The organism is Rhizobium sp. TH135, from assembly GCF_002855515.1.
Classification (GTDB): domain Bacteria; phylum Pseudomonadota; class Alphaproteobacteria; order Rhizobiales; family Rhizobiaceae; genus Allorhizobium.
In genome coordinates this window covers 1-56005 of the sequence record NZ_PKRP01000004.1, presented here as the reverse complement: position 1 = coordinate 56005, position 56005 = coordinate 1, and the positions used below count along the sequence as shown (strand labels likewise).

Annotated in this window: 56 protein-coding genes and 3 pseudogenes; 27 read left to right on the top strand and 32 right to left on the bottom strand. The window is 58.3% G+C overall.

Features of this window, described 5'->3' with window-relative positions; genetic code table 11:
- Window positions 1-22 precede the first annotated feature (22 nt).
- Genes C0V73_RS13015 through C0V73_RS12990 form a run of 6 tightly spaced genes read left to right on the top strand, consistent with a single transcriptional unit; the run spans window position 23 to window position 6072 of the window.
- On the top strand, window positions 23-1543 hold the full coding sequence (locus tag C0V73_RS13015; RefSeq protein ID WP_102020436.1) for a sugar ABC transporter ATP-binding protein: 1521 nt from the start codon (window positions 23-25) through the stop codon (window positions 1541-1543).
- Window positions 1540-2508, top strand: coding sequence for an ABC transporter permease (locus C0V73_RS13010; protein ID WP_102020435.1), 969 nt, complete (start codon window positions 1540-1542; stop codon window positions 2506-2508). Before C0V73_RS13015 ends, C0V73_RS13010 begins: the two co-directional genes overlap by 4 nt.
- Complete coding sequence (locus C0V73_RS13005; protein ID WP_102020434.1) at window positions 2505-3479, top strand: ABC transporter permease; 975 nt, start codon at window positions 2505-2507, stop codon at window positions 3477-3479. Before C0V73_RS13010 ends, C0V73_RS13005 begins: the two co-directional genes overlap by 4 nt.
- The gene (gene ltnD, locus C0V73_RS13000; RefSeq protein WP_102020433.1) at window positions 3479-4393 is read left to right on the top strand and encodes an L-threonate dehydrogenase; all 915 of its coding nucleotides are present in this window, start codon (window positions 3479-3481) and stop codon (window positions 4391-4393) included. The genes C0V73_RS13005 and ltnD overlap by 1 nt, the downstream gene beginning before the upstream one ends.
- A gap of 1 nt (window position 4394) precedes the next feature.
- The gene (gene otnI / locus C0V73_RS12995) at window positions 4395-5162 is read left to right on the top strand and encodes a 2-oxo-tetronate isomerase (protein ID WP_102020432.1); all 768 of its coding nucleotides are present in this window, start codon (window positions 4395-4397) and stop codon (window positions 5160-5162) included.
- A 22-nt stretch (window positions 5163-5184) separates the two neighbouring features.
- Entirely contained in the window at window positions 5185-6072 is an 888-nt protein-coding gene (locus tag C0V73_RS12990; protein WP_102020431.1) for an SMP-30/gluconolactonase/LRE family protein, read from the top strand.
- A 683-nt stretch (window positions 6073-6755) separates the two neighbouring features.
- Here the strand turns inward: C0V73_RS12990 and C0V73_RS12985 are convergent.
- From C0V73_RS12985 to C0V73_RS12970, 4 genes are all read right to left on the bottom strand, one after another.
- Complete coding sequence (locus C0V73_RS12985; RefSeq protein ID WP_143708342.1) at window positions 6756-7133, bottom strand: hypothetical protein; 378 nt, start codon at window positions 7131-7133, stop codon at window positions 6756-6758.
- Between the two features lie 232 nt (window positions 7134-7365).
- Entirely contained in the window at window positions 7366-8067 is a 702-nt protein-coding gene (locus C0V73_RS12980; protein ID WP_102020429.1) for an SDR family oxidoreductase, read from the bottom strand.
- Window positions 8068-8359: 292 nt separating this feature from the next.
- The gene (locus C0V73_RS12975; RefSeq protein WP_102020428.1) at window positions 8360-8800 is read right to left on the bottom strand and encodes a VOC family protein; all 441 of its coding nucleotides are present in this window, start codon (window positions 8798-8800) and stop codon (window positions 8360-8362) included.
- Window positions 8797-9498: a type 1 glutamine amidotransferase domain-containing protein gene (locus C0V73_RS12970; RefSeq protein ID WP_102020427.1), complete on the bottom strand. Its 702-nt coding sequence runs from the start codon at window positions 9496-9498 to the stop codon at window positions 8797-8799. The genes C0V73_RS12975 and C0V73_RS12970 overlap by 4 nt, the downstream gene beginning before the upstream one ends.
- Window positions 9499-9611: 113 nt before the next feature.
- On the opposite strand from C0V73_RS12970, the gene C0V73_RS12965 reads away from it, so the two are divergent.
- Window positions 9612-10493: a LysR family transcriptional regulator gene (locus C0V73_RS12965; RefSeq protein WP_102020426.1), complete on the top strand. Its 882-nt coding sequence runs from the start codon at window positions 9612-9614 to the stop codon at window positions 10491-10493.
- A 591-nt stretch (window positions 10494-11084) separates the two neighbouring features.
- On the opposite strand, the gene C0V73_RS12960 is transcribed toward C0V73_RS12965, so the two are convergent.
- A complete protein-coding gene (locus C0V73_RS12960; RefSeq protein WP_102020425.1) occupies window positions 11085-11969 on the bottom strand; it encodes an SDR family NAD(P)-dependent oxidoreductase in 885 nt (294 codons plus the stop codon).
- Between the two features lie 36 nt (window positions 11970-12005).
- On the opposite strand from C0V73_RS12960, the gene C0V73_RS12955 reads away from it, so the two are divergent.
- The gene (locus C0V73_RS12955; protein ID WP_143708341.1) at window positions 12006-12977 is read left to right on the top strand and encodes a LysR family transcriptional regulator; all 972 of its coding nucleotides are present in this window, start codon (window positions 12006-12008) and stop codon (window positions 12975-12977) included.
- Between the two features lie 19 nt (window positions 12978-12996).
- Here C0V73_RS12955 and C0V73_RS12950 read toward each other — a convergent pair whose 3' ends face one another.
- A complete protein-coding gene (locus tag C0V73_RS12950) occupies window positions 12997-13752 on the bottom strand; it encodes a GntR family transcriptional regulator (protein WP_102020423.1) in 756 nt (251 codons plus the stop codon).
- A gap of 111 nt (window positions 13753-13863) precedes the next feature.
- On the opposite strand from C0V73_RS12950, the gene C0V73_RS12945 reads away from it, so the two are divergent.
- The 9 genes from C0V73_RS12945 to C0V73_RS12905 are packed head-to-tail and all read left to right on the top strand — an operon-like array spanning window position 13864 to window position 21803.
- Window positions 13864-15075, top strand: coding sequence for an L-dopachrome tautomerase-related protein (locus C0V73_RS12945; protein WP_102020422.1), 1212 nt, complete (start codon window positions 13864-13866; stop codon window positions 15073-15075).
- 53 nt (window positions 15076-15128) lie between these two features.
- Complete coding sequence (locus C0V73_RS12940) at window positions 15129-15641, top strand: TRAP transporter small permease (protein ID WP_210200163.1); 513 nt, start codon at window positions 15129-15131, stop codon at window positions 15639-15641.
- Complete coding sequence (locus C0V73_RS12935) at window positions 15638-16927, top strand: TRAP transporter large permease (protein WP_102020420.1); 1290 nt, start codon at window positions 15638-15640, stop codon at window positions 16925-16927. Before C0V73_RS12940 ends, C0V73_RS12935 begins: the two co-directional genes overlap by 4 nt.
- A gap of 32 nt (window positions 16928-16959) precedes the next feature.
- Entirely contained in the window at window positions 16960-17976 is a 1017-nt protein-coding gene (locus tag C0V73_RS12930) for a DctP family TRAP transporter solute-binding subunit (protein WP_102020419.1), read from the top strand.
- Window positions 17977-17990: 14 nt separating this feature from the next.
- Complete coding sequence (locus C0V73_RS12925; protein WP_102020418.1) at window positions 17991-18998, top strand: C-terminal binding protein; 1008 nt, start codon at window positions 17991-17993, stop codon at window positions 18996-18998.
- A gap of 14 nt (window positions 18999-19012) precedes the next feature.
- Window positions 19013-19663 (top strand): RraA family protein, encoded by a 651-nt coding sequence (locus C0V73_RS12920; RefSeq protein ID WP_102020417.1) that lies wholly within the window; start codon window positions 19013-19015, stop codon window positions 19661-19663.
- 9 nt (window positions 19664-19672) lie between these two features.
- On the top strand, window positions 19673-20599 hold the full coding sequence (locus C0V73_RS12915) for a sugar kinase (RefSeq protein WP_102020416.1): 927 nt from the start codon (window positions 19673-19675) through the stop codon (window positions 20597-20599).
- Entirely contained in the window at window positions 20596-21300 is a 705-nt protein-coding gene (locus tag C0V73_RS12910; protein ID WP_102020415.1) for an SDR family oxidoreductase, read from the top strand. Before C0V73_RS12915 ends, C0V73_RS12910 begins: the two co-directional genes overlap by 4 nt.
- 14 nt (window positions 21301-21314) lie before the next feature.
- A complete protein-coding gene (locus C0V73_RS12905; RefSeq protein WP_102020414.1) occupies window positions 21315-21803 on the top strand; it encodes a 2,4'-dihydroxyacetophenone dioxygenase family protein in 489 nt (162 codons plus the stop codon).
- 575 nt (window positions 21804-22378) lie between these two features.
- Here the strand turns inward: C0V73_RS12905 and C0V73_RS23285 are convergent.
- The 14 genes and pseudogenes from C0V73_RS23285 to C0V73_RS12845 form a co-directional block, all read right to left on the bottom strand.
- The gene (locus C0V73_RS23285; RefSeq protein ID WP_245407979.1) at window positions 22379-22516 is read right to left on the bottom strand and encodes a transposase domain-containing protein; all 138 of its coding nucleotides are present in this window, start codon (window positions 22514-22516) and stop codon (window positions 22379-22381) included.
- An 84-nt stretch (window positions 22517-22600) separates the two neighbouring features.
- A pseudogene (locus tag C0V73_RS12900) lies at window positions 22601-23933 on the bottom strand (IS66 family transposase); the annotation flags it as partial.
- A gap of 90 nt (window positions 23934-24023) precedes the next feature.
- Window positions 24024-24377: an IS66 family insertion sequence element accessory protein TnpB gene (tnpB, locus tag C0V73_RS12895; protein WP_102020413.1), complete on the bottom strand. Its 354-nt coding sequence runs from the start codon at window positions 24375-24377 to the stop codon at window positions 24024-24026.
- Window positions 24358-24816 carry a transposase gene (locus C0V73_RS12890; protein WP_102020412.1) on the bottom strand — a complete coding sequence of 153 codons (459 nt, stop codon included), beginning with the start codon at window positions 24814-24816 and terminating at the stop codon, window positions 24358-24360. Before C0V73_RS12890 ends, tnpB (C0V73_RS12895) begins: the two co-directional genes overlap by 20 nt.
- Window positions 24817-24932: 116 nt before the next feature.
- Window positions 24933-25194 (bottom strand): annotated as a pseudogene (locus C0V73_RS23280) (transposase); the annotation flags it as partial.
- Window positions 25195-25405: 211 nt separating this feature from the next.
- Entirely contained in the window at window positions 25406-25852 is a 447-nt protein-coding gene (locus C0V73_RS12885) for a hypothetical protein (RefSeq protein WP_102020411.1), read from the bottom strand.
- A gap of 133 nt (window positions 25853-25985) precedes the next feature.
- Window positions 25986-26588 carry an NAD(P)H-dependent oxidoreductase gene (locus tag C0V73_RS12880; protein ID WP_102020410.1) on the bottom strand — a complete coding sequence of 201 codons (603 nt, stop codon included), beginning with the start codon at window positions 26586-26588 and terminating at the stop codon, window positions 25986-25988.
- A 14-nt stretch (window positions 26589-26602) separates the two neighbouring features.
- A complete protein-coding gene (locus tag C0V73_RS12875; protein ID WP_102020409.1) occupies window positions 26603-26977 on the bottom strand; it encodes a nuclear transport factor 2 family protein in 375 nt (124 codons plus the stop codon).
- 87 nt (window positions 26978-27064) lie between these two features.
- Complete coding sequence (locus C0V73_RS12870) at window positions 27065-27436, bottom strand: nuclear transport factor 2 family protein (protein WP_102020408.1); 372 nt, start codon at window positions 27434-27436, stop codon at window positions 27065-27067.
- Window positions 27437-27458: 22 nt separating this feature from the next.
- Window positions 27459-27992: a nuclear transport factor 2 family protein gene (locus C0V73_RS12865; protein ID WP_102020407.1), complete on the bottom strand. Its 534-nt coding sequence runs from the start codon at window positions 27990-27992 to the stop codon at window positions 27459-27461.
- Between the two features lie 11 nt (window positions 27993-28003).
- Entirely contained in the window at window positions 28004-28465 is a 462-nt protein-coding gene (locus C0V73_RS12860) for a nuclear transport factor 2 family protein (protein WP_102020406.1), read from the bottom strand.
- Between the two features lie 54 nt (window positions 28466-28519).
- Complete coding sequence (locus C0V73_RS12855) at window positions 28520-29410, bottom strand: SDR family oxidoreductase (protein WP_102020405.1); 891 nt, start codon at window positions 29408-29410, stop codon at window positions 28520-28522.
- A 494-nt stretch (window positions 29411-29904) separates the two neighbouring features.
- Complete coding sequence (locus C0V73_RS12850; protein WP_245407968.1) at window positions 29905-30399, bottom strand: nuclear transport factor 2 family protein; 495 nt, start codon at window positions 30397-30399, stop codon at window positions 29905-29907.
- A 2-nt stretch (window positions 30400-30401) separates the two neighbouring features.
- Window positions 30402-31322 (bottom strand): alpha/beta fold hydrolase, encoded by a 921-nt coding sequence (locus tag C0V73_RS12845; RefSeq protein WP_102020404.1) that lies wholly within the window; start codon window positions 31320-31322, stop codon window positions 30402-30404.
- Window positions 31323-31455: 133 nt separating this feature from the next.
- Here C0V73_RS12845 and C0V73_RS12840 point away from each other — a divergent pair, with 133 nt between their 5' ends.
- Window positions 31456-32388: a LysR family transcriptional regulator gene (locus C0V73_RS12840; RefSeq protein WP_102020403.1), complete on the top strand. Its 933-nt coding sequence runs from the start codon at window positions 31456-31458 to the stop codon at window positions 32386-32388.
- Between the two features lie 352 nt (window positions 32389-32740).
- On the opposite strand, the gene C0V73_RS12835 is transcribed toward C0V73_RS12840, so the two are convergent.
- On the bottom strand, window positions 32741-33679 hold the full coding sequence (locus tag C0V73_RS12835; protein WP_102020817.1) for a transposase: 939 nt from the start codon (window positions 33677-33679) through the stop codon (window positions 32741-32743).
- Between the two features lie 410 nt (window positions 33680-34089).
- Here C0V73_RS12835 and C0V73_RS12830 point away from each other — a divergent pair, with 410 nt between their 5' ends.
- The 3 genes from C0V73_RS12830 (at window position 34090) to C0V73_RS12820 (ending at window position 36546) form a co-directional block, all read left to right on the top strand.
- Window positions 34090-34500 (top strand): transposase, encoded by a 411-nt coding sequence (locus tag C0V73_RS12830; protein ID WP_102020402.1) that lies wholly within the window; start codon window positions 34090-34092, stop codon window positions 34498-34500.
- A complete protein-coding gene (tnpB, locus tag C0V73_RS12825; RefSeq protein ID WP_102020401.1) occupies window positions 34497-34844 on the top strand; it encodes an IS66 family insertion sequence element accessory protein TnpB in 348 nt (115 codons plus the stop codon). Before C0V73_RS12830 ends, tnpB (C0V73_RS12825) begins: the two co-directional genes overlap by 4 nt.
- A gap of 45 nt (window positions 34845-34889) precedes the next feature.
- Window positions 34890-36546, top strand: a protein-coding gene (locus tag C0V73_RS12820; RefSeq protein WP_245407967.1) for an IS66 family transposase whose coding sequence is annotated in 2 segments (ribosomal slippage) — window positions 34890-35723 and window positions 35725-36546 — 1656 coding nt in all. Because the reading frame shifts where the segments join, the coding sequence is not laid out codon by codon here.
- 1083 nt (window positions 36547-37629) lie between these two features.
- Here C0V73_RS12820 and C0V73_RS12810 read toward each other — a convergent pair.
- From C0V73_RS12810 to C0V73_RS12790, 5 genes are all read right to left on the bottom strand, one after another.
- Window positions 37630-38388: an ATP-binding cassette domain-containing protein gene (locus C0V73_RS12810; RefSeq protein WP_172450185.1), complete on the bottom strand. Its 759-nt coding sequence runs from the start codon at window positions 38386-38388 to the stop codon at window positions 37630-37632.
- A 17-nt stretch (window positions 38389-38405) separates the two neighbouring features.
- Window positions 38406-39518, bottom strand: a complete 1113-nt coding sequence (locus C0V73_RS12805) for a succinylglutamate desuccinylase/aspartoacylase family protein (RefSeq protein ID WP_102020398.1) — start codon at window positions 39516-39518, stop codon at window positions 38406-38408.
- Window positions 39511-40242: an ABC transporter permease gene (locus C0V73_RS12800; protein WP_102020397.1), complete on the bottom strand. Its 732-nt coding sequence runs from the start codon at window positions 40240-40242 to the stop codon at window positions 39511-39513. Before C0V73_RS12800 ends, C0V73_RS12805 begins: the two co-directional genes overlap by 8 nt.
- Entirely contained in the window at window positions 40239-40928 is a 690-nt protein-coding gene (locus tag C0V73_RS12795; RefSeq protein ID WP_102020396.1) for an ABC transporter permease, read from the bottom strand. Before C0V73_RS12795 ends, C0V73_RS12800 begins: the two co-directional genes overlap by 4 nt.
- 61 nt (window positions 40929-40989) lie before the next feature.
- Window positions 40990-41742 (bottom strand): transporter substrate-binding domain-containing protein, encoded by a 753-nt coding sequence (locus C0V73_RS12790; protein ID WP_172450170.1) that lies wholly within the window; start codon window positions 41740-41742, stop codon window positions 40990-40992.
- 104 nt (window positions 41743-41846) lie between these two features.
- On the opposite strand from C0V73_RS12790, the gene C0V73_RS12785 reads away from it, so the two are divergent.
- Window positions 41847-42752 carry a MurR/RpiR family transcriptional regulator gene (locus C0V73_RS12785; RefSeq protein WP_172450169.1) on the top strand — a complete coding sequence of 302 codons (906 nt, stop codon included), beginning with the start codon at window positions 41847-41849 and terminating at the stop codon, window positions 42750-42752.
- 60 nt (window positions 42753-42812) lie between these two features.
- On the opposite strand, the gene C0V73_RS12780 is transcribed toward C0V73_RS12785, so the two are convergent.
- Window positions 42813-43847: a fatty acid desaturase gene (locus C0V73_RS12780; RefSeq protein ID WP_102020393.1), complete on the bottom strand. Its 1035-nt coding sequence runs from the start codon at window positions 43845-43847 to the stop codon at window positions 42813-42815.
- A gap of 135 nt (window positions 43848-43982) precedes the next feature.
- Between C0V73_RS12780 and C0V73_RS12775 the strand changes: the two genes are divergently transcribed.
- The 5 genes from C0V73_RS12775 (at window position 43983) to C0V73_RS12755 (ending at window position 49155) form a co-directional block, all read left to right on the top strand.
- A complete protein-coding gene (locus C0V73_RS12775) occupies window positions 43983-44819 on the top strand; it encodes a helix-turn-helix domain-containing protein (protein ID WP_102020392.1) in 837 nt (278 codons plus the stop codon).
- A gap of 310 nt (window positions 44820-45129) precedes the next feature.
- A protein-coding gene (locus C0V73_RS12770; protein WP_102020391.1) for an IS3 family transposase occupies window positions 45130-46229 on the top strand; the annotation gives its coding sequence in 2 pieces (ribosomal slippage) (window positions 45130-45382 and window positions 45382-46229; 1101 coding nt in all).
- A gap of 412 nt (window positions 46230-46641) precedes the next feature.
- Complete coding sequence (locus C0V73_RS12765; RefSeq protein WP_102020816.1) at window positions 46642-47223, top strand: DUF1349 domain-containing protein; 582 nt, start codon at window positions 46642-46644, stop codon at window positions 47221-47223.
- 335 nt (window positions 47224-47558) lie between these two features.
- Entirely contained in the window at window positions 47559-48707 is a 1149-nt protein-coding gene (locus C0V73_RS12760) for a twin-arginine translocation pathway signal protein (protein ID WP_245407965.1), read from the top strand.
- Window positions 48700-49155: a MarR family transcriptional regulator gene (locus C0V73_RS12755; protein ID WP_102020390.1), complete on the top strand. Its 456-nt coding sequence runs from the start codon at window positions 48700-48702 to the stop codon at window positions 49153-49155. The genes C0V73_RS12760 and C0V73_RS12755 overlap by 8 nt, the downstream gene beginning before the upstream one ends.
- Window positions 49156-49291: 136 nt before the next feature.
- Here C0V73_RS12755 and C0V73_RS12750 read toward each other — a convergent pair.
- From C0V73_RS12750 to C0V73_RS12730, 5 genes and pseudogenes are all read right to left on the bottom strand, one after another.
- A pseudogene (locus C0V73_RS12750) lies at window positions 49292-49825 on the bottom strand (IS3 family transposase); the annotation flags it as partial.
- 41 nt (window positions 49826-49866) lie between these two features.
- On the bottom strand, window positions 49867-51597 hold the full coding sequence (locus tag C0V73_RS12745) for an EAL domain-containing protein (RefSeq protein WP_102020389.1): 1731 nt from the start codon (window positions 51595-51597) through the stop codon (window positions 49867-49869).
- A gap of 76 nt (window positions 51598-51673) precedes the next feature.
- Complete coding sequence (locus C0V73_RS12740) at window positions 51674-53584, bottom strand: methyl-accepting chemotaxis protein (RefSeq protein WP_102020388.1); 1911 nt, start codon at window positions 53582-53584, stop codon at window positions 51674-51676.
- Between the two features lie 461 nt (window positions 53585-54045).
- Complete coding sequence (locus C0V73_RS12735; RefSeq protein WP_102020387.1) at window positions 54046-54792, bottom strand: ATP-dependent Zn protease; 747 nt, start codon at window positions 54790-54792, stop codon at window positions 54046-54048.
- On the bottom strand, window positions 54789-56005 hold a 1217-nt coding region (locus C0V73_RS12730), incomplete at its 5' end, for an ATP-binding protein (protein ID WP_143708340.1). The genes C0V73_RS12735 and C0V73_RS12730, both read right to left, overlap by 4 nt.

Sequence of the window (56005 nt, the reverse complement as noted above, 5' to 3'; positions counted from 1 at the left end):
ACCCATACCAGGACATGCCACAATGACGACAGCTCCGCTCATCGAGCTTTCGGGGATTTCGAAATCCTACGGACCGATCCAGGCCCTGAAGACTATCGACTTTTCCGCACGACCAGGCTCCGTGCACGCCATCCTCGGCGAAAACGGCGCCGGCAAGTCGACCCTGATGAAACTGCTTTCCGGGGCCATACAGCCGACGACGGGCGAGATCCGCCTTGAAGGCCGCTCCATCCGCTTTTCAGGAACGCGCCAGGCCTCGGCCGCCGGTATCGTCTGCATGTTTCAGGAACTCTCGCTCCTGCCGACCCTATCGGTCGGCGACAACATCACGCTCGCCCGCCCGCAGACACGCTTCGGCTTCATGCTCGCCAAGGCCTATGAAGAAGCCCGAGCCGCCCTCGACCTGATCGGAGCCGAGAGCATTTCTCTCGACACCCCCGTCGAAGAGCTGTCGCTGGCCGATCGGCAACGGGTGGAAATCGCCAAGGCGCTCTATCAGAAACCACGTCTTCTCATCCTCGATGAGGCCACTTCGGCACTCGGCGCCTCCGCCGTCGAGAAAGTTTTCACCGTCATCCGGAAACTGCGCGACGAAGGTTGCTGCATCCTCTTCATTTCTCATCGTTTCCACGAGGTGGAGGCGCTTGCCGACACGATCTCGGTCTTTCGCGCCGGACAGCATGTCCGCACCTTCCCGGCAGGCACGATCGACAACCAGAGCATCGTGTCGCTGATGATCGGCGAGACCATGGACCGGCTCTTCCCGCCACCGCGTTCGGCCGTGCCCGCAAATACAGCGCCGCTTCTTTCCATCAAGGACTTGTCGTTCGCCGGGGAACTCTTCGATGTCGGCTTCACAGTGCGCCCCGGCGAGATCTATGGTCTTGGCGGCCTGGAAGGCCAGGGTCAGCAGCGCGTTCTCGAAGCGATCTTCGGCACACTTTCGGGCGTTAGCGGGTCGATCGAGCTTTCAGGCAAGACCTATGAGCGCCGCTCGCCGCATCGGTCGAAGTCACCGGAGATCGGTATCGCGCTGGTTCCCGAAGACCGCAAGACCGAGGGCATGATCCAGCCGCTGTCGATATCAGACAATATGCGGCTTGCCGGTATCGGGCTTCACGGCGACAGCGAAGCGCTCGACGCCCGCTGCCTCGCCCTTCTCGAACGCCTCGAACTGACCTATGGCCAGCTCTCCGATCCCGTCATGTCGCTGTCAGGTGGCAACCAACAAAAGGTGCTGCTTGCCAAATGGCTGGCGCTTGGACCACGCTGCCTGCTGCTGCTCGATCCCACCCGCGGCATCGACGTGAAGACCAAGGCGCAGATTTACCGCCTGCTCACCGACCTTGCCGGACAGGGCATCGCGATTGTCATGCAGTCAACGGACTACGAAGAGCTGGTGCATCTCTGCGACCGGGTCGCAGTCTTCTATCGTGGCCGCATCGCGCGGGAACTGAGCGGAGACACACTGACGCCTGAAAACCTGATTTCAGCCGCCATGGGCCTCAGCACCGCCACACCAGCGCCGGAGACCGTGCAATGACCGCGCTCTACATCCGACGCAACCTGCGCGTCATCATTCCGACCATAGCCTTCGTTGCACTCTTCGTGCTCTACATCGCCACCCATCCGCGGGGGCTCTCCACCTATGTGCTGACGATCTGGTCCAACCAGTCGGCGCTCCTGGTGTTTGCTGCCTTCGCCCAGTTTTTCGTCGTCCTGGTGCGCGGCATTGACCTTTCGGTCGGTGCGGTCGTGGCACTCACCAATGTCACCGCTTCTTTCGTACTCGCCGGCGATGGCGGATCGCTTGTCTTCGGCATGGCCGCCGTGCTCCTGGTCGGCATGGCCTGCGGGCTATTCACCGGCCTGTTCGTCTGCTTCGGGAACGTGCCGCCGATCGTCGCAACTCTCGCCACCGGCGCGATCTATTCCGGCATTGCGCTTTATCTCCGGCCGACGCCGGGCGGCGGAGTAAACTCCGAGCTTTCCGATGCCTTCACCTATGCCATCGGCCCTATCCCAACCTCGCTGCTGCTAATCATTGTGACCGTGCTCGTGATCACCATCGTGCTGCGCAAGACGAGTTTCGGCGTGGCGCTGAAGGCGCTTGGAGCCAACGAGCATTCGGCACAGCTCACCGGCATTAACACAACAGCGATGCGCATCTCCGCTCACGTGCTGGGCGGGCTCATGGCCGGCATGGCCGGGCTGTATGTCTCCATGGTGACGATGACCGGCGATGCCGGCATCGGTCCGACCTACACTCTGAACTCGATTGCGGCGATCGTGCTTGGAGGCGTGTCGCTTGCCGGTGGCATCGGCACGGCAGTCGGCGTCGCCGTCGGTGCCATGCTGTTGAAGACCGTCGCCTCGCTGATGTTCTTCTCGGGCCTTCCTCCCCTCGCCCAGCCCTTCTTCGAGGGGCTGATCCTGGCGCTCGCGATTGCCTTCGGCTCCGTCGGCGTGCTGCGTGTTCGCAACAAACTGAAGTTGTTCGCCCAATGACCGACCGCGCGATATCAGGGCCATCAAGGCCAAGCCTTCCCGTCGATCCTGCCGTTCTCGTTGTTGCCATCGGCTGCGGCCTGCTGCTGGCCGCTGGCGGAACCATTTTGCCGACATTTCTGACGGCGGGTTATCTCCTCCAGCAACTGCAGATCGCCTCTTTCCTCGGGATCATTGCGGCCGGCGCCACGCTCGTCATCCTGCTCGGTCATATCGATCTTTCGGTGCCGGCCGCGATCACCGCGATTGCCATTGTCACCACGACGGTTGCGGGCTCGCAGGATCCGACACTTGCCACTCTCGCCATCCCGATCGGGCTTGCGACCGGCGCTTTGATCGGCCTGATCAACGGCATCGGCGTCGCCTTCCTGCGCCTGCCGTCCATGGTCTGGACACTGGCAATGAACTCGATGCTGATCGGCTCTGTGGTCTTCTTCACCGGCGGCTTCAAGCCGCGCGGCATGGCCCCGCCACTGTCGATCACACTGTCGCTCGAGCGCAGTTTCGGCATTCCCAACGCCTTCCTGTTCTGGCTCGTCGTCATGGCCGCAATGTTTTACCTGCTGCACCGGACCGTCTACGGCAAATATCTGATCGCCATGGGCAATTCGGAAAAGGCAGTCTATCTCTCCGGCATTCGCGTGAGGTTTGTCACCACCCTCACCTTCGTGGTCGCCGGCGTTTTTACGGCCATTGGCGCCATCCTGCTGGCCGGCTATGCCAACCAGGCCTATCAGGGCATGGGCGACCCCTATATGCTGCCTGTTATCACCGCCGTGGTTATTGGGGGCACGTCGATCATGGGAGGCCAGGGTGGATATGGCGGCACGATCGTCGGCGCGATCTTCATCACCCTCCTGTCCTCGATCCTCTCTGTGCTGCAGATGCCGGAAGCCTTCAGGCAGATTGTCTTCGGTGTCATCATTCTGGCCATGCTTTTGATCCGTGGCTACAAAAGGAGCTTTCGCTGATGTCTCACCTTCCGTCCGTCGCCGTCGTCGGCCTCGGCTCCATGGGCCTCGGCATGGCGCGCTCGCTGGTCCGGGCCGGACATGCCGTGCGTGGCTTTGACATCAGTGCCGATGCGCTGAACGCGCTCGAGGCCGCCGGCGGCACCCCGGGCGCCAATCCGGGGGATGCTGTTGCGGGCGCCGATGTTGCCGTCATCGTGGTGGTGAACGCTGCCCAGACAGAGACCGTGCTCTTTGGCGAGAATGGTGTGGTCGCTGCCATGAAGTCCGGCGGCGTCATCATTGCCTGCGCCACCATTTCGCCGGCTGAGGCCAAGCGCTTCGCAGCCCGTGTCGAAGAAGCAGGCCTTCTCTATGTCGATGGTCCGATCAGCGGCGGTTCGAAGAAGGCCGAAGCCGGCCAGTTGACCTTCATGGCCTCTGGCTCGTCCGCCGCTTTCACCGCCGCCCGATCAGCGCTCGATGCGATGGCCGGAACGGTCTACGAACTCGGCGATCAGCCCGGCATCGGCTCCTCGTTCAAGATCGTCAACCAGCTGCTGGCAGGCGTACACATCGCCGCCGCCTGCGAGGCGATCACCTTCGCCAAGAGCATGGACCTCGACATTTCCCGCGTCTTCGACGTGATCACCAAGTCGGCCGGCAACAGCTGGATGTTTGAAAACCGTATCCCGCATGTGCTGGAAGGCGATTACACGCCGCATAGTGCTGTCGCGATCTTCACCAAGGATCTCGGCATCGTTTCGGATATCGGTCGCCAGACGAAATTCCCCCTGCCGATTGCGAGCGCCGCCCTGCAGCTCTTCATCATGACCGAAGCCGCCGGCATGGGGCGCGACGACGACAGCTCGGTTGCGCGCCTGCTGGCAAAGGTTGCCGGCCTCAAGCTGCCCGGTATGGAAGACGAGGACTGATATGCCGAAGTTTGCCGCCAACCTGTCGATGATGTTCAACGAGGTTCCCTTCCTCGACCGTTTCGCGGCCGCAGCCGACTGCGGCTTCACGGCCGTCGAATATCTCTTCCCTTACGAGCACCCGGCCGAACTCGTCGCGGAACGCCTGCAGGCGGCAGGCTTGGCCCAGGCGCTGTTCAACATGCCACCCGGCGATTGGGCGGCAGGCGAGCGGGGCATGGCAGCCATCCCCGGCCGCGAGGCGGACTTCGCAGCAGCGCTCGACACGGCAATCGCCTATGCCAAGGTCATCGGCACGCCGCTCCTACATATGATGGCAGGCCTAGCGCCAGCAGCGGATCCGCAAGCCATCGCGACCTATCGCAATAACTTGAAGCGCGCCGCCGACCGCACGGGGGAGGCAGCCATCGGCCTCGTCATCGAACCGATCAACGGTCGCGACATGCCGGGCTATTTCCTCAACGACTTCGACCGCGCGGCCGACTTCATCGCCGAAATGGATGCGGCCCATGTGAAGCTGCAGTTCGACGTCTACCACCGGCAGATTCTGCATGGGGACGTGATCATGGCACTTCGACAGATGGCACCGGTCATCGGCCATATCCAGATCGCCTCGGTGCCCGAACGCCATGAACCACTCACCGGCGAACTTGATGACCTCAGGATCTTCGCTGAGATCGATGCGATCGGCTACCAGGGCTATGTCGGCTGCGAATATCGTCCGGCTGCCGGCACCCGTGAGGGGCTGGGTTGGATGAGTAGGCTTTAACCTCGCGGGGGACGTGGGTGCTATGCGTTACACGGACTGGTTCGAGATCATTGATCCGGCGTTCAGATCGCTGATCCTGCCGAATGTGCATGTTGACCTGCTCTACACAGGCGGGCGGTGGCTCGAGGGACCTGTCTACGTGCCGGCAGCACGCCATTTGTTGTTTTCGGACATCCCGAACAACAGGGTGATGCGATACGACGAGGTCAACGACACCGTCGCAACCTTCGAAGCCCCGTCGAATTTTGCCAACGGCCACACGCTTGATCGCGAAGGACGCGTGATCTCCTGCGAGCACCTCACTCGACGTGTGACCCGCCGGGAGCACGATGGCAGGCTTACAATTCTTGCTGAGAGGTTCGAAGGAAAGCGGCTGAATTCGCCGAACGACGTGATTGCCGACACCGAAGGCAATATCTGGTTCACCGATCCAAGCTATGGCATCTCCACCCCGTATGAGGGGTCGCTGGCGGAAAGCGAAATCGGCAGCCGAAACGTCTATCGGCTCACACCAAGCGGTCAGCTTGAGGCGGTGATCACCGATCTGCAGCAGCCGAATGGCCTTGCCTTGTCGGGTGATGAAGAGACCCTCTACGTGGTCGACAGCGGTGTTCAGCCAGCTAAGCTCATGGCCTATACATTGGATACGTCGGCGAAACCGTCCTCAGGCCGTGTGTTCTCCGAGTGCCCGAACGGCATGTATGATGGCCTTAGAATTGACGACGCGGGACATGTTTGGACGAGTGCCGGCGATGGCGTCCATTGCCTTGGGCCTGATGGGAAGCTCCTCGGCAAGATCCTGATCCCCGAGACCGTGAGCAATGTCTGCTTTGGAGGACCCGAGAAAAACCGCCTCTACATCACGGCAACGCGTTCGTTGTTTGCGGTCTATCTCAATGTGAGAGGTTAGCTTGGAGAGTTGAACGAGCGTCCGAAACACAAAAAGCTCCTCGTTTTTTTTGCGAGGAGCTTTGCATTTCATTGCGGATGTCAGTGGTTGCGGGGGCCTGATTACACTGAGACTTGCATAAAGATCGCGCCGACAGCCCTGACACCGAGCAGTTATGAGCCGATATGATTTTCCGCGTCATCGCGAGTTTGCCCCGAAACCTTGCGGAAAATCGGAGCGATTGATAGCGAAGACTCAAGAGGATCGTGAAAGCGTTATGACATTTCGCTGGGTGTGGCACGTGTTACGCTTGACCCATCGCCGCTGAACAAATGCTCGCAACGCTTTGACGCTCGGCTTACCTCTTCCATAGCTCGCTGACATTCTGCCACCGCTTCGAGGATACGGCGCTCGACCAATTTGTGGCATTACACATCAAGCGAGGTTGTAAGCCCGCCCATATATTCGTTACCCTCCAGCCCAGCCTTGGCTTTCGTGGCCACCCACGGACAGCCTACCAACTTCTTTCAGCAGAGATCCAGCTGCCTTCTGCCGGAGGGAGATGGACCCGACCCACGTTTGAAGATTTACTCAATGATCTTCAGCTTTTGCTCGGTTGTTTGCCGTCTACAGCGGCTATCACCCGTAAGCAATCCGACGTGTCGACACTGGTTAAACATAAGGCCGTACCTGAGCCTTTCTGCTCAGGCCGACCGTCCGGTCGAAATTGGGGGCAGATCACGTGGCAACAAGTGCTCCAGGAGTCCCAAGTAAAAGACCCCATCTAATTCCTCAAGTTCCGGGTCTCGAAAAACCGTAAGCCCGTCACAAGTGTCACCCAGATCATAAAACAGAATGTGGCTGTATCCGCGAACTGCAGCGTGGTTCATGGCTTCATACAGATCCGCGAAAGGTTCACCGGGTTCTGCACGCACCTCGTCATCGACGTGGAAAAACCAACCCTTGTCTTGGAAAGGACCTCCAACGAAAGGCCACTGGATACAGTCCGTAATACTCAGATAAAGCATCGTCTCATAATTTAGATGAGACGAACTTAAAATTAACAAGCTATCCTGCTGCAAAGTGTTTTCCCAAACGCGGTCATAAACAGGATCGGGCTAGAATCTGTCCACGTCAATGGCCGATAAGGACCCTCGTGCTTCGTCCAATTGATAAGCGAGTAACCGGCACGGTGCTATGGCGGCGACTCTTGGGCTGCCGAGGGCTGCCTCCTCTTTTTTGCGATAAGCAAAATTATGGAACATACATTTTGTGGTGAGAACGTTTTTCTCGAGCTACGACTGGTAGCCGGCGTCAGTGGTGCGGGTCGTAGTAGGGCTTCTTCGGTTTCGGATAGATGGGCAAATGCGGCAGCTGCACGTGCTCAGGTTGCTCGATGGCGAACATGAAGGCGCGGGCAACGTCCTCGGGACGCAGGGCATCGGGCTTCTCGAAGTCGAAGAATGGCGTGTCCGTCATGCCAGGGTGTAGGCAAGTGACCCGCCCACCCGCATCGCCCAACTCAGCGCCGAGGTTATCCGCATAGCCGCGGATGAACCACTTGGTGGCTGAATAAACCGACCCCCAAACGGCGCCCTGCGCGGCTAGCGAGCCGATCAGCACCAGATGTCCTTTCGTGGCCCGCAGGTGGGGTAGCGCGAACTTTGCCGTGTAGGTGACCGCGAGGCAATTTACCTCGATCATCTCGCGGAAACTCTCAACGGAGCCCGCCTCGGTGCCACGGGCCGAGGCCCCCAGACCTGCATTGGGCACCACCACGTCAAGACGGCCAAAGTGTGCAACGGCCTCTTCTATCATGCGCGCCTGCGCGGCGGGATCAGTGACGTCGGTGGGCAGAGCAATGGCGTTTTCCGCGCCGAATTCATTAACTAGCGCCTCGAGCTTATTGGCAGTACGCGCCGCCAGCGCCACCCGGTGGCCGGCCTTTACCGCGAAGCGGGCGCAGATTTCCCCGATGCCGGAGGAGGCGCCGGTGATGAGAATGACTTTGGACATGGGTTCTCCTTTGGAATTGAGATCGGAAGACGCGGTGCCACCATGGCGAGCGACTCCAGCTGGTTTGTTTCAGATCGGTCAGCACCTATCTGCGGTCCCGTCTATAGAAACCGGGTTAAGGGGTCTCCCGCGCTAAATGCATAACGATGCGGCGCATCCAAGCAGCAGGCCGTTGTCTATACGATGCGCGACAGGCTGAGGCCGTTTGACAGCGAGAGTCGTTGCAATCGGATTTCCTGCCGGCATATCTTAAGGTTGCGACCCGGGCGTGCATATCGCCCGGGTCCGGTTCTCACCAGTTGCCGTTGTTCGGCATCGACGCCCAGGGCTCGGCCGGGGCGAGGTGTTCGCCCTCCTGCAAGAGTTCCAGCGAGATGCCGTCTGGGGTGCGCACAAAGGCCATGTGGCCATCCCGAGGGGGGCGGTTGATGATCACTCCCGCAGCCATCAGGCGGGCGCAAGTCGCGTAGATGTCCTGCACGCGGAAGGCCAAGTGGCCAAAGTTCCGCCCGCCGGAATAGGGCTCAGGATCCCAGTTCCAGGTCAGCTCCACCTCGGGCGCGCGGCGCGCCAGAGCTGCCTCGCGGTCCTCATCGGCGGCAAGGAAGATCAGGGTGAAGCGCCCCTTTTCGTTCTCGATCCGTCGGGTCTCCGTGAGGCCGATCAGGTTGAAAAACCGGATCGTCGCCTCGGGTTCGGTCACCCGGATCATGGTGTGCAGATAGCGCGTCATGCGGCGTCCCGGGCTGCGAGCGCTTCCATCACCAGCTTCGCCAGCGGTTCGGCCGAAGCGGGGTTCTGCCCGGTGACGAGGTTGCCGTCGCGCAGGGCGAAGGGCTTGAAGTCGGGGCCGGACTCATGCCGCGCGCCCAATTCCTTCAGGCGGGTTTCCAGAAGGAAGGGCACGGCCTTGTCCAGCCCGGCCGCGCGCTCTTCGCTATCGGTGAAAGCAGCCACCCGACGGCCCGCGACCACCGGCGTACCGTCGGCCTTGCGAGCCCCCACAAGCCCCGCCGGACCGTGGCAGACTGCAGCAACCACCTTGCCAGCCGCGTCGAAGTCGGCCACCAGGCGAGCGAGCGCCGCGTTCTGGGGGTAGTCGAACATCGTCCCGTGGCCACCGGGCAGCAGGATCGCGTCATAGGCCGAGGCATCCAGCGTGTCGAACTTCGGGGTCTCAGCAATGAGGCGCTGGAATGTCGCGTCCTTCAGGGCACGTTCGACCGAGGCATCGTTCTCGCCGGCGGGCTTCATGCTGCGCGGATCGACCGGGATCTTCCCGCCTGCAATCGAGGCCAGCGTCAGATCGGCCCCTGCATCGACGAAGGCGTACCAAGGGGTGGTCAGCTCTTCCAGCCACAGGCCGGTGGGATCGTCGCTGGTGCCCATCGTGGCGGCCGAGGTGGTAATGATCAGGATCTTGGGGTTCATTTTGGTCTCCGTCCTTGGTGATGGACCCTAGATAGACCCCTTTTCTCATCGCGACATCTTTCGCATTTTGGTATCATCCATCAGAAATTTTATACTATCCTTTCGGAGCCCTCATGTCCCTCGTCCATCTGCGCACCTTCGTCGAGGTGCACCGGCGCGGATCGATCAGCGAGGCCGCGCGGCTGCTCGGCCTCACGCAACCCGCCGTTTCAGGCCATATCGCAGCCCTAGAGGCGCAGCTGGGCCGCCCTTTGTTCCAACGCCATGCCCGCGGGGTCGTGCCGACCGCGGTTGCTGACGACCTCGCGGCCAGTCTGGGCCAGTCTCTGGACCGTGCCGAGGCCGCGCTGGCCACAGTCAAGGCGCGGTCGGCCAAGTTGTCGGGCGTGGTGCATCTGGCGGGCCCGGCCGAATACCTGAGCGCCCGGATTGCTCCGGTCTTGCCACGGCTAACAGAGGCAGGGCTGGAGGTGCGCATCCAGACGGGCAACAAGAAGAGCCTTTACGAACTTCTGCTGTCCGACGCTGTCGATCTGGCAGTTACCGCCTCCTCACCCGAAGACCCGCGCCTTGACAGCCACCTCATCGGAACCGAGACGCTTGTCGCCGTGACACTTCCGTCCATGGCGGACGACGGCATTGATGCACCCTTCGTCTCATACGATCTTGATCTTCCACTCATCCGCACCTGGCTTGCCGCAAACGGACTGTCGTTGGACGGACGGCGTCCGGTGGCGTCTGTCCCCGACCTCCGCGTTTTGCGATCACTCGTCCTGTCGGGCGCAGGCTGGACGGTGCTTCCCGACTATCTGTGCCAAGGCGACATTCAGGCGGACCTGCTAGCTGAAATTCCAGCCCCCACCGAGCGTCCTGGCAATGGTCTGCGCCTAGTTTGGGCCAGAGGTGCCTTGCGACACCCTCGGATAGCCTATGCACGCGCTCTCCTGCTGGATGCGCTGGATACCCCCCGACTGAAATCCGCCGGGACTGTCTAGGGGGCCAACCCGGCAAGGGGCAATTGTCGGAAACTAGCGAGGTTCCATGTTAGTCCCGTTGCCACCGCCAGCAAACGCCACGGAGATCGAACTCCCTCAAAGGGGTCGGATCCATGGCTGTACAGCGGTTTTGCTTGACCAGCGGATTGGAACCAAATTGGGAACTGCGTTCTCCCGAAACGCATCAAACTCGGCGCTTGAGGTGCGGTTGGCCAAGCTGTCAGGGCCTTGGCAGGCAACTGTCGATCTTGGAGAAATGCGGCACCATTGATGGTGCGATCGTACAGATACAGCTGACGGGACGGCGTGTCGACCGCGGAGAACTTTTCGGTGCACCGAAGAACGCGACAGCCGTCTGGGATTCTTTCTCCGTCAAGCCCTTGTGGGTCTACAAGACCATTGGCTTAGCGATTTCCGTCGAAAAGAACGGAGGTAGTAACGCCCCAAAGGTCCCTCCAGCGCGATAACTCAACACTTCTGAACTCAACGGCCAGCTATGCCGGGCCACCCGGGCGATGAGAACTCCGCACCTTGTTGCTTCACCCTGTCAGCGAGCGCTCCGGACCGCGGCGGTCCGGAGCTCAATACGCGTCACGCCGCCCGAGCTGCCGACAGATTGATCTGGAGCATTTCGGCGATGCCCAAATTCGCGAAGATACCTGTCGTAACCTCTGCCTGCAAGTCGTTCATCGGGCGTATGGCATCCGCCATACCGATGCGATCGACTTCGGTACGGAACGATCGCTCCCCAGGCTTCGTGTTAACAACGGCAGCGAGCGCTTCTGCCACGAGCCGCGGATGCTGCTGCGGGTTCGCAGTGAGGAAACCCTCGAAATGCTCGAGGCTCTCCCGCGGTGCCGCTGCCATCGCACCGTACCCAGTGTCACGGTCAGGGTTCGAGGGCAGCATCAGATTGCCGATGAAGCCTGTCGGGAAGCCGCCCGGTTCGATCAATGCCACGTCCACCCCGAACCGGCTGAGCTCGGCACGGTAGTTCTCAGACAAAGCCTCGAGCGCCCACTTCGTCGCGTTGTACGGTCCATAGAAAGGCAGTGCGACACGTCCCAAGAGGCTGGATACGTTGAGGATTAGTCCCGTGCCCCGTTCCCGCATCTCAGGCAGCACCGCACGGATCATGCGCTGGACCCCGAAGAGATTGATCTCGAACAGGCGGCGGAAATCCGCGGCAGAGAAGTTCTCCTGTAACCCGTGTGCGCCGACACCCGCATTGTTGATGAGGACGTCGATCTGTTCCAGTCGCTCCGTTGCAGCTGCGACGCCCACCGCAACCGAGGCGTCGTTGGTCACGTCGATCTCGACGATCTCCACACCACTCGCCCTCAAAGCTGCCGCCGCCTGGGCATTTCGCCCGTCCACATCACGCATCGATCCTGCGACCCGGTGCCCCGACTTAAGCAGTTCGGAAATGATGAGCTGGCCGAACCCACTGTTCGCGCCGGTGATAAGAATGTTCATGAGCTCGTTTCTCCTGCATTGCGCCGACAGGGCGCGGTGACGAAGCTAGAGTTAAATCCGCTTCACAAATCAGAACAGATAGGCGATACTGAACATATGGTTGCAGATTTTGGAACCTTAAGTCTGTCCGCGCTGCGGAGCTTCCACACCGTCGCCCGCCTCGGTGGGATCAGTGCTGCGGCTGATCAACTCGGCATGGCGAAGTCAGGCGTGAGCCGCCACGTCAGCCAACTTGAGGATCACTTCGGTGTGCGCCTCGTGGAGAGGAGTGCCCGTTCTTTGCGCCTGACGCCGGTGGGGCGGAGACTTGATGATCGCATTAGGTCCATTCTCGCGGAAATCGGTCTTCTGGAGGAAACCGTGAGGGAAGAACGCGTCACCATTTCCGGACAGGTGACGATTGCCGCTACGCCTGAGTTCGGTTCTCTGGTAGCAACGCGACTCTTCCCCGAACTCAGGCGTCGCCATCCCGAACTCAACCTCGTGATGCGCGTAGACTACGCCTTCGAGGACATGCAGGACCCCGGTACCGACTTCGCCATTCGTGTGGGCAGCATCGATGACGACAGGCTGGTGGCCCGCCGTATGGGGAGCTTCGCGCGATGGCTGGTGGCTGCGCCGAGCCTTGCAGAAACGTTGAATCTAGAGCAGCCGGCGGACCTCACCGGTACTCCCTGCCTCACTTTCCGCGGTGATCGACCGGGTGCAACGTGGCGCTTCGTGTCGGGTGACCTGCAGGCGGCCGTAGAGGTGAACGGACCCATCGCCGTGCGGAGCTTCGGCATCCTCCGGGAGCTCGCACGCAGCGGACAGGGTCTTGCCTTCATTCCGTCTTTCATGCTTGGCAACGACGTGCAGAGCGGAAAACTCGTGCGCTGCTTGCCTGATTGGACCTCCCCCGAGGCGCCGGTTTTCTTAGCATTCCGCCCTGGTATAAGAAAAGTTGCGCGCGTAGGTGCGGCACTCGACGTAGCAGAGGAGGTCTTGGCTGAATTGCTCGACCCATAGTACAGAGTCAGATGGGGCGTCACAATTTGCGCAGCTCGCGCTCAAGTCGGCCCAAATTCTCGGTATCGAGATGTTCCCAGTAGGACCCCTCCTTGCGGGCAATATGACGGACAAGGATGCTGACAGCGCGACTAAGGTCTCGTGCCCGGATGGCGTCCGCAATCTCGATGTGCTCCCGCATCGATTTTTCCATGTGATGCGGATCGGCGCCTAGACGATAGCGCAACGCGGCCATTTTGGCGCCAATCAAGGCGTATGCGCTGTTAAAATATTCATTGTCAGACGCGCCGATTATTGCATCGTGGAAGCTGGTATCGAGAGCCAAATAGTCCCGTGTGCGGCCTTCCGCCTGCGCCTTTTTCATGTGGGCAACAATACGGTCGAGTGTCTCTGAAAGCGAGCTTTCAGGGTTCTGCAGGGCAAGCTGAACTGCTGAAGGTTCGAGCGCAAACCGCAATTCGCACAGACGATTGAGCTCGCCTGGTTGAAGTTCGAAAACATAAGTTCCTGACTGCGGTTGGACAGTTACCAATCCCTGACGGCGTAGCAGCGCAATGGCCTCACGGACCGGGGTGGTTGAAACGCCAAGCTCGGCGGCAAGTGCGTTCTCTGAGAGCCGCTCGCCCGGCCTCACCCGACCATCGACAATCATGTCGCGAATTGACCGCATAACCTCGTCGACGAGCAGCGCCGGACGAGCAAGCCGGCCTCCCCCCTTGCGTCCTTCCTGACTCCCTTCAAGCCGACCGTCAGGCGATGATTTGGACACGGACATGCATACCCCCTTTACAGTAGTCGGAAAACTGCTACCTTAGCTTAAACTGCCGCCTAAGGTAGCAGTTAGGCGGACGAGATTGAAACGCCAATTCCTGGGAGGGGATATAGCATGAGAATAGCCGAAGTAAGCATCGCCGCAGCGATTGCTGCATTAACAATTGCGGCGGCGCCGACGGGCGCGGCATATGCCGACGACAAGGGTGTCGTACCAGTCGTGCGCTGGAACAGCGTTACCTATAAGGTTGATAACGCAGAAGCTGCCGCCAAATGGCAGGCAAGCCCGCTTTTCGGCAAGACACTGGTTCAGGGCCTGAAATTCGATTCGACTGGCACAATGTATGTGACCACGGCCCGCTGGGGCGGGTCCGACATGCCGGCGACGGTTTCCAAACTGCTCAAGAGAGGAGACAGCTATGAACTGGAAGCTTTCCCCTCGGAGGAACTGAACGCCGTTTCCAATGAAGCCGGCCTTAAGGCCGTGCTCGGCTTCGAAGTCGATGAGAACGACGTGATGTGGATGCTCGATCAGGGCCATATCGCAGGTGCGCCCTCCGGTCCAAAGGACGAGAAACTCGTGCTCTGGGACATCAAGGCCAATAAGGAAGTCCAGCGCCTCGAATTCGGACCCGAGGTTTCCGACAAGAAGTGCTCATTCCTCAACGACGTGGTTGTCGACAACGAATCTGGTTTTGCTTACATCTCCGACAGCGGCATCTTTGCCGACCCGCTCTGTGGCGGCCTGATCGTGTATGATAAGAAGGCCAATACCGCCCGCCGCGTTCTCAATGCCTCGAAATTCACGAATGACGAGGCCCAATTTAGTTTCGCCATCAACGGGCGGCAGGTGCTGAAGAATGGGCGTATGCGCACCGGTGCCGATGGCATCGCGCTTTCGGGTGACCGTAAGACGCTCTACTGGACGAATCTTACCGGCAACACACTCTATTCCCTGCCGACAGCACTGCTGCGTGACGTCAGCGTTTCCGAGTCCGAGTTGCAGGCGGCCGTGCGTGTCGAAGTGGTCTTGCCCTCGAACACGGACGGCCTTACGGCCGACAAGGCTGGCAATATCTATCTCACCGCCCTGCAGCTCAACGGCGTGCTCAAGTACGACACCAACACCCGTCGTCTCAGCCAAGTCGCCTATCATCCAGAAATGGTCTGGCCGGACACGCTCGCCTGGGCGCCCGACGGCAACCTGCATGTCATTTCCAACCACCTGCACGTGTGGGTCGATGGTGACATGAACTTCAAGGACCCCGAGGTGCCGAACTTCACCATCTGGCGCCTGCCGGTGAAAGCCGAACCGTACCTCAACTGATCGGGACCGTCACGGGATGTCGGTGACCGCCGGCATCCCCACGGGAGAACATGATGCTTTCGAAATTTGACCGTTCCTTTACGTGGGCCAACCAATTCGTTGTCGGCTCGCTGATGCTCGCTATGGCCATTCTAGTCTTCGCCAATGTCGTCCTGCGATATCTCTTCGGCACGTCGCTGCCATGGGTCGAGGAAATCACCCGCTACATGATGATCTGGGTTGCCTGGCTCGCCGTCGGCCTTGCCATGCGCGAAGGCGCCCATATCGCAATCGATAATTTTCAGAACGCCCTGCCACCGCTTTGGGCGCAATGGTTACGCTTCTCAGTATTCCTGATGATGCTGGGCTTCTTCGCCATCGTCGCCTGGTTCGGGCTCAAATACTCGCTCTTTGCCTGGAAGCAGGAGAGCGCCGTGCTGCGGCTTTCGTTGGGAGCCATCTATCTCGCCATCCCCGTCGGCTCGCTGCTGATGCTCGTTCACACATTGCTGATGTCCCGGCGGTTGATCACCCATCAGACCAACGCGGAAGATCAGGCCAAGGCAGCGGAGTTTTCCGTCGTATGAGTGCAGTCCTCTCCATTTCCTTTCTACTGACGCTGATCATCGGCGTGCCCATCGCCATCACGCTCGGCCTCTCGACACTGGTCGCCGTGTTGTATGACGGGCGCTTTCCCGCCATGATCATTCCGCAGCGCTTCTTTGCCGGCCTCGATAGCTTTCCGCTGCTGGCAATCCCGTTTTTCCTGCTGGCTGCCGAACTGATGACCGGCGGCCGCCTCACCGACGTCCTGTTGAAATTTGCATCCGCCTGCGTTGGTCATTTTCGTGGCGGTCTCGGCCACGCCAATATCCTGACGATGACCTTCTTTTCCGGCATCAGCGGCTCGGCCCTTGCCGATGCTGCAGGCCCCGGCGCGATCATTTCCAAGATGATGCGCGAAACCGGCTACAGCCCCGGTTACTCGGCGGCGATGACCGCTTCTGCCGCCATTGTCGGGCCGATGATCCCGCCCTCGATCATCATGGTCGTCTATGCGCTGACCGATAACAGCGTCAGCGTCGCCGGCCTGTTCCTGGCCGGCATCGTTCCGGGCCTGATGATCAGCGGCGCACTGCTTCTGGTGAACTATTGGATATCCGTGAAACGCGACTATCGCAGTTGGGAGGCCCGCCCTTCCCTTGGCGAATTCGTCCTCATCACCTGGCGCGCCTTTCCGGCCCTGATGCTGCCGGTGATCATTCTCGGCGGCATCCACACTGGTGCGTTTACGCCGACGGAGGCTTCCGCGGTCGCGGTGTTCTACGCCTGGCTTGCTGGCACCTTCATCTACCGGACCCTGACGCTCGACAAGATCCCTGGCATGCTGGTGCGCACTGCAATCATGACAGCCTCGGTGATGCTGATCATCTCGACCTCGGACGCTTTCGCTTGGGCGCTGACCGTGTTGCAGATCCCGCAGATGATCTCCGAATTCATCGTGTCGATGGGGCTGGGACCGATCGGTTTCCTGATCGCCGTCAACATCTTCCTCCTGCTGTTCGGCATCTTCATGGAGCCGCTGCCAGGCGTGATGATCCTCGTGCCGATCCTTGCGCCGGTTGCCACCGTAGTTGGCATCGATCCGCTGCAATTCGCCATGATCGTAATCCTGAACCTGACGCTTGGAATGATCACCCCGCCGGTCGGCGGCCTGCTCTTCGTCACCTCGCTGGTGACGAAGGTGCCCATGAATGCGCTGGTGCGCGAACTTTGGCCGCTGCTTGGCGCCGAGCTCGTCGTCTTGGCTCTGCTGACGTTCGTTCCGGGGTTCAGCACCTGGCTCCCGAACAGCTTCGGCTATCTAAACTGACAACCATCAACGATCATTGAGGAGGAATGACAATGGTTAGAACTATCGCATCCATCACGGCTGCTGCGCTGATCGCGCTCAGCGCCGGCACAGCCTTCGCCGCGCCGAAGGTGCTCAAATACGGTCACTTCCAGCCGGGCCGCGAGGACCAGCCGAAGCACAAGGCCGCTCTTGCCTTCGAAGCCTGCCTCGAAAAGATGACGGACAGTTCCATCGACGTCCAAATATTCCCGGCAGGCCAGCTAGGCAACGCCACGGCAACCCTTGAAGGCCTGAAGCTAGGCTCAATCGAAATGGCCGTCGTTCATGACGGTGGCATCTCCAGCATCTATCCCGCCTTCGATATCTTCGCCCTACCCTATCTCTTCCCGAACCACGAGACCGCCTACAAGGTACTCGACGGTGATTTCGGCAAGGAATTCGGCGATGCGATGCTTAAGGAAACCGGTATCCGCCTGCTCGCCTATGCCGATAACGGCATCCGCCAGTTCACCAACTCCAGGCATCCGATCAAGACGCCCGACGACCTGAAGGGCCTGAAGATGCGCGTCCAGCCGTCGCCGGTCTACATCGCACTGATGGAAAGCCTTGGCGCCAGCCCATCGGCCATCGACTGGGGCGAACTGCCGGCGGCACTGACGCAGGGCGCCGTGGACGGCCAGGAAAATGGCGTGACTAATATCATCGCCGCCAGCCTCTACCAGAGCCAGAAATACGCGACCCTCGATGGTCACGTCCACAGCCTGCACGCGTACCTGATCAGCGATGTCTTCTATCAGGGCCTGACCGACGCCGAGAAGGCCGCGATCGGAACCTGCACCACGGAAGCCCAGAAAATCCACCGCGACATGACGCGCGCGCAGGATCTCGCCGCCGAGAAGACGCTGACTGAGAAGGGCATGGAAGTCTATGTGCCGACCGCAGACGAGATCGAAGCCTTCCGCGCACTCGCCCAGCCGGCCGTGCGCAAGCACCTCGACGCCGCCGCCGGTCCCGAATGGGTCGACAAGCTGATCAAGGCCCGCGACCAGGCGGTCACCAGCCAGTAAGCGAAAGGCACATCATGAACACGTCGCATTCGAAAGGTCCCCTCGTTGTCGTTCTCGACGAGGGGTACGGCGATACAAAGATCGAGCAGGCCGTGCTTCAAGCCTACGGTGCACGTGTCGTGGAAAGACCCTGTCACGGGGACGCCGCCGAAGTCCGGCGCGCCGTGGCAGGCGCCGCTGCAGTGCTGGTACGTGAAAGCCCGGTTAATGCGGAGGCCATCGCCAATATGCCGGATTGCAATGCCATCGTCCGCTACGGCGTCGGCGTCGATAACATCGACCGAACCTTCGCCGCCAGCCGTGGCATCTACGTCGCCAATGTTCCCGACTACGGTGTGGAAGAGGTCAGCGATCATGCGCTGGCGCTGCTCTTCGCCGTTGCCCGCCGGGTTGTCTCCCGTGACCGCGCCGTGCGGGACGGGGCTTGGAATATCGCTCGCAGCGAACCGATGCACCGGCTTGCAGGCGGAACCGTCGGGCTGATCGGCTATGGCCGGATCGGCCATGCCTTTCACCGCAAGGCCCGAGCGCTCGGCTATTCCCGGACGCTGGTGCATGACCCCTATCTGCGCGAGCCGCCGGAAGGCGTCGAACTGGTGGATGTCGATCTCCTGTGTCGGCAGGCGGACGTGATTTCGCTGCACGCGCCGCTGACGGAAAGTTCGCGGCATATCCTCGACGAGGAACGGATTTCTCTGATGAAACCAACAGCCATCGTCATCAACACCTCGCGCGGCGGACTGATCGATACGACAGCCCTTCAACGCGCGCTTTCATCCGGCCGCATCTTCGGCGCAGGTCTCGACGTTTTCGAACAGGAACCGCCGGGGCCAGCTCACCCGCTGTTCACGTTGTCGAACGTGGTCGTGAGCGACCATACCGGCTGGTACTCGGAGGAATCCGTACGGGATCTGCGCCGCAAGGCGGCAGAGGAAATCGCGCGGGTGTTTTCAGGCGATGTGCCCCGCAACTGGGTGAACCGCTGGGAACGCCAGCCCGTCCTTAATCCATCCATGACTTGACAGGAGCATACAAAATGACTTTGGAAGAACTCGTCGCCGGTTTCCGCGCCGTAGCAACAGCCTCGGTAGCCGATGCGGTCGACAAGATCACCGGCAAGACCGGCTTCATGGACGAAACGATGAAGCCGCGCATCAACGACAAGAAGATCGTCGGCCCGGCTGTGACCATCCTCGAGGGACCGACCGACGAATTTCTGCCGCCGCAGCATGCGCTTGACGCCATCGACGATAGCCCGGCCGGCAGTGTGATCTGCATCGCCATAAACGGCGAGAAGAATGTTGCCGTCTGGGGCGGGCTGATGACCGCCGGCGCTGTCGCGAATAAGCATGAGGGCGCCATTCTCGATGGCGGCGTTCGCGACATCACGGAAATTCGCCGCGACTATGATTTCCCGGTTTTCGCGCGCTCGGTCTCCCCCGGTACGACGCTCGGGCGCTACCGCACCTATTCCGCCAATGAACCGGTGAAGATTGCTGGTGTCATCGTCCATCCGGGCGACATCGTGGTCGCGGATATCGATGGTGTCGTCATCGTGCCCCGCCAGCATGCGGAAGCGGTGCTGGCCATGTCGACGGAGATCGATGCACGCGAACTCGAACAGGCTCAACTGATCATCAGCGCAGGTTCGCTGCGCGAAGGCCTCGCCAAGTACGGGCGCATCTGAGGACTTGAAATGCAACTGGATATCATCGGGCTCGGTGAGCCGCTCATCGAGTTCAACCAGACGGGCGCCGACGGCAGCTACATGCTTGGCCATGGCGGCGACACCTCGAATGCCGTTATCGCAACCGCACGTCAGGGCGCGCGTGCAGGCTACGTAACTGCACTCGGCAACGACCAGTTCGGAGACAGCTTCATCGAGCTCTGGTCACGTGAGGGTGTCGACACGACTGCCGTGCAACGCCACTCCGAAGCGCATACCGGCGTCTATTTCGTCAGCCATGGCGACAAGGGGCATGTCTTCAACTATCTGAGGGGAGGCTCCGCCGCGAGCCGGCTGGGTCCTCAGGACCTGCACGAAGCCTATCTCGCTTCCGCCCGATATCTGCATGTCTCCGGCATCAGCCAGGCCATCAGTGCGACGGCTTGCGATGCAGTATTCCGGGCAATCGAAATTGTACGGGCGGCGGGCGGCAAGATTTCCTATGACACCAATCTTCGCCTCAAACTCTGGCCGCTTGCCCGTGCCCGCGCCATCGTCGATGCCACGATCCCGCTCTGCGACGTAATCTTCCCGAGCCTCGAAGACGCAACCGTCCTCACCGGTCTCAGCGACCGGGATGAGATCTTGGACCGCTATCTGGCTCTCGGAGCGCCGCTCGTGGTGCTGAAACTCGGAGCGGACGGCGTGCTGGTCGCAACAGCCAGAGAACGGCGCTATCTCGCAGGCCGCAAGGTCCGGACGATCGATGCCACGGGGGCGGGTGACACCTTCGACGGGGCATTCCTCGCCGCAACGGTCAACGGTGCCGATCCCTTCGAAGCTGCACGTTATGCCAATGCAGCGGCAGCACTTTCGACAGAGGGCTTTGGCGCCGTCGCGCCGATCCCGCGCCGGGACGACGTGCTTTCCTTCCTTGCGGCGGAGGACGGCCAATGAAGCGCGCGATTGTGACCGGCGGCGGCCGAGGCATCGGGCTTGCAGTGGCGATCGCCCTTTGCGAGGCCGGCTATGAGGTGATCGCCACCGGCGTCGATGCTGCGGAAGTCACGGCCATGCCGCAGGTGAAGGGTTTGAGCGGCCGGGTGCTGGATGTTCGTGACAACGATGCCATTACCGCGCTTTTCAACGGGCTGGAAAGCCTCGACGCGCTCGTCAATTGCGCCGGCCTGATCCGGCGCGGCGGGGCGGAATATGAGATCGAAACCTTTGCCGATGTCATCGATATCAATCTCAACGGCATGATGCGCACCTGTAACGCCGCAAAGCCGCTGCTGGCAAAGACAGGCGGCGCCATTGTCAACACGGCCTCGATGCTGTCCTTCTTCGGCGGCCCCACAGTCCCCGCTTACACAGCAAGCAAAGGCGGTGTGGCGCAACTCACCAAGGCACTGGCGGTAGCTTGGGCATCCGAAGGCATCCGCATCAATGCCGTTGCCCCCGGCTGGATCGCAACAGAACTGACCCGCCCTTTAGTCGAAGACAGTGCACGCGCCGAACCGATCTTATCGCGAACGCCAATGCGGCGCTGGGGTACCCCCCAGGATGTTGCCGGCCCAGTCGTTTTCCTTTGCTCGGACGCTGCGCGCTTCGTAACCGGAATAATCCTGCCTGTTGATGGCGGCTATGCCTCTGCGTAGACAAGGAGATTAGGATGAGCTTTCAACCCGTCCACCCGCTTTCGCCACTGGAGATTGTCACCACGGCTGTACCCGAGGATGACCGCCTCTGGGTGCCGCAGGCGCCAGATGTCTGGTTTCGGCCACTGATGCTCAACACGATACAGGGCGGCTGGTGCAACCTGCTGAAGGTGCGTAAAGCTGGAGTGCTGAGCAGACACCGCCACCCGGGCCCTGTCCATGGTTATGTCATCAAAGGTAAGTGGTACTATCTTGAGCACAGCTGGGTCGCAACTGAGGGCGCCTATGTCTTTGAGCCACCTGGCGAGACTCACACGCTTACCGTGCCCGACGATGTGGAAGAGATGATCACCTTCTTCAATATCTCTGGCTGCATGTATTACGTCGACGAAAATGGTCACCATACGGGCTTCGAGGATGTGTTCACGAAGATTGACATGTGCGGGGCCTATTACGAAAAAATTGGTCTTGGCCCAGATTTCGTGAAGCAGTTCGTGCGATAGTACAGGAAGGTGAGTTTAGTGAAAAATGTCACATGAACCGACCTTTCGGAGGAGAATGTCATAGCGCTCCGTAAACGAGGGGCGCCGCCTCTGGCAGGTTTGGACAAAAAGAAAGTGGGTCGATGGAAGTCTGCGGCCGGTAGCCAACTGGCCACGCACGAAATTCATCGCCGAGACATGGTTGAAACGGGTGGCCGCGGTCCGGTTTGACCGCAGCATTTCTTTCACGTCCGCTTTGGTACCTTGTTGCGCAGTTGAAGACTCATCTCCTTGTGAAGGCGATAGCTTCGCTTCGGATTGACCGATCAACGATATCGCTTGAGCAGGACATGCACGCGCCGATATCCAAACCGACCGCGTGTCTGGCAAATGTCTCTGATCCTCAGCTTCAGTTCAGCCTGCTCGCCGGGTTTCGACTTGTAGACACAGAGCAACCAGTCGAACTTCAGCACCGCACAGTCCCGGCGGGTTGACACCTTTTTCTCGGACCAGACCTTGTCGACAGTAAGCGCTCATTTCCCTGCACGTTGCCGCGTGTCGTTTGACCGTCGTGGCTGTCAAGCGTTCGTCTGGGATCAGGCAGTAGCGGTCCTGGCGAAGTTGAATGGCAGCAGGTCGGAGATGTCGGTATCCGATGCGCGTTGCGGCAATTCGCTGAGGATGTGGCGCAAGTAAGCCAATGGTTCGATACCGCAGGCGCGGCAGGTCAGCATGATGCTGTAGACGACGGCACTGGCCTTGGCTCCGTCCGCAGTATCGCTGAACAGCCAGGATTTTCTTCCAGTGGCAAAAATCCTGATATCACGTTCCAGCAGGTTGTTGTCGATCGGCATTCTGCCGTCTTGAGTGTAGCGCGTCAGGTATTCCCATTGGTTCAGGGTGTAGGATACGGCGTCGCCGATCTTGCTGTCGGGCAGGACCTTCGGCGCGATGTCATCGAGCCATGCCTTGAGAGCGTTCAGGATGGGGACTGTGCTGCCGGCGGAAACGGCGAATGCATTCGGCTTGCATTTCTCCAGCTTCCGCCTTTTCTACTCTGGCTTGGCTTTCGATCCGGTAGAGCTGCTCGAAGAACTTCAGCGCCTGCTCCGGTGGTCCGCCACCTTTCTTCCTTGTCTTCAGGGCATCGACGAAGCGACGCCTGGAATGGGCCATGCATCCCAAATGCGTTGCCCCTTCCAACGTTCGCCAGGCGGTGTAGCCATCGCTCATCAGTATGCCGCGGTAGTCGCCGAGGAAGGCCTGCGGATAAATCTGGCCGCGGCCGGGTTGGTAGTCGAGAAGCACGATCGGTTCATTGCTGTCCTCACCGCTCCGATACGCCCACATATAGGATGTGCTGGTGGCCTCCCTGTCCTTTTCCTTCAGAACCTGGACCGTCGTTTCGTCGCCGTGGACAAGCGGTTGGGCCCGAAGCCGGAGCTTCAGCGCATCGTAGATGCGGGAGAGATGCCTCTCGCTCGATCCGATCACCCAATGCCCGAGAGCGCCGCGGCTGATGGGAACGCCGGCGCGCTCGAAGGCCTGGGACAGGCGGTAAAGCGGCGTGCCGTCGACATATTTGTGGACGAGCGCGAAGGCCAGCGTCGAGGCCGTGGCGATGCTGCCCGGCAAGGGCTGCGCGGGCATCGGTGCGAGGACCACAGGCGTGTTGATGCCGGTCCGGTCGCAATGACGACAGGCATATTTGAACCGAACATTCTGCAGGACCTTGGCCTTTACCTCGATATGGAGCTGCTCTGAGACGGCCTCACCCATGCGATGCATCTGGTGATGGCAGCACGGACAGGCCTTCTCATCGTCGGTCAGGTCATATTCGACGCGCTCGCGCGGCAGATGTTCTGGCAGGGGTTTGCGGCCGCGCTTCTTGCCTTGCAGTTTCTCGGTTGACGCCAAACCCGTGTCCGGCAGGTCGACGAGATCGCCGTCGTCGTCGCCAGCGTCCTCCTCATCGGCAACCTGCTCGGCTTCATCAAAGAGCCGATCGACGTGCTTTTCGCTCTTCGGTGCAAACCGATGGAGCCGCGCCAGTGCCAACTCTTCCTCGAGCTTGACCACGCGGGCGCTGAGCGCTTCTTTCTCGGCTTTCAGCGCGGCGATTTCGGCAGCATTCGCTGCCAATTGCGCCATCAGTTCCGCAATGCTGGGTTCGCCGGGTCGGTTCATCAGATTCTTGAATCTGAGCCGCGCCGACGCGTCAACAGAAGAAGTCGGCAGCCGTCACCCGGCGATATGGTATTGCCGAACCGGATGACGGACCATCGCATCAATATCGATGCCGTCGAGAATCCAGTGCAATTGCTCAGTCGAAAGCGACACCACCGCAGTTTCTCGGTGTGGCCATCGGAATCTGTCCTCGGTCAATCGTTTCAGGACCATCACAAAACCGGAGCGATCGAAGAACAACAGCTTCATCCGGTCGCGACGACGATTGCAAAAGGCAAAGACCGCAGGCGCAAACGGGTCGAGCTCCATCGTCTCCTGCACCAGGACAGCAAGGCTGTTGATGCCGGCGCGAAAGTCGATGGGCTCGCGATGCAAGTAGACCTTGAGATCAGCGCCTAGTCTGAACATGGCAAAGCGCTCCGATGATTGCCGTCAACGCATCCACATCACCACACTCCAGCGAAAGCCTCACGCCGTTCGGCAGCAAAGCCCTGATCTTGGAAGAACCACAGGGGCCTGCTGTCCGCCCCGGTGATGCCGGTTGGCTTTCACCTCGTGCGACCTCCACATCCAGCGAGCGGGTCTCATCAGGCCGGCCACAGTCGGCGGCGATGACCGAGATAAACGTCGATCGTGATGATACCGTCGGCAACCCAGACTCCCTGGCATCTTTGACCCACTTGCGGAGAACGTTCGCGTTGACCCCATGGGCAAGAGCCAGGCCCGATATCGACACCCCTGGCTCAAGGCAGGCCGCTACAAGCCGGGCCTTTGATGATGGATCATAGCGGCGTCGACCATCACGCCCCACAAGCCGCACTCGCAGTTTCTGCTCTTCGTCACTCATATTTGGCGTCCACCTATTTTAAGTGGACACTTCATGCGGCAGAGGCCTCGGTGGTAAAAGGTGCGCCGAAATTAGCGCTTACTGTCGACAAGCGAACGCTCGCGGGCAAGCTTCTAGGCGTTTTTTGACAGCACAACCAAAAGTATGGCCATGTCCGGCGACGGGCCGGCGACGATCCGCTTCAGTTTGGCATTCTCCTCCTCAAGCTGGCATAACCGCTCATCTCGGAGAGCATCAGGCCTGCATAGTTCTTGCGCCAATTGTAGAACGTGGCATCGGACATGCCCGCCTTCGGCACACCTCGACGACCGATGTGCCGTCTTCCTCCTGCTTCACAACGAACGCAACCTGCGCCTCGCTAAACCTCGATGCCTTCATTGCAACTCGCTTCTGTCCCCGTAGGCAACATAAGCGGAAACCCAGCTCCAAACGGCTCTACTCATGGGGGCAACGGCTTGGGCAATGACGAAATTCATCTCCATTCCACGTTTAAGATGACCTCCTCTCGGCAGTTCACCAGGGCAAAATTAAACCAGCCAACATGACAGGCGAACCGGGGCACACTCCACTAGCAGGCGTATCCGCACGCCTACGACGCCCGTTTGGCATACGACGACAGCAGAATGACACTTCCCGATTCTGCTAGAATTTCGTTCAAGCCCTCAGTAACTAAATGAGGTATACGTACGTGCGTCTCGTAGAAACGCAATGGATCAAATTTCCCAACACCGTAGGGTAAGTTCGAAATCGATCCCGTGTCTAAGACAATGTTATCGATTCTATCAACGCCAAAATTTTCCGAAAGGACTACGATTAGTTCCCGAGCAAATAACGTTATATTTGTTTTATTTGCATCAAAAAACATCATCGCCGCACAAGCACCGCAAGACTCAATTTCCATTTTCACTTTTTCAGCATTGTCCGCACGTTGATCGTATGTTCCGATTATGTGGGTACCCAATTTTGCCAAAGTGAGCGCGCTATAATGAGCGGCGCCGCCGCACGCGCCAATGACTAGTGCAACTTTTTTGGACATGACACCGTATTTTTCATGTAGGTCGTTCGCGACAATGATGTTAAATCCTAGGGATCTTCCAGTCTGATCAACTTCCTGTACGGCGCAGAATCTGTGGCTCACATCTAGACCGACGCCGCTGCTGTTGTTGCCTCTAGCTTACTGCTTTAGCTTGTTCGGGACTTGATGAGAGTTCCTTTAGGAGCTTTGACTGGCGAACACGTGGGTCAAGTTCGGGGTCTTGCAGATACGCCAACATTGATGCAGCGCTGTCCGCCATCTGCTGCAGTGTTGCACGTGCCATACCGTGAAACACGAACGGCCGTAGATAACTCATTTGCGCAAGAATTGCCGTTTGCTGAAATGGCTTTAGGAACTCATCCATTGAAAAGTTATTGTACCCTCCGGCATGATAGCTATCGGCCGGCCCTCCAGTCGAAACAAGAAGTAAAAGCTCCTTACCCTTCAGCTTATCACCGTCCGGCCCATAAGCAAATCCGTAACTTAATACTTGGTCCATCCACGACTTCATCACTGGTGGGCTCGAATACCAGTAAAACGGAAACTGTAAGGCGATCCGGTCGTGGTTGAGCAGAATGGCCTGCTCCGCATCCTTATCAAATCTCATTTCCGGCCCACCAATCTCGGTAAGGTTACGAATCGTAATACTCTGCTGTTTCGCAATCGAGTTGAACCAAACTCGGTTGATTTGAGACTTTGATAGATCTGGGTGAGCAGTCAAAACAAGTATTTTCATGTTGCGAGCCTTGATTAAATTTTAACTGAGTAATGAGTCAAAAGTGGAAAGCCTTCCTCGCTCAGTTGGTAACGCCAAATCTCCCGAGCGGTCACATCTACGTGTGACCCTTGTGCTAACTGCGCACGTAGACGCACCTTGAAACTGACAGTGCCTTCCTGAACATCGATTTCACTTAGATCGTGTTGAGTTGGGCGTAGAAACGAAGCCAAAACACCCACATACCAAGCTCTAAAGCGAGCGTGGCCGTGCAGAGTGCGGTCGACATCGGGCATATCCCATTCGACATCAGGATGAAGGTTCGGCAGGAACGCATCAACAGGGTCCAGTCGATCAAATCGATAGAACCAGTCCGTTATGAAATTATACATGATCTGTTTTTTATCCATCACATCACCACTTAATTCTCCTGCAGCCGCGGAAACGGCCGTGCGTCGAGGAACGAGTGCGCGTCCTATCTTGTAGGTACTTCCCCGTTAGTCCCCATATTGCAGAGACATCCGGGTAATTTTTCCACTCTCGTTCCACCAGTACGAATAGTGGACGATCCAACTGAGCCAGTTGACCTCAGTTTTCGCATAGCCTTTATCGGCTTCTAGAATTGCCCGAAAACGAAATGTGTCGCCAGCGGGAAGGACTTCGCGTAGTGCCCATGCCTTGATGGCATCGTAGCCGACGAAGGTGCGAGACACGTCGACCATTACCGCTTCGTCTGTGAAACAGGCCATATAGGCGTCGATATCTTTAGCATTGACACTGTTCTGGTAGCAGGTGATTGCAGGTGGTAGGGCCTGAGCCCAAGCGGCCGGGGCGATGAGAAGGGCTGCCACGAAGGTGCGAATGAACATCGGATCTCACTCTTATAACTGCTCATTTGTCTGACTTGACGCGTTCAGCCGCCAGAGCCGGCAGGTTTTCATTGCCAAGTTGCGTACGCAAATTTGCCCGCATGAAGGTAATCCGCCACCCATTCTCAGTCCGAGCGAGCACATGCTGGTAATCGCCGATGAACACCCAAGTATCCTCTCCTTGGTCGTTCTCGAGAACGTGGGTAGCGTAAATGTTCGACGTGGTTGTAGCTGTGTCGCCGTCCACGATCACGCTTTCAGTAGCCATCAGGTGATGTGTGCGATCATAACCGGGCAGGACCGTTTGCCAGGCAGCAACAATTTCCTCGGGCAGCAGGGTTGGAAGGTCTTTGGCGGTACCAGTCGCTGCATTTGCGTACGATGTGTAATCCAGTACAGCGCCTGCAGGGTGGAATTGGGCGGCAACCCGATCCCAATCCCTTTGGTCCGCGTAGTAGCCAACATTGTTGATGGTGTTGAGCACTTGTCGTTCGTCAGTCATATCAGCCATGACAGGCGTCGCGGCCAGGAAAGCACAAGCCAAAAGCGTCTTCATTTTCGATATCCTTAAAGGGTTGAGGTCTGCGAACCGGCGCGCGACTGCGCAATTGCGGGGAGCTCCATGTTCCCAGTCATAAATTTGAAGCAAAAAACATTCGAGCTAAGCCGCCATTTGCCGTCGGTCTTCCGGAGACCAAGCACATAGCTGCCGTAGACCGTCCAAAGATCGCCACCTTCGGCAGCGGAGATCTGATGGCTGGCCGTCACATACGCACGAACCGTTGCTGTATTGCCGTTTTCTTCAATGATGAGGGGACTGAGTTGATGATGCGTAGCATCGAAACCAGGGAGCAGTAGTTTCCATTCGTCTAGAACATTCCCCGGGCTCAGATCAGTACCGGGTCCGGCGCCAAAGCTCGAGTAATCCAGATAAAACGGGGTGTGCATCATGCTGAGCACCTTATCCCAATGACGACCATCAATGGCAGCAAAGTAAGATTGAACGGCATTAGTTACTTCAGTCGACATTTGGCTTCCGTTTCAGGGTGCGTCTGAACTTCTGTTGCTTTGGGCATGACGTGATTAGGCGAGCTGTCCGCCAGTCATATCGAGATCCATCCCGTTAACGCTGGTCGCGTCATCAGAAGCAAGGAACAGTACGCCAACAGCTATTTCATGAGCCGACATGATGCGTGGCGTCACAAAATTTGGTGCCATGTTTTCGTAGGTGAGGCCCTGATACGCAAAGCTTTCTTTGAGCATAGGTGTATCGACCGCCAAGGGAGAGATTGAGTTGATTCGAATGTTGTTAGCGGCCGATACGTTCGCTCCGGCTTTAGTCAAGCCAATGACCGCATGCTTCGAGGCGCTGTAGTGACCGGTGACGCCGAAACCACGATGCCCCGCTACTGACGCCATATTGACTATGACACCACCACCCTGCGCCTTCATTTGCGGAATTGCGTACTTCATACCGTAAAAGGCGCCCTCGACATTAGTCGCCATATGGTCCTGGAATTCCTCGACAGGAATATCCTCGATCAGTGCAGGCGTCATGAATATTCCAGCATTGTTGAAAAGAATATCTAGGCGCCCTGCCTCTTCAACAATTGTAGATATGAAGCGTTCAACCTGCGCCGGATCACGAACATCTGACACGATCCAGGTTATATCGCCCCCCTTGCTTCGAATTTCGGCCTCAACTTGCTTGCCAAGAGCGTCGCGGCGCGCGGTTATATACACTTTCGCCCCCTCCATCGCGAAGGCGTCTGCAGTCGCCCTTCCTATACCTGAGTTTCCACCGGTAATTGCGACAACCTTCTTGGCAAATCTTCCATTCGGCCTCATTTGTGTCGCGATGGCTGGCGCGTTGGAAGTACTTGCCGCGGCCGAACCAGTAATGGCCGCGCTGGCCAGGATAAAGCCGCTGTTAGTGAGGAAAGCGCGGCGATCGGTAAAGTTTTTTTCGGGCATGATTTCGTCCTACAGTTTGCGGTTGGATGAAGTTGGCCAAATCGCGAAAATACGATTTGGCGTCAGCTACGCGGTGGCAGGCGTGGAACTCTAATGGATGCTGATCGCGCCTAACCTAAAGTGTCGCGCGACCCTCGGATAACTTACCGCCTCATCGCTCTCAGGCCGGGCAGAGCCGTGTCGTAAACACACCCTCGTCGCAGTATCTGCGGGAGGCTACAACCAACGCCCAGTGACGAGCAAATCGCTTCCGCCAGCCTTCGCGCGTCATACTTGTCCATAGAAAATCTGCCACAGATCACTTTCTAAGACCTGAGAGCAAGCTTCCCCATACAGATGGCCCCGCCCACGCGTCAGAGACCATCAGTGGCGATTTCTCAGCATGTCATAGACTAACGGGGAGCGATTATCTCGACACGGACGACTGCCACAGACCCATTGGTCGCTCGTGCTTAAATAGCCCCACAAGGGTCCACGCCGTCGCAAAACGCTGTCTAGTCGTCTAATCTGTTGGGCACAGGCGCTAGTTTATACTGTGACCAGAAAAAGCTGTTTGCGGCATCCTGGTCGGCAGAAAGGTTGGTCGCCTCTACAATCTTGCCATTCTCGATCCGGTAAATCAGCGCCCAAGTCGTGTCGACATTCACGGCGCCATCGACTGTGGAAAAGCCCCGGTGAACATCCACCACATGCTTTTCGTCCGCCCCAAAGTAGATGGGCTCTGCCCGAAATCCGGCCAAAGCAAGCTGGCCAAAAAAAGCAAGAACCTGGTCGCGCCCTTGAAGCGTACCGGATAATGGGTGCCGACCAGGGATATGCCAGCGAACATTTTCATCCAAGACAGCGGCTATTCTACCGAGATCGTTCTGACCGTAAGCGGCAAAGAAATCTTGCACGACCTTTATGTTGTCCTCCGGCGTTCCGGCCATTGCAACTCCTCCGGAATAAATTGACGCAGCAATTAGGGATGCACACACGACGGCTTTCATTCTCAGTACCTTTCATCTGCTAGAAATGCTGCAACGGCATCGGCGGATTTCGCAACGACATCTGCGCGGTCGTAGAAATCAAACTGGCTCACGTCCTCACCGAGCCACACCCTTTGGAGCGGAGCTTTCGTACGCGCCTCGTAAGCGGCGACTCCGGCAGGAAGTGCCATGGAAGGCGAGCCGACGATCAGCAAAGGCTTGGTTAGACGCTCTGCGGAGGAAATAGCGTCGTATGTAAGCCACGGTTTCCAACTCGCCACAGAGAATTTATTGTCATATTCGGCGATGAGGCCGCGATCGGGCTCAGTGTAATACGGCACTTGATGCATTACCGCGCTTTCGTCCTCGACGCTGGCTCCGAGCAATATTCTCGACTGAGCGTTCTCGGTTTCACTTGATGCGATCAGTTTCGATACCTTCTCGGAACCGCCGTAAATACCGACCGCCATCTCCGGTTCATGCAACCACGGAGCGACAAGAGCGAGCTTGAAGAACTCTTTTTTCTCGACGACTGCAGCTGCCATGTAACCTGCAGAGGCGCAAATTCCGAGGCCCGAGATCTGATGTCTATCAATCTCGTCGAGCGAGCAAAGGAACGCTATTGCAGCTGTGATGTCCTGAGTCTTCTTCTTCGGATCCTCAATGTACCGCGGAGCTCCATCACTCTCGCCCCACCCTCGAAAATCGAAGGCCAGCGCAGCATACCCTCGTGCTGCAAGTTCACGCGCGTAGGTTCCTGCCATTTGCTCCTTGATTGTCGTCCAAGCGCCGGTCACGATCACAGCCGGAAACGGGCTTGCTACGCGTGTGGGTGCATACAGCACCCCCTTCAAGTTTACGCCGTCGCTGTCGAACGAGACACTCCGAGCCACAACCCCTTCGATATCAGGTGTGTTCTGTAAGTTGATGCGTTTCTCGCTCATGGTTCTCTCTCTTGACTTTTCATGTGATTTACGCGGTCATGATTAAACTTACGGGAGCGCGTTGGCCGCGTTAATCTCCCGACTCCTCATTACATTCATGTATGATATCGAATAATAGCACCGTAGGACACTAATGCGGCTCCCACTTGCAACACTTGAGGTCTTCCTCGCCATCGCCCGCCACGGAAGTCTGCGCGCAGCAGCCGACTCGCTTGGCTTGAAACCATCCACTGTCAGCCATCAATTGAAGTCGCTAGAGGACCAACTGGACACAGCACTGTTTGTCAGAACGACCCGAGCAATCAGCCTGACAGAGGCTGGGCGCGCGCTCCTACGAGGTGCAGATCCAGCTTTTGAGCAATTAGCAAATGCGCTCGATAGTGCGCGCAGCACAGGCCATGAGGCCCGCGGGACTCTTAAACTTGCAATGCCGGAGTTCGTCTATCAGCTGATAGTCGGTCCGGCTTTGCCAGAGTTCGTCGCTGCTTATCCGCAGATCGAGATGGAACTCTCGGTGACCGACGCTTTTTCAAACATTCTCGACGAAGGCCTTCACGCGGGCCTCCGTCTGGGTGATCGTATCATGCAGGATATGGTGGCCGTGCGCATAACTCAGCCGTTGAAGTTGGTAGTGGTGAGTAGCCCAGGGTACATTGAGGAAAGAGGCATGCCGACGAAACCCGCCAACCTTATGGAGCACAATTGCATCAGATACCGCTTCCATACGTCTGGTAGGATCTATCCATGGGCGTTCCAGGGCGACGAAGGCGAATACAGCGTTGATGTACGTGGAAGCCTAATCGCAAACACTTTACCGGTATTGATAGATCTCGCGTCGAGGGGACTTGGCCTTGCTTACACGTTTCGAGATTACTGCGAGCGAGAGATATTCGATGGTACTCTCATCGCAATTCTCGAAGATCACACGCTGCAGGTGCCCGGCGTCCACATTTACTTTCCACGAGAATACCGCTCGATGGTACCTCTGCGCCTGTTCGTTGATCATTTGAAGGGTTTCGGGCGACAGAATGTTAGACCTCTGCCCACGTTCAAATCTTCAGATTGAATTAAAAAGGCGGTTTCTCGTCTGTCCCCCTAGCGCCGCAATGTGGCACAATGAGTCAGAATTGACTGATCTTCTTGGCAGAGTCGTTCGTTCCTTGGCCACCAGTGCCAAAGTTCCGGACCGGCTAATCAACCGTTCGCGACAGGAGACCAACTGGTAATCAATTTTTCTCAGCATACTCGGAGACCGCTTAAGAGGCATTCAATTCACAACTACCGATGTGTCATGCGGGGGCTTCGTCGATAGGGGACTTGGGTAATACGGCGGTTTTTACTGCACCAATTCAGACTGAAGGCTTTTCCGACCAGCCGTAGCCCTGCAAACGAGGGAATGACTAGAGTATCCGTTGTGATCAAGTGGGTTTTGGCTCCCATTTTCGATTTGTCCGGATCAGTGCGTTTGCCAGCACGATGACCTTTGGCATGATGGCGGTGATGGCGACCTTGGGTTCTTTTCCGGCGGCTTTGAGCTGGTCGTATTTGGCCTTGAGGTCCGGGTTGAAGCGGCAGGCGACGAGAGCGGGGATGTAGAGTGCCTGGCGGACGATGGCCCTTCCACCAGCAATGAACGCGCGTCCGGTCCATCGCCCGGACTGCCGGCTCATGGGTGCCAGTCCGCAAAGGGCCGCCGCGGCTTTCTCATCCATCTCGCCGAGTTCGGGCATTTCGATGAGAAGCGTGAAAGCAGTGATGCGCGACACGCCGGGGATCGAGACAAGGATATCAAACCTGGCCTTCAGAAGCGTGTCTTCTGCAATAAGCGCCAGGATGGCCTGGTCCACGGCCTTGATCTGCCGCTCGATCTGGCGGAGCCTGTCGGCGTTCTGTCGTTTCAAGAGCGGGCTGGAAAGGGTCTTGGCTCTGTTCTTTGCAGCGGTCCCATCCTTAATGAGCGCCAACCGCGCCACATGCAACTCTTTCAGGTCATTGTTGATTTGCGCGCTAGCCTGCAGGAGACGCGGTTCAAGAAGCGTGCCGTAACGGGCCAGCATTGCGGCATCGATCGTATCTGTCTTGGCAAGTCTGCCGGTAGCCTCTGCAAAACGTCGGGCAGAGCGGGGATTGACCTTGGAGAGCGGCACCCCTTGTGTCGTCATGAAGCGCTCGAAGGCCTTGTGATAGGTGCCTGTGGGTTCATAGACAATCCGCTCCACGCCTATTGTGCCAATCCATCGGACAATAGCTGCAAATCCCTTGCGGTCATTGGCAACCTTCAAGGTTCCTCCGTCAGGCAGGCTGTGCAGATCGATATGCTCTTTCGAGATGTCCGCGCCGATGGTAATATTCGTCATCATTTCTCATCTCCCATTTTTGTCATCCGAGCCTTAAAACTCGGGTATCCGTTCAGGACGATTGGAAAAGATGGGGGCGATCAAACTCTAGCTCGGCCCGGCATTCGCAAAAATGGCGGCCTCGCATCTCACGATCCGTACCCAATCGCCGGCAGAGGATGGTCGTCCTCTCCGGCTCTTCTTTATCTCACGAAGAAGCAAGAAGTTCATAAGACAAGCATTTCCGGTGATCGCGTGATCACCGGAAATGCTCTATCTTTTTGTTTTTACCCAGTCCGGACGCAAAACCGCTGACGCACTTTTGCTGGACCTGCTCTAGTGTGAATGCAATCGTAAGCCCCCGGTGAAGGCCGTCTTGCGAGGTTGATGCGAACATCGGAAGTCCTAGTGCAAACACTAGGAGTAGTCCTATGACGAAGCATCCGATTGAAGTGATCACGTCTGTCGAGCGCCGTCGGCGCTGGTCGCGCGAAGATAAGGAGCGGCTCGTTGCAGCCTGCCTTGAGCCTGGGGCGGTGCTTTCCGAGATTGCGCGATCGGCTGGCATCCACGTCAGCCAGCTCTTTCGGTGGCGCAAGGAGCTTTGCCAAATCGAGGAACCGAGAACCGAGACGGCGAACACCTTGGTGCCCGTGATCGTATCGGAGGCCGCGCCGTCAGTCCAACCCGTTGCTTCGGAAGCGCCGGCCTCATCGCAGCCCCGCCGCAAGCGTAGCGATGTGATGATTGAGCTGGGCCGCGGTCGGCGCATCCGCGTGGATAGCGACATCGACACGGAGGCGCTTGGCCGCATTCTCGATTGTGTACTGGGTCGGCGATGATCCCGGTCCCTGCTGGTGTGAAGGTCTGGCTGGCAACGGGCCATACAGACATGCGCAAAGGCTTTCCCGGTCTGTCGCTGATGGTGCAGGAGACGCTGAAGCGCGATCCGATGTGCGGGCATCTGTTCGTGTTCCGCGGTCGTGGCGGTGGCCTGATCAAGGTCATCTGGCATGATGGCCAGGGAGCATGCCTGTTCACGAAGAAGCTGGAACGGGGACGCTTCATATGGCCGTCGGCGGCCGATGGGACGGTCGTGATTACGCCGGCGCAGCTCAGTTATTTGCTGGAAGGTATAGACTGGCGGATGCCGCAAAAAACCTGGCGACCGACCTCGGCCGGATAAGCAAAAATGCTGGAATGGCGGGAGTGAATATGATTCCATCTCGCCATGAACACCTCCGTCGAACAGCTTCCGGACGACCTTGCCAGTGCACTCGCACTGCTTGCCGAAGAGCGCGCGCGGCGTGTTGCTGCCGAGGCAGAGGCGGCGACCGCCAAGGCGGAAGCTGCCAGCGCGAGGGCGCTAGTATCGCATTCCGAGGCGCTAATCGCACGGCTGAAGCTAGAGATCGAGAAGGTCCGGCGCGACCTCTACGGCAGTCGCTCTGAACGCAAGGCGCGGCTTCTCGAGCAGATGGAACTGCAGCTTGAGGAGCTGGAGGCTGATGCCGGCGAAGATGAACTGGATGCAGAGATCGCAGCCAGTGCCTCGACGGTCAGGGCCTTCGAGCGCAAGCGTCCGTCACGCAAGCCCTTTCCTGAACATCTGCCGCGTGAACGTGTCGTTATCGCCGCCCCAGCCAGTTGCCCCTGCTGCGGCTCGGCAAAGCTGTCGAAGCTCGGCGAGGATATCACCGAGACCCTGGAGGTCATCCCGCGTCAGTGGAAAGTCATTCAGACCGTGCGGGAGAAGTTCTCCTGCCGCGAATGCGAGAAGATCACTCAGCCGCCAGCGCCCTTCCATGTGACACCTCGCGGCTTTACCGGCCCCAACCTTCTGGCGAGGATCCTGTTCGAGAAGTTCGCCCAGCATCAGCCGCTCAATCGCCAGAGCGAGCGCTATGCCCGAGAGGGGATCGACCTCAGCCTGTCGACGCTTGCCGATCAGGTCGGTGCGTGTGCCGCGGCCCTGAAGCCAATCCATTCGTTGATCGAAGCCTATGTCCTGGCCGCCGAGCGACTGCATGGCGACGACACGACCGTGCCGATCCTGGCAAAGGGAAAAGACCGATACAGGCCGCATCTGGACCTATGTCAGGGATGACCGGCCGTTTGGTGGGCTGTCACCGCCTGCAGCTTTGTTCTACGCAACGCGAGACCGACGACAGGAGCATCCCGAACGCCACCTGAAGACTTTCTCCGGCATTCTGCAGGCGGATGCCTATGGCGGCTACAATCCGCTGTTCAAGGCAGATCGCGATCCCGCGCCTCTGCGCCAAGCACTCTGCTGGGCACATTCACGCCGCAAGTTCTTCGTGCTGGCCGACATCGCCGCGAACGCCAAACGTGGCAGCAAAGCCGCATCGATCTCGCCGATGGCGCTGGAGGCTGTCAAACGGATCGATGCCCTGTTCGATATCGAACGGGAGATCAACGGCCTTAGCTCCGAGCAGCGCTTGGAGCGCCGCCGCCAAGACAGCCAGCCACTCATCGAAGAACTGCATCACTGGCTCCAAACCGAGCGGCTAAAACTGTCGCGCAGTTCTCCTGTCTCTGAGCCGATCGACTACATGCTGAAGCGCTGGGATGGCTTTACGTCATTCCTCGACGATGGCCGAATTTGTCTCACGAACAACGCCGCCGAACGCGCGCTCAGAGGCTTTGCTCTCGGCAGGAAGTCATGGCTCTTCGCCGGATCGGATCGTGGTGCTGATCGTGCCGCCTTCATGGCGACGCTGATAATGACGGCCAAGCTCAATGACATCGACCCACAAGCCTGGCTGGCGGATGTCCTCGCCAACATTGCCGACACGCCGATCAGCAGGCTGGAGCAATTGTTGCCGTGGAACTGGACACCCAAGACGCTGAGTGCTCAGGCGGCCTGACCTGCGGCCTTCGCCGGATGCTTACGTCTGGAAAAGCTAAGCGATGCATTTACAAAGCACTAGAGGGCCAACTCTCTACTGGTTGGTTAGAGAAAATTGACAGATGCTGCTCTGGGACCAAACCTCGCACCGCCGGGATTAGAGTTTTCCGGCTCTAATCACGATGACCAGCTAGTTGCGCCACCGGGACTGTGTAGGGCGATCGGGACATTGCTCCTTGTAGTACCTGCGCCAAGTCTCCGACTTTTCGCACGAGTCCGTAAGGGTCAGAGACCAATGAGCGTTTGGACACTCCGACCTCAGCTGGCTGTCGAAGGTCTCATGAGCCATTGCCAGTTGGCTTTCCAGGTCGTGAGAAGTTCAGAGGGACGTTGTTGGGATGGGCCCAGAGGTTGAGCCGATCGCCCCACCACCACGTGCAAGTACACCTCTCCTTCCGGTCATTTTCAGTGCCAGGAGTATCATCTCGGTCACTACCTTCGGGTTTAACCCTGGCATGCTTCCAAATCCGAAATAGACGGGTGGAGACCCATCATCGAGAAAGCGGGCAAGTGCTGGATCAGGGGTCCAAGCAGGGTCATCCAGAAACCAGTAGCCGCTCACCAGAGTGTCAGGGCCCCAATTAACCGGCTTGGGAAGTATCGCCGGGCTATAGGCATATAAATCGTACCTTCCCGCGGCGCTGGCTTATCGACATATGTTCCCAAGGCTCGTTCTCGCCAAGCCTTCAAATCCCGACCAAAGAGCAGATCAACGGCTTTCAGCGCAAATGTGTGGCTCAGCCGATTGAAAGGACCCAGTGACGAAAATGGAAGGAGTGGGCTCGGAAAGGCCTGTGTTGGCGTCAAGCCCGGCACTGGCGATGCTAGAACATGCGGGATTCTGAGCGCTGTGGCCATATAGGGAGAAACAAGTGACTTAGGGTGGTAGACGATGATGTCTGGCGCAAAGCTCTGGACTGCCTGCCATTCTTGGTCAAACAGCTGCATCATTAACGGGCGAATATGCTTGAGCAACTTCAGCCCGCTCGTGAACCCTTTGCCACCGAGCATGAGGCACAGAGACGATACCTCGTTGCGATTATCAGGCCGCCTGAGCCGCCAGGAAAGACCGTAGACGATCAGTTTGCGGGTTGCGAAGGACCTCCTGCGGGTCTCCCTCCTCAGCCACCACCCCCTGACTGAGGAACAGGACTTTGTTGGACACCTCGCGGGCGAAGTTCATCTCATGCGTCACGACGATCATCGTGCGCCCTTCTTCCGCAAGGCCGCGCATGACGCGGAGCACTTCGCCGACGAGCTCGGGATCCAGCGCACTGGTCGGCTCGTCAAACAGGATGAGTTCCGGCTCCATAGCCAGCGCCCGGGCAATGGCCACGCGCTGTTGTTCGCCGCCGGATAGAAACGCAGGATAGGCATCCCGCCTGTGAGACAGCCCGACCTTGGCCAGATAGAAGTCTGCCCGCTCCTGAGCTTCCGACTGCTTGAGCCCCTTGACGCGTGTTGGACCCAGCATGACGTTTTGCCGTGCTGTCATGTGCGCCCAGAGATTGAACTGCTGGAAGACCATGGTGACGCGTGCGCGGTAAGCGCGAAGTGCGGTCTCGTCGGCCACGGACAGGTCACCGCTCCGGTCTTTGCGGCAGATGAGCTGTTCGCCGTCCAAGGCGATCGTTCCCGAAGTCGGACGCTCGAGAAAGTTGAGGCAGCGCAAAAATGTGCTCTTGCCCGATCCCGAAGAACCGATCATGGAAATGACGTCGCCCTTGCTGGCGCTCAAGGAAACACCCTTCAACACCTCGACGGCACCGAAGGACTTGTGAATGCTGTTTGCAGAAAGCATGGTCGTCATCTTGGTTCTCACGGGCTAAGGAGTGGGCCGTCCCGGAAAGGACGAGTGCCGGCGATCTTGCCGAGCCGCTTGTTGATTTCCGCGATCCGGGTGGCTGGGCGCGCGTAAAAAACGCCCGATGTGCTGGCGGCGACAGGATGCAGATCGCCTGACACAGGATCGGTGATCTCGGCAACAATCTCACCCTCGCGCACCCGGTGCCCGAGCGGCACTGGATATGAGACCAGCCCAGCGATCGGTGCGACCAGCGCCTCCGAACCCGCAAGCGGTGTCGGCTCGCACGATAGCGCCGGGATATTCGAATGGCCCGCCAGCACGCCACTGTAGCGGAGATAATCGATCAGAGCCGCGGCATCATCAGCTGCCAGCTTGCGGTCAACATCCATGCGTCCCCGCAATTCGAGAGTGCAACTGACGCAGCCCTGGGGGACAGGTTTATCGGGTAATGCTTCAGCGATTGCGCCCCACGGCTTCGTCAATGCTTCATCGAACGGCTCCCCGCCGGAGACGTCGGCCACGAGCACGGCGCGACAGCGGGTGAGCGCTGCAAGGGGAAGCACCCGCTCGAGTGAAACCGGCTGCGTGTAGAGATGCACCTCTGCCTCGCCGTCGCAATGCAGATCAATGACCACATCAGCAGGAAGAGCGAGCCGCATCAGCGCATGGCGAAGCCGGTCACTGGGCGCGGACGGCTCGATCGTTTCAAGCGCCTGAAGCAGTGCCTGTCGGACATTGGCCGTGTTCGACTGAGGATCATCGGTGAGTGTATCCCCGAGCAACGCGATCGCCTGCGCCGTAAGATCCGGATAGTCGCGGTTGAAGTTGCGGCCATCATAAAAATCGAAACGGCCCTGCTGGTCGCCATGTAGGAACTGCCCAAATGCCAGCGGATTGGCCGCCGGCACGACGGTCACCCGTCCGCGCATCTTACCCGCCCGATCTTCCTCGATCAGGCGGTCGACCAGAAGCCGTGCTGCCAACATGCCGGGCCCCTCATCGGCATGAAGCCCGCCCTGGATATAGACATGCGGACCGGCATTGCCATCGCCGAAGCTGAACCAGGTCAACCGGTGGGTCGTGCCCGTCGCACGTCCGGGAATATCGATAAATTGTTCATGCATGAGTGGGTTCCGCGGCCACCAGCTTGGTCACGCTGGCGCGTGGGTCGAGGTGGCGAAGATAGTGACGCTCCAGAAGGCGAAACGTCTGGGTGAGAATGATCGTGAGTGTCAGGTAGAAGACAGCCACCATGCCGAAACTCTCCGGCAGGACAAGATAATTGGTGTAGACATCACGGGCGACACGGAGGATCTCGACGATGGTGACGGTGCTGGCGAGCGCTGTCGCATGCATCATCTGCACGACCTCATTGCCATATTGCGGCAAAGCCCGCCGCCAGGCGCCCGGCCAGAAGACGTCGCGAAGCACCTGGTAGCGCCCCAGCCCCATCGCCCGCGCCGCTTCGATCTCGCCGGCTGGGGTTGCCCTGATAGCACCTGCAAACATTTCCGTCGTGTAAGCGGTGGTGTTCAAGGTGAAGGCGAGCCAGGCACAGAACCACGGGCTGCGCAGGACAGGCCAGATGGCGCTCTCGCGGATCGCCTCGAATTGCGGCAGGCCGTAGTAGATGATGAAGAGCTGCACCAGAAGGGGCGTGCCGCGAATGACATAGGTATAGAGCCAGACGGGCGTGCGTGCCCAGGGATTGGCCGAGGCCCTGGCGATGGACAAGGGAACCGAGAGCACGAGACCCGCGGACACCGAAAGGACGAGAAGAAGAAGTGTGATCCACAAGCCGTTGAAAAAGAGCGGCAGGGTCTCCGACACAATCTGCCAGTTGATCATCGGAGCGCCTCCCGCCGAACACCTCTGGAAAAGCGTCTTTCGACGCCCGAGAGCACCAGGATCGAAACCGTTGTGACCGCAAGATATATGACGCCCGTCAGGGCATAGAAGGTAAAGGGGGCACGGGTCGCCGCCGATGCCAGGCCCGCCCGATGCACCATGTCATCCAGCCCGATGATAGAGACAAGCGCCGTCGCCTTGAGCATCACCAGCCAGTTGTTGGTGAAGCCCGGGATAGCATGCCGGATCATTTGCGGCAGGGTGATGTGGGAGAGAACCTGCCAGCGCGTGAGCCCGCAGGCATAGCCGGCTTCGATTTGGCCTCGGGGAATGGCGAGGATTGCGCCACGGAAGGTTTCGGTTAGATAGGCTCCAAAAACAAAGCCGAGCGTCAGCGTGCCAGCGGCAAAGGCATTGATTTCGATATATCCCCAGCCTTGCGCATCAGCCATTCGGTTGAGCAGGATCTGACCGCCATAAAACACCCCGAGCATGAGGAGCAGATCGGGTAGCGACCGGATGATGGTCGTGTAGGCGTTCGCAACAGCACGCAACAGTGGAGACGGCGACAGCTTTGCGACCGCACCAGCCAGTCCGAAGACGCATGCAATAAGCAGCGAAACCGAAGCCACCGATAAGGTAACGCCGAGCCCCGCCACGATCATGGGCAGATATCCGTAGAACATGAAGCCTCCCAGGCACGCCGCCCCACCAAATGACATGGTGGAGCCGCATGCATGTTTGATGTCAGGGCTGGACCGGCTTGGGCATGATGTCGAAATCGAAGTATTTGAACGAGATGGTCTTGTAGGTTCCGTCCTGCATCACTTCGGCGAGCGCCGTATTGATTTTCGACTTGAGCTCGTCCTCTCCCTTGCGAAGCGCGATACCAACACCGCCATCCGTGCTTTGGGTGAGGGAAATGGCGTCGCCGATCTGTGCGAAACCCTTGCCTTCAGGCTGCTTCAGGAAGCTTTCGCCTGAGACCACCGAAGATCCGAAGGCAATATCACCGCGGCCCGCGGCAAGCTCCAGATACACGGCCGTTTCCTTGTCGACGAGAAGCGTTTCGCTGTCTGGATAATTCGCCGCAATGTAGTCCGCGCGGGGGCTGTTGCGCAGCACGATGATCGTCTTGCCTTTGAGATCCTCAGGCGAATAGCCGGTGAACGCCCCTTCTTTCGCGACGAAACGCGAGGGGACATCGTAATAGGGATCGGAGAAGTCAACGACCTGCTTGCGCTTTTCCGTGATGGTCATCGAAGCAACAATGATGTCGAACTTCTTGGCATTCAGTGCCGGGATCATGCCATCCCATTCCTGCTGCACCATCTCGCAGGTGACCTTCATCTCCTCACACAGCGCTTGGGCAATCTCGATGTCGAACCCCGACAGGGTCCCGTCGGCGGCCACCTGGCTGAAGGGCGGATAGTTGCCTTCGACCCCGATGCGCAGTGTATCCGCATGGGCTACGCTGGCGGCAAGAAGAAGTGTAATCACAGAGCATGCTGTCTTGAAGCGCATAGGAAATGACCTCCCTGTTCTCTTTCCTGTGGCTTGACGATGGCAGTAGATTTTCAGATAGTCAACAGGTGAAAAAAATCATGTCACCATCTCCGCCATCCTGGTCTGCAGAAGCCGACCGCCGTTTCAGCGCTTCGCCGCTTGGAAAAAAGGTTCTGTCACTTCTGGCTGAAGGCTCGCCTTCCCAGCGCGGCCTGTCGGAATTCATTCTGCGAGACCCGATATTCGTCGCCACCCACGGGATCGAAGAGGTCGCACGGCAGTCAACGATTTCTGCCAGCACAATCAGTCGTTATGTGCGGGATCTCGGCCTCTCCGGCTATGCAGAATTTCGCGCCGCTGTCGGCGAGACCGTACATGCGCTCATTGCGCCGGTAAACAAGCTTGGTGCGGAACTGGACAAGGGCAGCGCAGGACAAGGCGCGGTAGAGGCTAGTCTGGCAAACGGTCTCCGATCCATTGAAGCCCTGACGGATCCGCAGACGGCTCACACGATCCGCGAGGTCGCCTCGGCGATCAAGGAGGCACGCAACGTCTGGGTGATGGGCTTCGGGCTATCATCACATCTTGCAGCCATGCTCACGCTTGGCCTTCAACCCTATCGCGACGGCGTGGTCAACGTCGTGCAATATGGCGGAACGGAAGTGGCCGCCGGCCGACTGATGAATGCGGGTAAAGGCGATCTTGTCATCGCACTCGCCTTTCCACGCTATTCGGCAGATGTCACTGATCTCGCCAATGCAGCAAGACGGGCAGGTGCTGGCGTCGTGGCGCTGACCGATTCCATCGCGTCACCTTTGGCAGCAGTGACCACGACACTTTTACTTGCACCAGCACCGCATCCGCTCTTGCCCTCGTCGTCACTGCCCGCACTTGCTCTGATCGAAGCGCTTGTCTCGGAGTTTCTCATTTCTGATCCCGCCCATATCGAGCGCGCCGGCCGACTGGCTGCAGCAATGTCGGCTTACTTGTCATCCTCAGAGTAGCAGATAGCCATCACTGATGTGCTCGGGCCCTCGATTGCTTGCCAAGACCATCGTATTTCGTCACGCCGGCAGATCAGAGACAGCCAAACTGAAAGAGGAATGAGAGACCCCGTGGTGGGGCTCTTGCGTTGGAAGCAAATCATTTGCCGTGAGATGGTCATCGCGGCGCCATACGGGATGAACTACAGGCTCTTTCGCCTTGAAAGCAAAAGCCTTGAAAATCTCCATGTAGTTGGCAAACACATAGCCCTCATTCATCTGTTGCCACTCGACAGGCCTCGCGCGGTAATGTGACGGAAGCTTGTACCAAGGCACGGTCGGGAGCTTGTGATGCACGAGATGCAGATTGTTATAAAGAAAGAGCGGCGCAAGAAGCGAGTTCTCGACAATGATCGTCCGCCCGTCCGGTTTCTCTGCCCATTGGTGCTCGCAATAGGAGCGGATGGAGATGATCGAAATGCCCAGATAGGCCGAGACGCCAACATAGAGCCAGATTGGGATGCCGAAGACTTGTGACACCACCATCAGGGTCGGGATGAGGCCGACGAGATGTAAGACCCAGGCCAGTCTCACCTTGCGGTCGCCGGTTACGATCCTGCGCCATTCTGCAAGCGTGAAGCCAACGACCATAAGCGGCGGACCCAACAGCATTCGGCCTATCAGGGTATTGTTTAAGGCAAGCAGGCGCTTGAAGGCCAATGGCATGCTCTGCCAGGAGTTCCATGAGCGATAATAGCTTTCGGGATCATCGAAGGGATCGGTCAGGCGCTCGTCTGCATGATGCTGGAGATGCGTCCGCTTGTAACTGCGATAGGGATAGAACACGCCAAGTGGCGCAAAGATCAGTGCCTCGTTTACGCGGGCATTCCTTGTAGGGTGTCCATGCAGGACCTCATGCTGGAGCGAGGAGTGCAATGCAACGGCGATGCCCATCAGAAGCACAGCGACGAGCGGAAACTGCGGATAGACGACGTAACCGGCAAGGCCCCAGAGCCCGTAGCAGAAGATCAGCAGGGTGACTGTCGGCCACTCGACCCCAAGTCCCCTGGTCCGGTGGCGCAACGAGCTGGGCGTTGATCTGACTATTTTGCGCATGATGTCCCCTGATTTGAACTAGGCCATCAGAGTTCCATGTCGCTTGTCAGGATGAAACGAGACCATGGTGACCTGCTGTTGATTTTGATAACGGAACATCGGTATTGTTTACGATCGTAAACAATAGGGTCGATCATGGACAAACGCGATCTGTCTGGGCTTTTTCGGGCGAGGCTGGCTGAGCTGGTCTCCCGCTCCGGCAGCAATCAATCCAATTTTGCCGCCGGCATCGGCATCGATCGCTCGGCCCTTTCTCAGTTGCTATCAGGCGGGTCGGCCAGACTGCCGCGCGTTGAAACACTTTTGAATATCGCCGAACGCCATGCTGTTTCACTCGATTGGCTGCTCGGCATCTCGCATGATCCGGGACTGACCGGCGAGTTGCGACCGAGTTTTGAAATGGAAGACGGTGGAGAGGACCAGGGGCGGTCCCTCTTGATGACCTGGCATGCGGAATCCGCTGGCTCCAAGATCCGATATGTCCCTGCACGCATTCCCGATCTGCTTCGCACACCCGAGATCATCGCTTTCGAAGCTGACGCGGCCCATCAGGATGCAAGGGCGCAGGCCAATGAAACCGCCTTCAGACTAGACTATAACCGTCAGCCGGGGACTGACATGGAAGTCTGCATGCCTCAGGAAACACTTGAAGCCTTTGCGCAAGGACGAGGGATGTGGAGTGGACTGGCGCGGGAGGTTCGCGCCGAACAACTGCAGCATATGGCAAGGCTGATCCGCGAGCTCTACCCCTCGTTCCGCTTGTTTCTCTACAATGAGAAGGAGAAATTCTCCGTCCCGTATACGATATTCGGTTCACAACGTGCCGCCATTTTCGTCGGCGGAATGTATCTTGTGCTCAACAATGGAGACTCCATCCGCAAGATGCAGCGGCACTTCGATGATCTCATCAGGTTTACACGCGTGCATGCCCATGAAAGCGCGGATCATGTAAGTTCACTACAAGTTTATTGAGCCAATAGCTCGTAGCTCAAGAAACTGCAGGTGCCGACGGGGTAGAACCGCCACCCTGTGTCGCTATTCGAGCGAACTCGCAGCATTCTACGCAACTTGCTAACCCTGCTCTTGAACGGAATCGAACCGAAAGCCCACTCCTACCGCCGCCACCCCTTTGAGAACGCTATTCTTTTTATCTGCTGTCGATGCTTCGTGATCGTCCGAGTAGTCTGACTAACTCATGTTTGAGCAGAAAGTGGAAAGTGACCTGAGCCCCTGAACTTCCTCCAGAATTTGGTAGAGTCCGTCACATCAAGGAGACGGACGGATGAAGCGTTCACGGTTCACGGAAGAACAGATCATCGGGATATTGAAGGAGCAGGAGGCGGGCGCGAAGACGGTTGATGTCTGCCGCAAGCACGGCATCTCGGATGCAACCTTCTACAAATACAAGGCGAAGTATGGCGGCATGGATGTGTCCGATGCCCGCAAGCTGAAGGCGCTCGAGGACGAGAATGCCAAACTGAAGAAGCTGCTCGCCGAGGCCATGCTGGACAATGCGATCCTGAAGGATGTCGCTGCAAAAAAATGGTGACGCCCGATGTGAAGCGGACTGCGGTGGCTCACGTCTGTGCGCAGCATGGAGTGAGCCAGCGTCGGGCGTGCGAGGTTCTATCGTTTGATCGGTCGAGCATGCGATATCGCAGCGTGCGGCCTGACGATGCAGCCATTCGGGAGGCGATGAAGAAGGTGGCATCCGAGCGTCGCCGCTTCGGATATCGCCGTATCCACGTCATGCTCGACCGGCAGGGGATCGTCATGAGCCTGAAGAAGCTTCGGCGTCTCTATCGGGAGGAGAAGCTGGCGGTGCGCAAGCGCGGCGGTCGAAAGCGGGCCTTGGGGACAAGGCGTCCCTTGGCTCTACCGTCGCGCCCCAACGAGCGCTGGAGCCTGGACTTCGTCAGCGATGCCTTCACCGACGGTCGCCGCTTCCGCGTTCTGGCTGTCGTCGATGACTTCACCCGTGAATGCCTGTGCCTGGTCGCCGACACATCCCTGTCGGGCGCTCGGCTTGGCCGCGAGCTGGACACCCTTATCGTCAGGCGGGGGAAGCCGAAGACGATCGTCTCGGACAACGGCACGGAGATGACCAGCATGGCCATCCTCAAATGGTGTCAGGAGACCAAGGTCGAATGGCACTACATCGCCCCAGGCAAGCCGATGCAGAACGGCATCGTTGAAAGCTTCAACGGCAGCTTCCGTGACGAATGCCTCAACGAGACGCTGTTCTCGTCGCTCAACCAAGCCCGCGCTGCCATCACCGCATGGAAGGAGGATTACAACAGAAACAGACCGCACTCGTCGCTGGGCAACATCACACCCAGAGAGTTCGCAATGAAAATGGCTATGGAAAAACAGGCCGCATAAGGCCAGATTAAAAACCCAAGACTCTCCCGAAAAATGGAGGGAAGTCGGGTCTCAGGTCACACGCGCCAAAACACTGAACGGAAGCGGCGACGCTTTGCTTTGGCCCAACCGCCGAAACATATGGTGACGGGCCAAGATCGCGCTTTCGTTTCGCCAGCAGTATGAAACGGAAAGCTAAATCAGTGTTTTACAGCGAGCAATTTAATGACCTAATTGAAGGCGCGTTGCAGACAGGGTTAGCGGATCGGCAGGTTTCGGGCCCACGACAAAACATGCTCAATGTCCGATATGAGGGCGCAAGGCGGAAGCGCCTGTCAGACCTTGCCTGTTGGCAGCAATTGGGCATTTTCGGAGTTGCCGCGTTATGAGAGATGCGGTTTAGCAAGTCCGCAAATTTTTATAGGTGGCGCAGTTGCACAGTCTTCAAAATGGCCGGTGGCTCAATGAGCCAACTAAAGCAAATTCTTCGGATACCGAACTCTGCGTAACGACTGACGCCAACACGGATTTTTGGCGAGAGACACACTATGGCTTTGTGCGCGATAGCGGCCACTTCTACGCATTCCAGGCCGAAAGCAGTTTTACCGCCCAAGTTCGTGTCCAAGCACATTTCGAACATCTTTACGACCAGGCTGGCCTGATGGTCAGGCTGGACGAGAGACGGTGGGTCAAGACCGGGATAGAGTTCTCGGACGGATATGGCTTGCTGGGCAGTGTGCTGACTGATGAAGCCTCCGACTGGGCGACGGGGCGATATCACGGCGACCCATCAGATTTTTGGCTGAGGGTGACCCTCCACAGCGGCGTTCTAAGAATACAAGTCTCACACGATGGGCAGACTTGGCCGCTGGTCCGCCTCTGCCGATTCCCAGAAGCGGATCATTATCTCGTTGGCCCAATGTGCTGCACTCCCGAACGTGCGGGCTTGGAGGTACGATTTAGTGAATGGCAATTCGGGCGGGCCTTAGGCAAGGACCTCCACGACCTGACGTAGCCGCAAGTGCGCGTAATTTAACAGCAGCGTCTCGTTCTGGCGCAAATGCGGGGAGCTTGGCCGAGATCAAGGACCGCTTTGAGGTGCTGCAAACGAAGCCGTGTACGGCTGGTGTAAAGGCGCGAAGCGGAAATCATTTCCGCTGTCGGCCAAAAAACCGACGACCAGCTTCAGCGGATGGCCTCGGTGCTGCTTCACCGAACAAGTTTCAGCGCTTGCGATAGCCTTGCAGGCGGGGGCAGCTACCACCGAGACGCACTACCCAGATCAACCGTCATTTGACTTTGGTTCGATGCCGCACTATATAGTTCGACATCGAACCAAAGGAGATGGTGATGAACCTGACACGGCGCAAGATGATTTTCCTTGTTGGCGGCGGGGCTGTCCTGGCAGCCGGCGGTGCCTTCGGATACGCGGCAACACGCATGCCGCAAACGGCTTACCTTCCGTGGGAACGCGCGGGCAGCTATGAGGACCCGCGGATGCGGGCTCTGTCGTGGGCGCTCCTGGCCCCGAACCCGCATAATCGCCAGCCATGGCTGGCGGATGTGTCCGAGGACGGCGTCATCACGCTGCATGCAGACACTGACCGCCTGTTGCCACACACCGACCCCTTCAACCGACAGATCGTGATCGGTCTCGGGTGTTTTCTGGAAGTCCTGCGCATGGCCGCAGCAGAAGATGGCTACCGCGCCGCCATGACGCTTTTTCCGCAGGGCAGCAACGCCACGGCCCTCGACCAACGCCCCATCGCGCGCATCACCTTCACAGCCGATCCAGCGGTTGCGCGCGATCCCCTGTTCGCACTGGTACCAGCCCGGCGCTCCAACAAGGAACCGTTCGACACGAGCCGCCCTCTGGCACCCGACATGCTGATGCAGATGGCTTTGGCAGCCAGCAACGGCACGCGGTTCGGCGGCACTGTCGACCCGGCGGAAACGGTCAAATGGCGCGCGTTGACGCGCGAAGCGCTTCGCATTGAGGTCGAGACGCCCCATACTTTTCAGGAGAGCGTCGATCTATTCCGTATCGGACGCCGGGAAGTGGATGCCAACCCCGATGGCATCGACTTTTCGGGACCTATGTTTGAAACGATGCACCTGACAGGCACGTTCAGCCGTGAAATGGCGGCCGACCCAACGAGCTTCGCCTTCAAGGCCGGCATGGACGCGGTCTACGCAAATGCCGATACCGCGATGGGACATGTCTGGCTGGTCACCGCCGACAACAGCCGCGAAACGCAGATTGCGACGGGCGCGGACTGGGTGCGCGTCAACTTGGCTGCGACGGCTTTGGGACTTGGGTTCCAGCCCCTCAGTCAGGCCTTGCAGGAATTTCCGGAGATGGCAGGGCCCTATAGCCAAGTGCACGAACGCCTTGCACCGGACGGCGGTACTGTTCAAATGCTGTCGCGCATCGGTTATGGTCCGGTTGTCGGAAACAGCCCGCGATGGCCGTTGGAAAGCAGGATCATGAATGTCTGAAAGCGCAATGCCCGACTACTTCCGGCTCTTCAACGAAATCGGCATCATCGGGCAACTTTCACGCAGCCTGCTAGAAGCCCGGTTGCCGCCGGGCTTCGTTGCAGCGCAATTTTATGTATTGAACCATTTGATCCGCGTAGGCGATGGCCGCACGCCTCTTGCCATAGCGCGGGCCTTTCAGGTGCCCAAGACATCGATGACGCACTCGCTGGCCGTTCTGGAACAGGCGGGCCTGATCGAGATCCGCAAGAACCCTGGGGATGGCCGATCAAAACTGGTTCATATCACGGATGCAGGGCGTACGTTCCGACAGGATGCGATCGACGCACTCGCACCCGATCTCAAACGGATTGCAGCCGCCATTCCCCCCGACCACGTTGCACGCATGCTTCCCGATCTCGAAGTGTTGCGGAAATTCCTAGATACAGATCGCGACGCTTCACCATAGGCTGCGGCATTTTCGATAGGCTCGTCGAACGCCATGACTGCACGGTTCCTGACGATCTTGTCGGATCAGCCATACCGATCTCCGGAAAGCACGACAAGGACACATGTCTGAACACGGAAAGGGAGAACATATCCGCATCTGGTGCTTTGGAGTTGGCTTTGCGGCGTTTCATGGATGAAGGAGCCTTATGACCGAGTAGCTGATCTTTCCAGCTGTACAAAGTCGGCCTTGAGACGCCCAGTCGGTCAGCCACCTGTTGAGCGGTTTCGTCTCCATTGCATAGCCCGAAGACGCCTACTTGCCGGACCTCCTCGCGATATCCAGGATGCCATGATCGACCGACCATCGGTGTTCGCGCCTCCGGAAACGCCTCACGGACCCATGCGGTTAGAGTCCCTCGACCAGGATACCCAAGCGCTCTCATCGTCGCTGAGATGCAACGATCATGGGTGCGAAAGTGCTCAAGTGCCGCCTGTTTCTGTGCCTCGGATTACTTTGGCGCTCGCGCTACCGGCTGCATACGCAGATAGAGGTTCTCGAGGTACTCGCGGTACCAACCCCTCCGGGCATTCTTTGTGGGATATTCCAGCTGGCGAATGGTCGCGTTGAGGCGCTTGCCCAGCCGTATATAGAGCTCCACTGCTCGAAGTCTGTCTGAATAGGAATACATGAACTACCTCCTTGGTGGTCCAAGTTTTTGTCCGCACCTCCTTATGCGCCCAACCGGCTCTGTTTTGCGTGGAAACCAACGATCGGTGAAGGAATCCCGAAAAAGTACCCTTGTGCGATGTCACATCCGAGAGTTCTCAATACTTCGAGCTGATCGGCGTTTTCGACACCTTCTGCAACGACCTTGTGTCCAAGACCATGGGCCATTGCGATAACGGATGACACTATGATCTGGCTATCACGGCTTGTGGCAATGTCCTGAACCAGTGAGCGGTCGATCTTCAGGAAATCGTAAGGTAGCTTGCAGAGCTGTGCCAAGTTCGAAAACCCGGTTCCGAAATCGTCGATCGCCACTTTGAACCCTGCGGCCCTTAACGCCTCAAGATGCTGACGCGCCTTGTCAAGATCCAGCATTGCAACCGACTCTGTCACCTCCAACTCCAGATCGCTTGGCCTGATGCCACGAGACACAACATAGGAGGAGAGCTTCTCGGCGAAGTTTTCGTCTGCGAACTGGGTTGGGCATACATTAACAGCCACCCGTGCCGGCAATCCTGAGTTACTCAGTTCACCCACATCTTGCGCAACAATCGACATAACCTTGCGACCGATCCGCTCCAGTCCGTCACCAGCGGCAGCGACATCTAAAAAGCTGCCCGGATATAGCAGTCCCCGTGTGGGATGCGCCCATCTGACCAGAGCTTCATAGCTTTCGACTTCACCAGATTTGAGGTCGATTTTAGACTGGTAGTGAACAACCATCTCGTCGTTGTCTATCGCATGGACGAAATCCCGCTCAAGCTCTGCGCGGTCAACAGCCTTTTCGCGCATCAGGTCATCGAAGACTGCATACGTTCCGCGTCCTCGGCTCTTGGCCTCGTACATTGCCATGTCGGCATGTTTCAGCGTGTCGGCACAAGATATGCCCTCGCCGAGTGCTGCAATACCCACGCTCGCACCAATCTGGATTCGCCTTTGGCCGATAAGGAACGGATCTGCCAAAGCATCGATCAGTTGTTGAGCAATTTGATTGATCTTTTGTTGGCTGTTTTCACCCGTCACCAGGACAACGAATTCGTCCCCGGCGAAGCGAAAAAGGAGCCGGCACCCGGGCGATGCGACATCAAGGGTATCAGGGGTGAGGCAAAGATTGATATTCTCGGTGGTAATCTGGAGACCATCGACCAGCATTCTGGAGGACGCCATCTGGAGCAGCTTGTCTCCTATCTGGTGGCCGTAGAGATCGTTGACCTGCTTGAAGCGGTCGAGGTCGATGAACAGGATATGCCCGGATAGCTTCTCGGGTCTCTCAAGGAGCTCGTTAAGGACTGCGCGATTGGGAAGTCCTGTTATGCCGTCTTCGTAAGCCAGCGTGTTGATTTTGGAGACATTGTCGTTGAGCCGCGCCACCATTTTTCGGAAGCTCTCAGCCAGGCCTCCGACTTCGCATCGGCAGTCCACCGTCACAACCGTTTCATAGTTGCCCGAAGCGATGGCTTCTGTGCTCGCCTTCAGGTTCTGAATCGGACGGGTCAATCGCCCGGTCATGTAGTAAGTGAAACCAGAGGCAACAGCAATCGAGGCCACGAGCTTGGCATACCCGACTGCGGTTAACGAGTGAGAAGCCCCAGCATCTTGGTATTCCAGGAGGTAGAACACCAGTGCGGCAATCAGGGAGCTAAACACGCCAATCATTATGGTGAATCTAACGCGCAGGCTATTCAGGCCACGCCCCAGGATTCGCCCTGTAATCAGTTCGGTGTCAACTTCCATCACTGCACACTCTCCATGGATGACTTAGCGGACCGATTTTGATCGGCCCGCCAGACTGCTTCTTGATTTCGGAAGCTTAGAAATCCTCCCACGTCTCGTTCTTAACTGCGGTATTGCCTCTTACGGCTGTGGCAACCCGGTTGATCAGCCTGCGGGCTGGCGACGCAGTGGGGGCGTTCGCGGAGGTAACTTCGGAAGGCGCAGACTTGTTCTGCGAGTTGCCGATCTCGAAGCGACCAATGAGCTGAAAGAGTGCTTCTGCTTCCTTGGCGAGAGAGTGGCTGGCGGCGGTCGATTCTTCGACCATCGCCGCATTTTGCTGCGTACCCTGGTCCATCGTGTTGACTGCTGTATTGATCTCTTTCAGACCTGTCGCCTGTTCCTTGGCGCCCTCTACGATTGCGGTAACATTGACGCTGACCGCCTGGACCTGCGAGACGATATGCTCAAGTGCCTTGCCTGTTTCTGTGACAAGATGGACGCCGTTCTCTACCTGCTCGCCTGACTTCGAGATCAATGTCTTGATCTCCTTTGCCGCAGAAGCGGATCGCTGAGCCAGTTCCCGCACTTCTTGCGCGACGACAGCAAAACCTTTGCCAGCCTCCCCGGCCCGCGCCGCTTCGACGCCCGCATTGAGTGCTAGCAGGTTCGTCTGGAAGGCGATCTCATCGATGACGCCAATGATGCTGGAGATTTCGCGCGAGGAAGATTCGATCTCCTGCATGGCGTGAACTGCACGATTCACGATCTCTCCGGAGCGCTCGGCAGATTGGCGGGTTTCCTGAACCTGCTTTCCAGCTTCCTCGGCGCGGCGGCTGGAGTCCGAGACAGTTGTCGTGATCTGCTCGAGCGCTGCTGCTGTTTCTTCTACAGAAGCTGCTTGCTGTTCCGTGCGCTTCGACAAATCGTCTGCAGCCGCGCGGATCTGGTTGGATCCGGCAGCAATGGCCTGCGCATTCTGACCGACCCGGCGCATTGCATCCTCGAGCTTGGCCACGGCTTCGTTGAAGTCGATGCGGACCTGGTCCAGTCGTTCGGCGAAGACGCTTTCGATCCGGTAGTTCAGCTTGCCGCTCGACAACTCGTTCAGGGCGTGACCGATGCTCTCGACTGCAAAACGGACTTCCGCCGCTTCCTGAGCCTGTCTGCGTTCGCGTTCGATGCGTTCCTGCTCGCTGAGCGACCGGTTCGCTTCCGCTTCCTTTTCGAGACGGACGCGCTCTTGCGCATTGTCCCTGAAAATCGCCACAGTCGAGGCCATTTTCCCAATCTCGTCTTTGCGTCCTTCGCCGTAAATTTCGACCTGAAGGTTACCGCTGGCGAGATCGGACATTGCTGCCGAGATGGAGTTGACTGGTCGTATTACGCCGCGCAATACGGTCCAAGTGGAGAATGCCGCTACGACAGCACCAAGCGCCGACAGCGTTGTCATAATGGTCGTCAGGAAGGTTGTCAGTTGATTGCCTTCATCGAGGCCCTGCTTTGCAACCTCGATCTGCAGATCGATCAGCTTTGATATGTCAGTGCCGAGCGGGTCAATCGTCGGATATAGCTTCTCGTCAGCGAATTCAGCCAGGGCGCCGAGATCGCCAGAAGCAAGAAGCTGGCGGAGTTCCTCAACACCAGCATTTGCTTGTGCGCGTACCTCCGCAAAGTGGTCAGCGATTTGTTTCTCTTCGGCCGTCAGTGTCGTCGAAATATACTCATTCCAATGGGCCTCAATGGAAGCAAGAGCCCTGTCGACATTCGCCAAGCCATCATTTGGTGACATTGCCTGCGAACGGACCTTGTGTGCCGTGTCGACCACATCTACTGCGTAGCCGTCGCCGATCCGCTTGAGCTGCTCCATGGGCATCACACGGTCGAGGACAATAGACTTGGCGATCTCCGCCTGTGTACGCATAGCGTAGAAGCTGAACGCGGTGATCGCGATTAGTGCTGCGGTTAACAGCGATATGCATGCAAGAAGTTTTACCCTGATTGTCATTGTATCCCCTTCCCAAAACCTATCGAATGAGTGCGGGCCCCATTGAAGCCTAAGCTTTATTCTTAAGCAGGAGCTTGATTTTTATGCGCTCAGCAAGCTTTCGCGTCCCCTCGTGGTCACTGGATATCAAATTTAGGAGTCGAATCTTTACGATCAGCTAACGAATTAGCGAGTCGATGCAAAATTTTTGAGCAAATGCCTGCAGAAGGGTCAGTGATCTGACGGTGGACGAAAAGCTGGTGTTGATACGACATCCCGCCGCGCAGCCTAATCAGACGGCAGTGCGGGTGGACCTACCTGCTGGCGACTAGAGATGTCTGCTTCTCGCGCGGGTTTTCCGCTTCTCGGATTGGTGTGATACAAAGCCGACAGCTTCCTTTCCGTCCTCACCTTAGATAGCGCCTGTATAACGTGAACGACCGCTGTGAAGGCGCAGAGCTAGCTTCCCGCCGGCTATTGCCTCACCCCTCATTGAGGATTTCCCTCGCCGCCTCTCCATCCAGCACCTGCTGTTCGAACAGAACCGCCGTCAACCGATTAAGCCGCGCCCTATTGTCATTGAGGATCTCGGCCGCCCGCCCGAGTGCCTTCTCCAACCGCGCATGGACACGAGCGGCCAGATCCGGCTGCGCGTCGAGCACTGGCGTCGCATCCTTGTCGTCACGGTAGAGGAGCGGCTGCACTGCCCCAAACCCGAGACTGCGCTCAAGGGCCAGCGCAAGCCTGGTCGCACGCGCGAGATCACTGTCTTCTGATCCCGCCGAGCCGACGGAGACGGAGCAGAAGACAATCTGCTCTGCCGCCCGCCCGGCCAGCAGCATCGCCAGCAGGTCCTCGCGATAGCTCAGCATGTCACTGCCGGACCTCTGGAACGCTAGAAGACTGTACCCGCCATCGGGCATATCGATCGTAATCCCCTGGATCGGACCGAGCTTGAGGACGTGATGGACGATCGCATGGCCCGCTTCGTGGACAGCGAAGCGCCAGCGAAGATCGTGCGGAAGCTCTGGCCTGTTCATCCGGACGGCGTCCTCCAGATCCTTGTAGCGGATAGGACGCTTCTGCCTGCGGGCGACCTGGCGAGCCTCACGAACGACGCGTTCGACATCAGCCCCGGTAAGCCCCATCGCACGGGTCCCCAGACGCTTCAGAACCGATTGAACGTCACTCTCACTCGGCCCAGTATTGGTCATGGCTTGCTCGGTCATTGGCTTCCTCCATTCAGCGCTGTTTGTTGACTCAGGCTGCCGTCGGCATCCGGGGACGCCTTGGGGATCTCGGGTTTTTCCTTGGTTGGCACCTGCCCCTCTGCGGCCAGAACCTTCAGATCTTCGCCAAGATGGTGCCGGAAGATTTCGGCCAGCGTGGCAGTGTCTGGCCTCGGAATCTCGATGTGGGTTTCCAGGCGCCCGGAGCGTTTCAGGGCCTCGTCGATCTGCTCCGGTCTGTTGGTGGCGCCGACGACGATGAGGCCTTCGCCCTTCACCGCACCATCCAGCAATTCGAGCGCTTTGTTGACGACACCATTCCAATAGTCCGCGTATTCCCTCTCCGCCGGCTGGCGTTTTCCGATGCCATCGATCTCGTCGATGAACAGGATCGCGGGTGCCACGGCCCGCGCCTCGGCAAAGGTCCGGGCCATGCGATTGAGGACGTCACTCAGATGCGCACCCTGCAACCAGGTCGACACCGAGCTAACCACCAGCGGCACCTGCAAGCTATTGCAGAGCGCCCGGGCGAATGTCGTCTTGCCGGTCCCCGGCGGTCCAGAAAGAAGCAGCTTGGTGCTCATGTCAGACCATGGAAGGATCGAGGCGCGGTAATCATCGAGATCTGCCTTCAAATCGAGCGCCCAGGTCTTGGCTTTCCCGTAGCCAGGCAGCGTCTCGATCGCGAGGCTCGGCGGGCTCCCGTCTTCGCCGAAAGGCTCCGGCTGGATGACTTCCGCCCCGGACGGCTTGTCGCGTTTCCACCCGCCACTGCTACTGTCTTGCCCCGAAGCAGACGTGTCATGGCTCGCATTGCCAGGCTTTTGTTTCGACGTCTTAGAGCCACTTGAGGACCCGTCGCTCTCATCCTCGTCACTGTCGCCATCGCGCGCAGCAATGCGATTGCGCTCGGTGAGGGAAGCAAGGATCGCAACGACCTCGGCGGCACTGCGGCCAGGTCGGAATGCGAGCACAACGTCGTCGATCGTGAGGTAGTGAACATCATAGGAATTTGTCCACCGATCGAGCGGCAACCTGCCACCTGGGCCGTAGATGGCTTCGAGCATCAAGACGAGGAAGGGGTAATCGAGCCTCCCGCCCTCCAGGTTGATGTCAGCCGCGATAGTGATCTCGTCCGGAACACCTTTCGCATCTTCGCAGATTGCAACGACGGGATAGTCACGTCGCAGCGCATTGAGGAGCCGACGCTGCA

What these genes read in the sequence shown, in the direction of transcription:
- C0V73_RS12795 (WP_102020396.1), bottom strand. Translation starts at nt 40,928, where the DNA reads ATGTTCTACGGATATCTGCCCATGATCGTGGCGGGGCTCGGCGTTACC.
- C0V73_RS12980 (WP_102020429.1), bottom strand. Translation starts at nt 8,067, where the DNA reads ATGTCCAAAGTCATTCTCATCACCGGCGCCTCCTCCGGCATCGGGGAA.
- C0V73_RS12935 (WP_102020420.1), top strand. Translation starts at nt 15,638, where the DNA reads ATGAGTGCAGTCCTCTCCATTTCCTTTCTACTGACGCTGATCATCGGC.
- C0V73_RS12975 (WP_102020428.1), bottom strand. Translation starts at nt 8,800, where the DNA reads ATGACGCGCTATCTGCACACCATGATCCGGGTGACCGAACCCGAGGCG.
- C0V73_RS12920 (WP_102020417.1), top strand. Translation starts at nt 19,013, where the DNA reads ATGACTTTGGAAGAACTCGTCGCCGGTTTCCGCGCCGTAGCAACAGCC.
- tnpB (WP_102020401.1), top strand. Translation starts at nt 34,497, where the DNA reads ATGATCCCGGTCCCTGCTGGTGTGAAGGTCTGGCTGGCAACGGGCCAT.
- C0V73_RS12950 (WP_102020423.1), bottom strand. Translation starts at nt 13,752, where the DNA reads ATGTCCGTGTCCAAATCATCGCCTGACGGTCGGCTTGAAGGGAGTCAG.
- C0V73_RS23285 (WP_245407979.1), bottom strand. Translation starts at nt 22,516, where the DNA reads ATGCTGACCTGCCGCGCCTGCGGTATCGAACCATTGGCTTACTTGCGC.
- C0V73_RS12800 (WP_102020397.1), bottom strand. Translation starts at nt 40,242, where the DNA reads ATGATCAACTGGCAGATTGTGTCGGAGACCCTGCCGCTCTTTTTCAAC.
- C0V73_RS12940 (WP_210200163.1), top strand. Translation starts at nt 15,129, where the DNA reads ATGCTTTCGAAATTTGACCGTTCCTTTACGTGGGCCAACCAATTCGTT.
- C0V73_RS13015 (WP_102020436.1), top strand. Translation starts at nt 23, where the DNA reads ATGACGACAGCTCCGCTCATCGAGCTTTCGGGGATTTCGAAATCCTAC.
- C0V73_RS12745 (WP_102020389.1), bottom strand. Translation starts at nt 51,597, where the DNA reads ATGGAAGTTGACACCGAACTGATTACAGGGCGAATCCTGGGGCGTGGC.
- C0V73_RS12755 (WP_102020390.1), top strand. Translation starts at nt 48,700, where the DNA reads ATGTCTGAAAGCGCAATGCCCGACTACTTCCGGCTCTTCAACGAAATC.
- C0V73_RS12865 (WP_102020407.1), bottom strand. Translation starts at nt 27,992, where the DNA reads ATGAAGACGCTTTTGGCTTGTGCTTTCCTGGCCGCGACGCCTGTCATG.
- C0V73_RS12760 (WP_245407965.1), top strand. Translation starts at nt 47,559, where the DNA reads ATGAACCTGACACGGCGCAAGATGATTTTCCTTGTTGGCGGCGGGGCT.
- tnpB (WP_102020413.1), bottom strand. Translation starts at nt 24,377, where the DNA reads ATGTTCAGACTAGGCGCTGATCTCAAGGTCTACTTGCATCGCGAGCCC.
- C0V73_RS12915 (WP_102020416.1), top strand. Translation starts at nt 19,673, where the DNA reads ATGCAACTGGATATCATCGGGCTCGGTGAGCCGCTCATCGAGTTCAAC.
- otnI (WP_102020432.1), top strand. Translation starts at nt 4,395, where the DNA reads ATGCCGAAGTTTGCCGCCAACCTGTCGATGATGTTCAACGAGGTTCCC.
- C0V73_RS12740 (WP_102020388.1), bottom strand. Translation starts at nt 53,584, where the DNA reads ATGACAATCAGGGTAAAACTTCTTGCATGCATATCGCTGTTAACCGCA.
- C0V73_RS12835 (WP_102020817.1), bottom strand. Translation starts at nt 33,679, where the DNA reads ATGACGAATATTACCATCGGCGCGGACATCTCGAAAGAGCATATCGAT.
- C0V73_RS12880 (WP_102020410.1), bottom strand. Translation starts at nt 26,588, where the DNA reads ATGAAAATACTTGTTTTGACTGCTCACCCAGATCTATCAAAGTCTCAA.
- C0V73_RS12855 (WP_102020405.1), bottom strand. Translation starts at nt 29,410, where the DNA reads ATGCCCGAAAAAAACTTTACCGATCGCCGCGCTTTCCTCACTAACAGC.
- C0V73_RS12860 (WP_102020406.1), bottom strand. Translation starts at nt 28,465, where the DNA reads ATGTCGACTGAAGTAACTAATGCCGTTCAATCTTACTTTGCTGCCATT.
- ltnD (WP_102020433.1), top strand. Translation starts at nt 3,479, where the DNA reads ATGTCTCACCTTCCGTCCGTCGCCGTCGTCGGCCTCGGCTCCATGGGC.
- C0V73_RS12885 (WP_102020411.1), bottom strand. Translation starts at nt 25,852, where the DNA reads ATGTCCAAAAAAGTTGCACTAGTCATTGGCGCGTGCGGCGGCGCCGCT.
- C0V73_RS12905 (WP_102020414.1), top strand. Translation starts at nt 21,315, where the DNA reads ATGAGCTTTCAACCCGTCCACCCGCTTTCGCCACTGGAGATTGTCACC.
- C0V73_RS12875 (WP_102020409.1), bottom strand. Translation starts at nt 26,977, where the DNA reads ATGGATAAAAAACAGATCATGTATAATTTCATAACGGACTGGTTCTAT.
- C0V73_RS12970 (WP_102020427.1), bottom strand. Translation starts at nt 9,498, where the DNA reads ATGAACCCCAAGATCCTGATCATTACCACCTCGGCCGCCACGATGGGC.
- C0V73_RS13010 (WP_102020435.1), top strand. Translation starts at nt 1,540, where the DNA reads ATGACCGCGCTCTACATCCGACGCAACCTGCGCGTCATCATTCCGACC.
- C0V73_RS12850 (WP_245407968.1), bottom strand. Translation starts at nt 30,399, where the DNA reads ATGAAAGCCGTCGTGTGTGCATCCCTAATTGCTGCGTCAATTTATTCC.
- C0V73_RS12780 (WP_102020393.1), bottom strand. Translation starts at nt 43,847, where the DNA reads ATGCGCAAAATAGTCAGATCAACGCCCAGCTCGTTGCGCCACCGGACC.
- C0V73_RS12890 (WP_102020412.1), bottom strand. Translation starts at nt 24,816, where the DNA reads ATGAGTGACGAAGAGCAGAAACTGCGAGTGCGGCTTGTGGGGCGTGAT.
- C0V73_RS12965 (WP_102020426.1), top strand. Translation starts at nt 9,612, where the DNA reads ATGTCCCTCGTCCATCTGCGCACCTTCGTCGAGGTGCACCGGCGCGGA.
- C0V73_RS12960 (WP_102020425.1), bottom strand. Translation starts at nt 11,969, where the DNA reads ATGAACATTCTTATCACCGGCGCGAACAGTGGGTTCGGCCAGCTCATC.
- C0V73_RS12990 (WP_102020431.1), top strand. Translation starts at nt 5,185, where the DNA reads ATGCGTTACACGGACTGGTTCGAGATCATTGATCCGGCGTTCAGATCG.
- C0V73_RS12840 (WP_102020403.1), top strand. Translation starts at nt 31,456, where the DNA reads ATGCGGCTCCCACTTGCAACACTTGAGGTCTTCCTCGCCATCGCCCGC.
- C0V73_RS12930 (WP_102020419.1), top strand. Translation starts at nt 16,960, where the DNA reads ATGGTTAGAACTATCGCATCCATCACGGCTGCTGCGCTGATCGCGCTC.
- C0V73_RS12910 (WP_102020415.1), top strand. Translation starts at nt 20,596, where the DNA reads ATGAAGCGCGCGATTGTGACCGGCGGCGGCCGAGGCATCGGGCTTGCA.
- C0V73_RS12775 (WP_102020392.1), top strand. Translation starts at nt 43,983, where the DNA reads ATGGACAAACGCGATCTGTCTGGGCTTTTTCGGGCGAGGCTGGCTGAG.
- C0V73_RS12870 (WP_102020408.1), bottom strand. Translation starts at nt 27,436, where the DNA reads ATGTTCATTCGCACCTTCGTGGCAGCCCTTCTCATCGCCCCGGCCGCT.
- C0V73_RS12805 (WP_102020398.1), bottom strand. Translation starts at nt 39,518, where the DNA reads ATGCATGAACAATTTATCGATATTCCCGGACGTGCGACGGGCACGACC.
- C0V73_RS12845 (WP_102020404.1), bottom strand. Translation starts at nt 31,322, where the DNA reads ATGAGCGAGAAACGCATCAACTTACAGAACACACCTGATATCGAAGGG.
- C0V73_RS12830 (WP_102020402.1), top strand. Translation starts at nt 34,090, where the DNA reads ATGACGAAGCATCCGATTGAAGTGATCACGTCTGTCGAGCGCCGTCGG.
- C0V73_RS12810 (WP_172450185.1), bottom strand. Translation starts at nt 38,388, where the DNA reads ATGCTTTCTGCAAACAGCATTCACAAGTCCTTCGGTGCCGTCGAGGTG.
- C0V73_RS12925 (WP_102020418.1), top strand. Translation starts at nt 17,991, where the DNA reads ATGAACACGTCGCATTCGAAAGGTCCCCTCGTTGTCGTTCTCGACGAG.
- C0V73_RS12735 (WP_102020387.1), bottom strand. Translation starts at nt 54,792, where the DNA reads ATGACCGAGCAAGCCATGACCAATACTGGGCCGAGTGAGAGTGACGTT.
- C0V73_RS13005 (WP_102020434.1), top strand. Translation starts at nt 2,505, where the DNA reads ATGACCGACCGCGCGATATCAGGGCCATCAAGGCCAAGCCTTCCCGTC.
- C0V73_RS12945 (WP_102020422.1), top strand. Translation starts at nt 13,864, where the DNA reads ATGAGAATAGCCGAAGTAAGCATCGCCGCAGCGATTGCTGCATTAACA.
- C0V73_RS12785 (WP_172450169.1), top strand. Translation starts at nt 41,847, where the DNA reads ATGTCACCATCTCCGCCATCCTGGTCTGCAGAAGCCGACCGCCGTTTC.